Annotated in this window: 53 protein-coding genes (2 of these 53 cut by a window edge); 27 read left to right on the forward strand and 26 right to left on the reverse strand. The window is 65.9% G+C overall.

The annotated features are described in order from the left end of the window. Positions 1–1,124, reverse strand: partial view of an adenylate/guanylate cyclase domain-containing protein gene (locus XF30_RS34410; protein ID WP_109145168.1) — the 5' portion only. The gene continues 967 nt to the left of window position 1, outside the view; 1,124 of the gene's 2,091 nt are visible here — the first part of the coding sequence; its start codon is at positions 1,122–1,124; its stop codon lies beyond the left edge, outside the window. Positions 1,125–1,432: 308 nt separating this feature from the next. On the opposite strand from XF30_RS34410, the gene XF30_RS34415 reads away from it, so the two are divergent. Genes XF30_RS34415 through XF30_RS34430 form a run of 4 tightly spaced genes read left to right on the forward strand, consistent with a single transcriptional unit; the run spans position 1,433 to position 3,995 of the window. Continuing rightward, a complete protein-coding gene (locus tag XF30_RS34415) occupies positions 1,433–1,738 on the forward strand; it encodes a BufA1 family periplasmic bufferin-type metallophore (protein WP_036026732.1) in 306 nt (101 codons plus the stop codon). 34 nt (positions 1,739–1,772) lie between these two features. Further along, a complete protein-coding gene (gene bufB / locus XF30_RS34420; RefSeq protein WP_109145169.1) occupies positions 1,773–2,687 on the forward strand; it encodes an MNIO family bufferin maturase in 915 nt (304 codons plus the stop codon). Then, positions 2,677–3,459: an HvfC/BufC N-terminal domain-containing protein gene (locus XF30_RS34425; RefSeq protein ID WP_109145170.1), complete on the forward strand. Its 783-nt coding sequence runs from the start codon at positions 2,677–2,679 to the stop codon at positions 3,457–3,459. The genes bufB and XF30_RS34425 overlap by 11 nt, the downstream gene beginning before the upstream one ends. Then, positions 3,456–3,995: a DoxX family protein gene (locus tag XF30_RS34430; RefSeq protein WP_109145171.1), complete on the forward strand. Its 540-nt coding sequence runs from the start codon at positions 3,456–3,458 to the stop codon at positions 3,993–3,995. Before XF30_RS34425 ends, XF30_RS34430 begins: the two co-directional genes overlap by 4 nt. A 51-nt stretch (positions 3,996–4,046) precedes the next feature. Here XF30_RS34430 and XF30_RS34435 read toward each other — a convergent pair whose 3' ends face one another. From XF30_RS34435 to XF30_RS34445, 3 genes are read right to left on the reverse strand one after another with little or no spacing between them, the layout of a single operon-like run. Further along, the gene (locus XF30_RS34435; RefSeq protein ID WP_192893335.1) at positions 4,047–4,892 is read right to left on the reverse strand and encodes an SDR family NAD(P)-dependent oxidoreductase; all 846 of its coding nucleotides are present in this window, start codon (positions 4,890–4,892) and stop codon (positions 4,047–4,049) included. Position 4,893: 1 nt separating this feature from the next. Next, complete coding sequence (locus XF30_RS34440; RefSeq protein WP_036011690.1) at positions 4,894–5,454, reverse strand: carboxymuconolactone decarboxylase family protein; 561 nt, start codon at positions 5,452–5,454, stop codon at positions 4,894–4,896. After that, complete coding sequence (locus XF30_RS34445; protein WP_109145173.1) at positions 5,432–6,124, reverse strand: TetR/AcrR family transcriptional regulator; 693 nt, start codon at positions 6,122–6,124, stop codon at positions 5,432–5,434. Before XF30_RS34445 ends, XF30_RS34440 begins: the two co-directional genes overlap by 23 nt. A 100-nt stretch (positions 6,125–6,224) precedes the next feature. Here XF30_RS34445 and XF30_RS34450 point away from each other — a divergent pair, with 100 nt between their 5' ends. From XF30_RS34450 to XF30_RS34460, 3 genes are all read left to right on the forward strand, one after another. Beyond that, complete coding sequence (locus XF30_RS34450; protein WP_109145174.1) at positions 6,225–7,229, forward strand: Bug family tripartite tricarboxylate transporter substrate binding protein; 1,005 nt, start codon at positions 6,225–6,227, stop codon at positions 7,227–7,229. A gap of 25 nt (positions 7,230–7,254) precedes the next feature. Beyond that, on the forward strand, positions 7,255–7,794 hold the full coding sequence (locus tag XF30_RS34455) for a VOC family protein (protein WP_109145175.1): 540 nt from the start codon (positions 7,255–7,257) through the stop codon (positions 7,792–7,794). A 130-nt stretch (positions 7,795–7,924) separates the two neighbouring features. Continuing rightward, on the forward strand, positions 7,925–8,737 hold the full coding sequence (locus tag XF30_RS34460) for a class I SAM-dependent methyltransferase (RefSeq protein WP_109145963.1): 813 nt from the start codon (positions 7,925–7,927) through the stop codon (positions 8,735–8,737). Between the two features lie 28 nt (positions 8,738–8,765). On the opposite strand, the gene XF30_RS34465 is transcribed toward XF30_RS34460, so the two are convergent. Next, a complete protein-coding gene (locus XF30_RS34465) occupies positions 8,766–10,307 on the reverse strand; it encodes a L,D-transpeptidase (RefSeq protein WP_109145176.1) in 1,542 nt (513 codons plus the stop codon). A gap of 262 nt (positions 10,308–10,569) precedes the next feature. Further along, positions 10,570–12,006 carry a lipopolysaccharide biosynthesis protein gene (locus tag XF30_RS34470; protein ID WP_109145177.1) on the reverse strand — a complete coding sequence of 479 codons (1,437 nt, stop codon included), beginning with the start codon at positions 12,004–12,006 and terminating at the stop codon, positions 10,570–10,572. 279 nt (positions 12,007–12,285) lie between these two features. Here XF30_RS34470 and XF30_RS34475 point away from each other — a divergent pair, with 279 nt between their 5' ends. Together XF30_RS34475 and XF30_RS34480 are read left to right on the forward strand one after the other, a co-directional pair. Beyond that, the gene (locus XF30_RS34475) at positions 12,286–13,374 is read left to right on the forward strand and encodes a glycosyltransferase (RefSeq protein WP_109145178.1); all 1,089 of its coding nucleotides are present in this window, start codon (positions 12,286–12,288) and stop codon (positions 13,372–13,374) included. Continuing rightward, positions 13,371–14,438, forward strand: coding sequence for an endo-1,4-beta-xylanase (locus tag XF30_RS34480; RefSeq protein ID WP_109145179.1), 1,068 nt, complete (start codon positions 13,371–13,373; stop codon positions 14,436–14,438). Before XF30_RS34475 ends, XF30_RS34480 begins: the two co-directional genes overlap by 4 nt. Positions 14,439–14,542: 104 nt before the next feature. Here XF30_RS34480 and XF30_RS34485 read toward each other — a convergent pair whose 3' ends face one another. The 3 genes from XF30_RS34485 to XF30_RS34495 form a co-directional block, all read right to left on the reverse strand. Further along, the gene (locus XF30_RS34485; protein ID WP_109145180.1) at positions 14,543–15,490 is read right to left on the reverse strand and encodes a DUF6492 family protein; all 948 of its coding nucleotides are present in this window, start codon (positions 15,488–15,490) and stop codon (positions 14,543–14,545) included. Positions 15,491–15,586: 96 nt separating this feature from the next. Continuing rightward, positions 15,587–16,381, reverse strand: coding sequence for a protein-L-isoaspartate O-methyltransferase family protein (locus tag XF30_RS34490; RefSeq protein WP_109145181.1), 795 nt, complete (start codon positions 16,379–16,381; stop codon positions 15,587–15,589). Between the two features lies 1 nt (position 16,382). After that, entirely contained in the window at positions 16,383–19,847 is a 3,465-nt protein-coding gene (locus XF30_RS34495) for an ATP-binding protein (protein WP_109145182.1), read from the reverse strand. A 136-nt stretch (positions 19,848–19,983) separates the two neighbouring features. Between XF30_RS34495 and XF30_RS34500 the strand changes: the two genes are divergently transcribed. The 3 genes from XF30_RS34500 (at position 19,984) to XF30_RS34505 (ending at position 27,691) form a co-directional block, all read left to right on the forward strand. Beyond that, entirely contained in the window at positions 19,984–26,427 is a 6,444-nt protein-coding gene (locus XF30_RS34500) for a non-ribosomal peptide synthetase (RefSeq protein WP_109145183.1), read from the forward strand. 140 nt (positions 26,428–26,567) lie between these two features. Continuing rightward, a complete protein-coding gene (locus XF30_RS38735; RefSeq protein WP_167361674.1) occupies positions 26,568–26,738 on the forward strand; it encodes a hypothetical protein in 171 nt (56 codons plus the stop codon). A gap of 221 nt (positions 26,739–26,959) precedes the next feature. Next, positions 26,960–27,691, forward strand: coding sequence for a 4'-phosphopantetheinyl transferase family protein (locus XF30_RS34505; protein ID WP_109145184.1), 732 nt, complete (start codon positions 26,960–26,962; stop codon positions 27,689–27,691). Positions 27,692–27,719: 28 nt separating this feature from the next. Here XF30_RS34505 and XF30_RS34510 read toward each other — a convergent pair whose 3' ends face one another. From XF30_RS34510 to XF30_RS34520, 3 genes are all read right to left on the reverse strand, one after another. Beyond that, entirely contained in the window at positions 27,720–28,745 is a 1,026-nt protein-coding gene (locus XF30_RS34510) for a histone deacetylase family protein (protein ID WP_036026779.1), read from the reverse strand. Between the two features lie 130 nt (positions 28,746–28,875). After that, entirely contained in the window at positions 28,876–29,814 is a 939-nt protein-coding gene (locus XF30_RS34515; protein ID WP_036035942.1) for an SMP-30/gluconolactonase/LRE family protein, read from the reverse strand. Further along, entirely contained in the window at positions 29,771–31,858 is a 2,088-nt protein-coding gene (locus tag XF30_RS34520) for a PQQ-dependent sugar dehydrogenase (RefSeq protein WP_109145185.1), read from the reverse strand. The genes XF30_RS34515 and XF30_RS34520 overlap by 44 nt, the downstream gene beginning before the upstream one ends. 198 nt (positions 31,859–32,056) lie before the next feature. Between XF30_RS34520 and XF30_RS34525 the strand changes: the two genes are divergently transcribed. Then, positions 32,057–32,290: a DUF6894 family protein gene (locus XF30_RS34525; protein ID WP_036011788.1), complete on the forward strand. Its 234-nt coding sequence runs from the start codon at positions 32,057–32,059 to the stop codon at positions 32,288–32,290. 9 nt (positions 32,291–32,299) lie between these two features. Then, positions 32,300–32,476 (forward strand): hypothetical protein, encoded by a 177-nt coding sequence (locus tag XF30_RS38740; RefSeq protein ID WP_172788150.1) that lies wholly within the window; start codon positions 32,300–32,302, stop codon positions 32,474–32,476. A gap of 140 nt (positions 32,477–32,616) precedes the next feature. Here XF30_RS38740 and XF30_RS34530 read toward each other — a convergent pair whose 3' ends face one another. Then, positions 32,617–33,390 (reverse strand): enoyl-CoA hydratase-related protein, encoded by a 774-nt coding sequence (locus tag XF30_RS34530; protein WP_109145186.1) that lies wholly within the window; start codon positions 33,388–33,390, stop codon positions 32,617–32,619. Between the two features lie 119 nt (positions 33,391–33,509). Between XF30_RS34530 and XF30_RS34535 the strand changes: the two genes are divergently transcribed. Next, positions 33,510–35,099, forward strand: a complete 1,590-nt coding sequence (locus tag XF30_RS34535) for a gamma-glutamyltransferase family protein (protein ID WP_192893336.1) — start codon at positions 33,510–33,512, stop codon at positions 35,097–35,099. A 148-nt stretch (positions 35,100–35,247) separates the two neighbouring features. Next, entirely contained in the window at positions 35,248–35,466 is a 219-nt protein-coding gene (locus tag XF30_RS38745; protein ID WP_081494583.1) for a hypothetical protein, read from the forward strand. 52 nt (positions 35,467–35,518) lie between these two features. Here the strand turns inward: XF30_RS38745 and XF30_RS34545 are convergent, their stop codons facing one another. From XF30_RS34545 to XF30_RS38750, 5 genes are read right to left on the reverse strand one after another with little or no spacing between them, the layout of a single operon-like run. Continuing rightward, on the reverse strand, positions 35,519–36,802 hold the full coding sequence (locus XF30_RS34545) for an NAD(P)/FAD-dependent oxidoreductase (RefSeq protein WP_109145188.1): 1,284 nt from the start codon (positions 36,800–36,802) through the stop codon (positions 35,519–35,521). Between the two features lie 11 nt (positions 36,803–36,813). Next, complete coding sequence (locus XF30_RS34550; RefSeq protein ID WP_036011798.1) at positions 36,814–37,545, reverse strand: amino acid ABC transporter ATP-binding protein; 732 nt, start codon at positions 37,543–37,545, stop codon at positions 36,814–36,816. Continuing rightward, positions 37,542–38,195 carry an amino acid ABC transporter permease gene (locus XF30_RS34555; RefSeq protein ID WP_024341720.1) on the reverse strand — a complete coding sequence of 218 codons (654 nt, stop codon included), beginning with the start codon at positions 38,193–38,195 and terminating at the stop codon, positions 37,542–37,544. The genes XF30_RS34550 and XF30_RS34555 overlap by 4 nt, the downstream gene beginning before the upstream one ends. Before the next feature lie 28 nt (positions 38,196–38,223). After that, positions 38,224–38,982: an ABC transporter substrate-binding protein gene (locus XF30_RS34560; protein ID WP_109145189.1), complete on the reverse strand. Its 759-nt coding sequence runs from the start codon at positions 38,980–38,982 to the stop codon at positions 38,224–38,226. 48 nt (positions 38,983–39,030) lie between these two features. Further along, positions 39,031–39,273 carry a hypothetical protein gene (locus XF30_RS38750; protein WP_162130851.1) on the reverse strand — a complete coding sequence of 81 codons (243 nt, stop codon included), beginning with the start codon at positions 39,271–39,273 and terminating at the stop codon, positions 39,031–39,033. On the opposite strand from XF30_RS38750, the gene XF30_RS34565 reads away from it, so the two are divergent. Beyond that, positions 39,161–39,817 (forward strand): helix-turn-helix domain-containing protein, encoded by a 657-nt coding sequence (locus XF30_RS34565; RefSeq protein WP_192893337.1) that lies wholly within the window; start codon positions 39,161–39,163, stop codon positions 39,815–39,817. The genes XF30_RS38750 and XF30_RS34565 overlap by 113 nt on opposite strands. 149 nt (positions 39,818–39,966) lie before the next feature. On the opposite strand, the gene XF30_RS34570 is transcribed toward XF30_RS34565, so the two are convergent. Continuing rightward, the gene (locus XF30_RS34570) at positions 39,967–41,232 is read right to left on the reverse strand and encodes a D-amino acid dehydrogenase (RefSeq protein ID WP_109145191.1); all 1,266 of its coding nucleotides are present in this window, start codon (positions 41,230–41,232) and stop codon (positions 39,967–39,969) included. Between the two features lie 66 nt (positions 41,233–41,298). Then, positions 41,299–42,627 carry an omega-aminotransferase AptA gene (gene aptA, locus XF30_RS34575; RefSeq protein WP_036026788.1) on the reverse strand — a complete coding sequence of 443 codons (1,329 nt, stop codon included), beginning with the start codon at positions 42,625–42,627 and terminating at the stop codon, positions 41,299–41,301. Between the two features lie 161 nt (positions 42,628–42,788). On the opposite strand from aptA, the gene XF30_RS34580 reads away from it, so the two are divergent. Continuing rightward, complete coding sequence (locus XF30_RS34580) at positions 42,789–43,337, forward strand: cupin domain-containing protein (protein WP_018646206.1); 549 nt, start codon at positions 42,789–42,791, stop codon at positions 43,335–43,337. A gap of 178 nt (positions 43,338–43,515) precedes the next feature. Here the strand turns inward: XF30_RS34580 and XF30_RS34585 are convergent, their stop codons facing one another. The 3 genes from XF30_RS34585 to XF30_RS34595 are packed head-to-tail and all read right to left on the reverse strand — an operon-like array spanning position 43,516 to position 47,313. Then, a complete protein-coding gene (locus XF30_RS34585; RefSeq protein ID WP_109145192.1) occupies positions 43,516–45,771 on the reverse strand; it encodes a xanthine dehydrogenase family protein molybdopterin-binding subunit in 2,256 nt (751 codons plus the stop codon). After that, a complete protein-coding gene (locus tag XF30_RS34590; RefSeq protein ID WP_109145193.1) occupies positions 45,764–46,819 on the reverse strand; it encodes an FAD binding domain-containing protein in 1,056 nt (351 codons plus the stop codon). Before XF30_RS34590 ends, XF30_RS34585 begins: the two co-directional genes overlap by 8 nt. After that, positions 46,816–47,313, reverse strand: coding sequence for a (2Fe-2S)-binding protein (locus XF30_RS34595; RefSeq protein WP_036026794.1), 498 nt, complete (start codon positions 47,311–47,313; stop codon positions 46,816–46,818). The genes XF30_RS34590 and XF30_RS34595 overlap by 4 nt, the downstream gene beginning before the upstream one ends. 252 nt (positions 47,314–47,565) lie before the next feature. Between XF30_RS34595 and XF30_RS34600 the strand changes: the two genes are divergently transcribed. After that, positions 47,566–48,198, forward strand: a complete 633-nt coding sequence (locus XF30_RS34600; RefSeq protein WP_109145194.1) for a TetR/AcrR family transcriptional regulator — start codon at positions 47,566–47,568, stop codon at positions 48,196–48,198. A gap of 754 nt (positions 48,199–48,952) precedes the next feature. After that, a complete protein-coding gene (locus tag XF30_RS34610) occupies positions 48,953–49,168 on the forward strand; it encodes a hypothetical protein (protein WP_036011828.1) in 216 nt (71 codons plus the stop codon). Positions 49,169–49,362: 194 nt separating this feature from the next. Here XF30_RS34610 and XF30_RS34615 read toward each other — a convergent pair whose 3' ends face one another. After that, a complete protein-coding gene (locus XF30_RS34615; protein ID WP_051057095.1) occupies positions 49,363–49,740 on the reverse strand; it encodes a PRC-barrel domain-containing protein in 378 nt (125 codons plus the stop codon). A gap of 227 nt (positions 49,741–49,967) precedes the next feature. Between XF30_RS34615 and XF30_RS34620 the strand changes: the two genes are divergently transcribed. Further along, the gene (locus XF30_RS34620) at positions 49,968–50,375 is read left to right on the forward strand and encodes a DUF4864 domain-containing protein (RefSeq protein WP_109145195.1); all 408 of its coding nucleotides are present in this window, start codon (positions 49,968–49,970) and stop codon (positions 50,373–50,375) included. On the opposite strand, the gene XF30_RS34625 is transcribed toward XF30_RS34620, so the two are convergent. Then, positions 50,372–51,637, reverse strand: a complete 1,266-nt coding sequence (locus XF30_RS34625; RefSeq protein ID WP_109145196.1) for an MFS transporter — start codon at positions 51,635–51,637, stop codon at positions 50,372–50,374. The two genes, XF30_RS34620 and XF30_RS34625, sit on opposite strands and share 4 nt — an antisense overlap. Next, positions 51,591–51,836 (reverse strand): hypothetical protein, encoded by a 246-nt coding sequence (locus XF30_RS38755; RefSeq protein WP_192893486.1) that lies wholly within the window; start codon positions 51,834–51,836, stop codon positions 51,591–51,593. The genes XF30_RS34625 and XF30_RS38755 overlap by 47 nt, the downstream gene beginning before the upstream one ends. On the opposite strand from XF30_RS38755, the gene XF30_RS34630 reads away from it, so the two are divergent. The 6 genes from XF30_RS34630 to XF30_RS34655 form a co-directional block, all read left to right on the forward strand. Then, entirely contained in the window at positions 51,823–52,233 is a 411-nt protein-coding gene (locus tag XF30_RS34630) for a hypothetical protein (RefSeq protein ID WP_502696148.1), read from the forward strand. The two genes, XF30_RS38755 and XF30_RS34630, sit on opposite strands and share 14 nt — an antisense overlap. Positions 52,234–52,309: 76 nt before the next feature. Then, complete coding sequence (locus XF30_RS34635; protein ID WP_109145198.1) at positions 52,310–52,585, forward strand: hypothetical protein; 276 nt, start codon at positions 52,310–52,312, stop codon at positions 52,583–52,585. Positions 52,586–52,594: 9 nt separating this feature from the next. Further along, positions 52,595–54,022: a TolC family protein gene (locus XF30_RS34640; protein WP_109145199.1), complete on the forward strand. Its 1,428-nt coding sequence runs from the start codon at positions 52,595–52,597 to the stop codon at positions 54,020–54,022. A gap of 14 nt (positions 54,023–54,036) precedes the next feature. After that, the gene (locus XF30_RS34645) at positions 54,037–55,371 is read left to right on the forward strand and encodes a multicopper oxidase family protein (RefSeq protein WP_109145200.1); all 1,335 of its coding nucleotides are present in this window, start codon (positions 54,037–54,039) and stop codon (positions 55,369–55,371) included. Between the two features lie 32 nt (positions 55,372–55,403). Beyond that, positions 55,404–55,859, forward strand: a complete 456-nt coding sequence (locus tag XF30_RS34650) for a cupredoxin domain-containing protein (protein WP_192893338.1) — start codon at positions 55,404–55,406, stop codon at positions 55,857–55,859. A gap of 17 nt (positions 55,860–55,876) precedes the next feature. After that, positions 55,877–55,999 carry the 5' end (the start) of a copper-binding protein gene (locus tag XF30_RS34655; RefSeq protein WP_109145202.1) on the forward strand. The gene runs 180 nt beyond the window's last position, so the window shows 123 of its 303 coding nt (coding positions 1–123); the start codon lies at positions 55,877–55,879; the stop codon falls past the right edge of the window.

Raw genomic sequence — 55,999 nt, forward strand, 5'->3', positions numbered from 1 at the left:
TCGCCGACGACGCGCGACAGCGGCGCGGCGATGACGGACCGCGCCAGCATTGCCGAGGCCAGCGCCGCGAGCACGGCGCCGACGGCGAGGCCGAGGATCAGGCGGTGCAATGTCGTCTCGACCGGCCCGAGAAATTCGGCCTCGGGGATGACGGTCGCGAGCGACCAGCCGGGAAACGGCAGCGGCGTCAGCGCAACCTCATAGGCCGCGCCGCCCGAGGTGAGCCGGCTCCGCCAGGCCTCCTTGCGGCCGGCTTCCCCGGCCTGGTCGAGCGCTGCGCGCGCCAGCGGGAGTAGCGCGGTGTTGCCACGCGCCGGATGGAGCTCGTCGGCGTCCTTGTCCGGCGCTGCGACGAGCTCGCCGCTGCCGTCGACGATGAAGGCGGTGCCGGTGCGTCCGACCTCCAGCTGCGACAGGAAGCGCGCAAGCCTGGTATATTCGATGATGACGGCAAGCACGCCTTGGCGCTCCTGGTAGACGTCGATCCGGCCGGCGAAGGCGATCGACGGCCGCTCGCCGGTCGCGTGGTCCATCACCCTGAACCATTGCGGGTCTTCCGCGCCGAGGCCGGCCTTGAACCAGGCCTGATCGGCGACGCGGAAATCGGTCGGCTCGAAGCGGCGGTTGGCGAACTCGATGTCGCCGGGCACCACGTCGTATTCGTCGACGCGGCGCTCGCCCGGATGATCCGTCAGCGAGATCTCCATCATCTCCAGGCGCCGATCGCCGAGCTTGTGCGCGGCGAAGAAGGAGCCGTCAGGCCAGCCGAACGCGACCCAGGAAATCGTGGCCTGCGATTGCAATTGCGAGAGGAAGACGAATTCGCGCTTGTCGGCCTCGCGGGTGTCGAGCACGTTCTGGAGGAACAGGGTGCGGATCGCGGTATGCGCGGCGCGCGCCTCGTCGACGATGGCCGAGACCTCCTTGCGCACCGCCGCGACGATCTGCTCGTTGATGGTCGAGGCGAGCTGCCGGCTGGCCGCCTCCGCGGTGCGCCACCACAGCAGGCTGGAGAGCGCCGCGGTCAGCAGGATCGCGGCGAGGACCAGCGCGGAGACAGCAAGGCGGATACTGACCGTCATCCTTGCGATCGCGCGCAGCTGGCGTCCGGGATCGACGTTCATGGTTTTATCCGCCTTTGGGTGGGCGCGACTCCTGTCATCTTCCTACGCAGATTTCCTACCGTCCGTTACCTCTGCCAAGTTTGGTCGGACGCATCCAATGCTCTCGCTCTAACGTGTCGATAGCGCCAAGGCATTGGATTTGGGCACCCACTTGCCCGCTAATCCCGTCCAAGCGCACCGACCGTGCGCCCGATCCAATCGATCTCACGGTTTCGTGAGCAGCCCGCCGTAACACGGGCGGCGCGCGGAACGAAGGAGATCATGCGCGCTCGCCTGCCGGGCGGCACCATTCGAACAGGAGAACCTCGATGTCTGCCAAACATACCGTCACCTCCCTCGTCCTCGCCGGTGCGGTGTCGACCGCGCTCGCGACCCTTGCCTCCGCCGCCCCCCTGAGCAAGGCCGAAGCCGATGCCGCCGTCGCCGCCAAGAAAGAGAAGTGCTTCGGCGTCGCACTGAAAGGCCAGAACGATTGCGCGGCGGGACCGGGCACCACCTGCCAGGGCACCTCGACCGTGGACTACCAGGGTAATGCCTGGAAATTCGTCAAGGGCGGCACCTGCACCAGCATCGAGCTGCCGGGCGGCAAGAAGGGTTCGCTGAAGCCGATCTGAACGGCGCAACGGCAGGCGCGAACGGAGCAGCACGATGAGCACGATCAAGCCGGCCCCGCCAGCAGCGCTGCCGCTCCGCTTCGCAACGCCGATCGGCGGCGTTGCCGGGACGAGCTTCAAGCCCGAGCACCTCCCGGCAATCCTCGAGGCAAAGAATCGGCGCGGCTTCTTCGAGGTCCACGCCGAGAACTACATGGGCGCGGGAGGGCCGCCGCATCGCGCGCTCGAGGCGATCCGCCGCGATCATCCGCTCTCGCTGCACGGCGTCTGCATGTCGATCGGCGGACCCCGGCCGCTCGACAAGGCGCATCTGGCGCGCTTCCGCGGCCTGGTCGCGCGCTATCAGCCGGCGCTGGTCTCCGAGCATCTCGCCTGGTCGACGCACGAGACCAGCTTCTTCAACGATCTGTTGCCTCTGCCCTACACGGCGGCGACGCTGACTTGCGTCTGCCATCACATCGATCAGGTGCAGGAGGCGATCCGGCGGCCGCTGCTGTTGGAAAACCCGTCGACCTATCTCGCCTTTCGCGAATCCTCGATGCGCGAGACCGAGTTCATCCGCGCCGTTGCGGAGCGCACCGGCTGCGGCCTGCTGCTCGACGTCAACAACGTGTTCGTCTCCGCGGCCAACCATGGATATTCGGCGCTCGACTACCTCGCTGATTTCCCGCTGTCGCGCGTCGAGGAAATTCATCTCGCCGGGCATGCCGCGCAGGCCGACGACGAAGGTGACCTGCTGTTGATCGACAGCCACGATGGCCCGGTGGCCGACGCCGTCTGGAAGCTCTACGAGATCGTGATCCGGCGCCGCGGGCCGGTGCCGACGCTGATCGAATGGGACAGCAAGATTCCGGACTGGCCGGTGCTGCAAGCGGAAGCCGCGGCCGCCCAAGCGATCCTCGACCGCTATCAGTCCGCCGTGCCGGCAGGAGAGCGTCATGCCGCCTGAACCCGGCCTGTGTTTTGCCGCATCGTTCGCGCCGGCGTTGCTGGATCCGGAGCGCAGCACGCCTGAATTCGTGACCGGCCCCAACGGCAAGGCCGCTGGCCGGCGCTATGACGTCTACCGCAACAACGTCACGGTCAGCCTGATCGACGCGCTCGCCGCGATCTATCCGGCGGTGCAGCGCATCACCGGCACCGACTTCTTCCGCGCCATGGCGCGCTTCCATGTGCGCAGCAATCCGCCGACATCGCCGCTGCTGTTCGAATATGGCCGCGACTTTCCGGACTTCATCGAAGCCTACGAGCATGCGCAAGATCTGCCCTGGCTCGGCGACGTCGCGCGTCTCGAGCGGGCCTGGCTCGACGCCTATCACGCCGCCGACGCCATCCCGCTGTCGCCGGCCCGGCTCTCGGCGGTGACGCCCGACCGCCTGGCTGATCTGGTTTTCATTCCGCACCCGGCCGCGCGGTGCCTGCGTTCGAATTACGCTGCCGTGACGATCTTTGCGGCCAACCGCGACGACGCACCGATTATGCGGATCGATGCCTCGACGCCGGAGGATGCCCTGATCACGCGCGGCGAATTCGACGTCGCCGTGCGCCGCCTTCCACCCGGCGGCGCGGTCTTCGCGCACCATCTCATGTTGGGCCGGCCGCTCGGCGAAGCCGCGGCGGCGGCGCTGGAGGCGGCAAGCGAATTCGACATCGCCGCGAACATTGCCGGGCTGATCGAAGCCGGCGCCTTCACCTCGCTCTGTTGCGGAGACCCATCATGATCACGGAGCAGCCCATGACGCCCGCCAGCGGCCTGGCGTCGCCCGGAGCACTCGTCGACAGAGCCAATCATCTGATGCAGGCGCTCGCGATGCCATCGCTGGTCCAGCTGGTGCTGCGCCTCGCGCTGGCCGTGCCGTTCTGGCGCTCGGGCCTGCTCAAATGGAGCGGCTTCCTCGAGCTCAACGACACCGCGGTGACGCTGTTCAGCGACGAATTCATGCTGCATCTGCCCGGCGGGCCCTATCACTTTCCGGCCCCGACGGTGATGGCCTTTCTCTCGGGCTCCGGCGAGATCATGTTCCCGATCCTGCTGGTGCTGGGACTGGGCACGCGGTTCGCCGCGCTCGGGCTGCTGTTCATGACCGTGATCGTCGAGCTCACGGTGCCCGACGGCTGGCCGATTCACCTCACTTGGGCGGCGATGGCGCTTGCCCTCATGGCTTACGGGCCGGGGCACATCTCGCTCGATCGTCTGATCTGTCGCATCCGTAGCCCGGATGGAGCGCAGCGCAATCCGGGGCAGGTTGCGCGGTGAGGCATCGGTCCCGGATTACGCTTGCGCTCCATCCGGGCTACAGAAGAGCACTTACATCCCGCTCAGGCCGCTATCGACTGCGAGGGTCTGTGCGGTGACGTAGACGCTTTCGTCCGAGAGGAAGAACAGCACGGCATAGGCAATCTCCCAGGCTGTCGCCTGGCGGCCGAACGGGATGTGGCTCTTGCCGCGGGAGGGACGGCCGGCGCCGGCTTTGCGGCCGTTGGGGGTGTCGACGAGTCCGGGATAGACGAGATTGGCGCGGATGCCGCGGCGGGCTCCGAGATGGGCGATGTTGCGCATCAGGCCGCCGAGCGCGGCCTTGGAGGAATCGTACACCGCCATCTGCGAACCCGCCTTCAGCGCGGCGATGGAGGAGATGAAGACGATGGCGCCGCCATTATCGAACCTCGGCATCGCGGCGCGGCAGCACAGCATGGGGCCGCGGACATTGACGTCGTAGATCTTGTTCCACTCCTCGGGGCTGACGGCATCGAGCCCGACCTTGCCGAATGTGCCGACGTTCAGCACCATGCCGTCGAGCCCGCCCATGGCGCGGCGCGCTTCGTCGATCATGCGGACGACGTCGGCCTCCGAGGTGACGTCGGCCGCGATGGCAAAGCCGTCGCCGCCTTCATCCGTGATGCGCTTCACCGTCTGTTCGGCGGAGCTGCGGTTGAGATCGGCGACCGCGACCTTGGCGCCCTCGCGGGCGCACAGGATGCTCATGGCACGGCCGTTGCCGATTGGATCGCTCGCTGCGTCGAACACGCGTTGGCCGCCGCCGACGATCAGGATGCGGCGCCCTTTGAGGCGCCCCCTGCCCGGCGCTTCTCCGGATGATTCCGCGCTCGGCGGACGAATGTAACGCTCCGGCTTGCTCTCGGTGTCCGCCATCTCAGCCGCCTGGCTTCTTGCCGCCGTCATAGACCTTCATGCCAGCGGCGGGATCGAGATCGGTTTCCGTTGCTTCGGTCAGGCGCGCCATCATCATGTAAAAGCCGAGCGCGACGATGGCTTCGACGATTTCCTGGTCGCTGAAATGTTTTCGCACGGCCGCGAAGATGGTCTCGGGGACACGGACGTTCTCGACCACTTCGCGGCCGAACTTCAGCAGCGCGCGCTCGGCCTCGCTCAGGCCGGCGGCGTCGTAGTCACTACGCTCGACGGCGTCGATCTGGTCCTGCGTGCAGCCGACGCCGAGCGCGATCGGCACGTGCTGGCGCCACTCGTAGGCGCCGCCTTCGAGCTGGGCGGACTGGAGGATCAGAAGCTCGCGGTTGACCGCGCTGAGCTTCTGCTTGTGCAGGATGGAATTGCCGAGCCGCATCGCCGGAATCATGTTGGCCTCGGCATGGGCCATCATGCGGAAGATGTTGAGCTTGACCGGCATGCGGTCGAACGAGGCGCGAATGTCGCCGCTCGTCGTCTCCGGATCAATCAGGGGCAGCCTTGCCACGCATTTCTCCCTTGGGCTTTCGTTTCTTGTTGTCGGCGTCTTGACCTGCCGCGATCAGCGACAGGAAGAAGGCGAGATAGCGGTCGATCGCCTCGATCACCTTCGGCCGCGGCGACGGCACCGCGCCCATCACGTAATGCTCGAGGCGGATGTAGATCAGACCGGCGGCGAACAGCCGCGCGGTCTCGCGCGGATCAGTGGTCGAGATCAGGCCGGCGAGCGCGAAGCCGCGGAAATAATCCGTCATCAGGCTCTGCTCGCGCGCGTAGAAATGATCGGCGAATTTGGCGCGAATGCCTGGCACGCGGTTGCGCTCGGCGGTGATGACCTTCTGGAACTGGTGCTCGCGCGGATCGGACCATTGCTCGACGAGGTCGAGCGCGAACTGCCGGCAGAACTCCGCCGGCTGCCGCGCCAGCTGCTTGTAGCGCGGCTCCTCCAGCCGGCTCGCCGAGCTGGCCGGGCCATGCTCGCTGACGATCGCCTCGAGGATCGCCGCCTTGCCGGGGAAATGGTTGTAGAGGCTGCTCTCGCGGATGCCGACGCGGCGCGCGAGCTCGCGCATCGAGGCGCCGCCATAGCCCCTCTGCGCGAACAAATTGAGCGCTTCGGCGAGGATGCGCTCGCGCGTCGTGGGCGCGTCCGCCGCGCTTGAGGTGTGGACAGCCATGATGCTTGACTAACGAACGATAGTTCGCTAGTCAACCGTACGAACGATCGTTCGTTTCAACTCCGCTCGATAAGCGGAGAGCAATTGGGGGAAGAACGCCATGGCAAGCCACGCTCGCCTTTTGCCCGCGCAAACCATCGCAGCGCTTCGCATCGTCACATCATTGCTGCTGATCCTGTCTGCGGCGGCGTCGGCCCGTGCCGAGGATGCTGCCGCCTACCCCACCCGCAAGATCAGGATGCTGCTGCCTTACGCGGCCGGCGGCGGCGGCGACGTAGTCGGCCGGCTGCTTGCGGACAGGATGGGCAAGACGCTCGGACAGAGCATCTATATCGAGAACCACACCGGCGCCGCCGGCACGATCGGCACGCAGATGGTCGCGACTTCCGCGAATGACGGCTACACCATCACCGTCGGCGGCATGACCACGCATGTGCTGGCGCCCGCGATCTATCCAAAGCTGCCCTACGATCCGATCAAGGATTTCACGACGATCGGGCGCGTCGGCGTCTCCTCCATCATGCTGGTGGCGACCAAGGACTTTGCCGCCAATGACATCAAGGGTCTGGTCGCGCTGGCCAAGAAGGGCGAGCCGATCCAGTACGGCAGCTGGGGCGTCGGCTCGACCGGGCAATTCTGCGCGGAAATCCTGATGCAGCAGACCGGCATCAAGATGGACCACGTGCCGTTCAACGGCATCGCAAAGCTGGCCGGCGATTTGCTCGGACGCCACATTTCGCTCGCGACGCTCGACGTCGCAACCGCAACGCCGCTGGTGAAGGAGGGCTCGATCAAGGCGCTGGCGGCCTGCGGCGAGCGGTCGCCGAGCCTGCCCGAAATCGCCAGCTACAAGGAGCAGGGCGTCGCGTTCGACCGCAGCCTGTCATGGGCGATGTATGCGCCCGCCGGCGTGGCTCCGCCGATCGCGCAGAAGCTGTCGGCGGCCCTGAAGGAGACCCTTGGCGATGAGGTGGTGAAGCAGAAGCTGCTGGCGCTCGGCATCACCCCGCAATTCGTGCCCGGCGAGGAGCAACGCGACATCAACGCGCGCGACATCACGGCCTGGAAGCAGGTTGCCAAGGACGCGGGCATCGAGGTCAAGTGAGCAAGCTGACGACAGGAGCGCGGGCATGAGCCGTATCTTCGGCGCGGTGCGCCAGAACGGATATGTGGTGCGGGACATCCACGCCGCGATGAAGCACTGGATCGAGGTGATGGGCGTCGGACCCTGGTACTACATGGACCGGGTCAAGACCGACTGGTTCCGGCATCGCGGCCGGGATTCCGCCGTCGAGATGAGCATTGCGCTGGCGAATTCCGGCGATCTCCAGATCGAGCTGATCCAGCAGCGCAACGACGCGCCCTCGCTCTACAGGGAATTCCTCGATGCTGGGCACGAAGGGCTCCAGCACATGTCGTACTGGAGCCACGACTATCAGGCGCTCTACGACAAGGCGCTCGGGCTCGGCTATCGGATCGGCCATGAGGGCCAGATCGGCGGCAACAAGGGACGCTTTGCCTATTTCGACACGCAGGCGCATCCGGGCACGGTGATCGAAATGTCCGACATCAGCGGCACCAAGGGCCCGTTCTTCGAGAAGGTGCGGCAGGCCGCACTGAACTGGGACGGCACGCGGCCGATCCGCGAGGTCAGCGGCGGGAGATCGTAAGGCTCGCTGACCGGTTTTGCCGATGTTCGCTGAGCACACAACGCCGTGCTGAGCCGGTCTCCTTCACAGCCTTGCCGGCGCATCCGTGGTAACGTTGGGCCTCACGTTCCGAACCTTCAGCGAGGCAGGCATGTCAGACACTGACAAGGTTTTCGCCGGCTCCATCCCAAAACTCTACGATGAGCATCTCGTCCCGATGATCTTCGCCGGATACGCCGACGACATCGCAAGACGCGTCGCCGCGCTCTCGCCCTCCGCGCTGCTCGAGATCGCGGCCGGCACCGGCGCCGTGACGCGCGCCGTGGCGGCGGCTTTGCCGCGCAACGTCCGCTACGTTGCGACCGACCTCAACGAGCCGATGCTCGCGGTCGCGGCGCAGCATCAGGCGGGCGATGACCGCATCTCCTGGCGCCAGGCGGATGCGTTGGCGCTTCCGTTCGGCGACGCCGAGTTCGACGTGGTCTGCTGCCAGTTCGGCGCGATGTTCTTTCCGGACCGCGTCAAGGGCTATTCGGAAGCAAAGCGCGTCCTGAAGCTCGGCGGCGCGTTTCTTTTCAATGTCTGGGACCGCATCGAGGAGAACGTGTTCGCCGATGACGCAACGACCGCCCTGGGCAAGCTGTTTCCCGACGATCCGCCACGCTTCCTAACGCGGACACCCCACGGCTATTTCGACCAGGCGATCATACGGGCCGACCTTGCACGCGCAGGTTTCGGCAACGTCTCGATCGAAATACTGGCAGCCACCAGCCGCGCCGCCTCGCCAGACCTCATGGCGTTAGCGTATTGCCAGGGTACCCCGCTGCGCGGCGAAATCGAGGCGAGAAGCGGCGGCGATCTTCAGGCCGCGACGGACGCTGTCGCCGCTGCAATCCGCGCGCGCCACGGATCCGGACCGGTCGAAGCCAAGATCCAGGCGCTGGTGATCACGGCGCGGCCATAAGCCTGCGCCGCAGGCAAGCCCCGCGTCCTTACCAGAACCCCCGCTGCATCGGCTGCGCCGGCTGGTAATATTGGTACTGGCTGCGCCGGCGCGGGTTGGCCGGCTGGACGTAGGGATCGCGGTAGAAGAAGCCGAAGCCGTTGTCCCAGCCGTCATCGCTGGCGATCATGGCAGGCGCGGTCGGCTTGCGCGTGATGAAGCCGCCTTGCGGCTCGTTGCTCAGCACCGCGACGAACTCGGTGCGGTAATTGGTCTCGCTGCTCAGCGGCTCGTCCGAGATGACGATCGAGGAACGCGGCAACGCGGTCGGTCCGATGCGGTCCCATACGTCCTGCGGGATGGTGATGCGGTCGAGTGCGTTGCGCGCCTCATCGCCGTTCTCGATCGTGACAACGCTCCAGCGCAGGCCCGTCCCGGTCTTCGCCATCGCCGTAAAGATATGCGTGCCGATCGGCTGCTCGGGATTGCGGATCGTGACGGGGACCTCGATGCTGGTGTCGAACACCTCGCCGCCGCCGTCGGGCGCCGGCTTGTGCGTGTTCCGACGCACATAGAGCTTCTGCGTCGCCCGGCTGATGTAGACCGAGACCGGCTCGCCCGCGAGCTTCGCGTCGGTCGCCGCCTTCACGGCCTCGGTCTTTCTGGCCGCAGCGGTCTTCGCGGCTTCCTTGGTCGCAGCCACCGCATCGCGCTTCGGCTGCGCGGCGGCCCTGGCGGCCTCGAGCTGCGTCGCCGCGTCGGCAGCCTTGGTTGCTGCCTTCTGCTTCAGCTCCTCGGCCTTGGCGCGGGCCTGATCCGTCTTGGCATTTGCGAGCATTTTGTCGGCGAAGGCGAGCTCGGCATCGGCGCGGGTCTTCTGCTGTTCCAGCTTGCGCAACGCGGCCGGGAGCGAGGCGGCTTCCTTCGCGGCGGCGGACGCAGCCTTCTTGGCCTCGTCGGCCGCCCTTGTGGCCTCCTCCGCCTCGGCGGAGAGCTTGTCGGCCCGGCCGGGCACGGCCGCGATGGCCTCCGGCTTTGGCACGAACAGCGAGGGATGAGAGAATTCCGTCGGGACCGTGTCATGCGGCGAGACGATCACGCGCATCCCGATATAGGTCTTGTCGAACACATTCTCGGCGAAGCCGAACGGCATTCGCACGCAGCCGTGCGAGGCGGCATAGCCGGGCAGCGGTCCGCCATGCAGGGCGATGCCGTTCCAGGTAATGCGCTGCATGTGCGGCATCCAGGCATCGTCATAAAGGCTCGAGCGATGCTCCCGGTTCTTCTCGAGGATGGCAAAGACGCCAGCCGGCGTCTCGCGTCCGGTGGTGCCGGTCGATACCGGCGCGCGCACGATCCAGCCGTCGGCATCGTAGAAAGTGACCTGCTGGCTCTTGATCGACACGATCGCCATGACCGGATCGCCGGCCACCCGCGGCGCGACTGCCTCGGCCACCTGGCGCTGCTGCTTGGCCGCAATCGCCGGGGTGGCCGCCGCAAGGGTCGCCGCCGCCACGAGCGCCATGATTCCGGCAGGCCCCCGGCGCCCCACCGCCCTGATGGATTGCGCCGTCGTCGATCGGTTTTTCATGCCATCCTCGGTCGAGCTGCCAGTCGGCTGGTATCGCTCACGTGTCAGATTGGAATCGTTGCATTAAGAAATTGCAGTCGCCTTACGTTCCGTCTGTGGCGGGATTCGGTACGTTCGGACGACAAATCTCTCATATACGACGCCTCGCGGAGGCGGAAGGCGGCCGTCAGCCGAGGGCAGCCGGAGCTGGCCTCAATCGCTGCGGCAGAATGTCCGGATCACCTTTTGGTGCGACCGTACGGACGCGCGAATAGCCCTTCCGCTAGACGCCGAGAGCCTTGCGGTTCAACGTTCGCAGGAAACGCAGCGACAACGTTCGCACGTTCGCAACATTGAGCAGCCAGGCCGCGGCCGCATAGGCAAGGCCGCCGGCGAGGCTGACGATGACGAGCGAGGCGAGGCCGGTGCCGCCCACTTGCGCGCGCGCAACAAGGATCGCCGCCGCCATCAATGCCGCGGAGGCAGCGACGCCGGCGAGGCGATTGAGCTCGAACGGGACCGGATGGGCCCGATGCATCAGGACGAGTGCGACCAGGAAGCCGATCGCCTCGGTTGCCAGGGTCGCCAGCGCCGCGCCGTAAAGGCCGTAGCCGCCGATCAGCGCGAACATCAGGATCACGCTGATCACCAGCGTGAGGAAAGATTGCGCCGCCAGCATGAACGGCCGCTCGGCGAGCTGGAAGCTGATCTGCACGTAGAACTGATTGGCGATGCCGAAAAGCCGCGCAAGCACCAGTGTCGGCAACAGGGCCGAGACGCCGGCGCGGAAGTCGATCCCGACGAGCGTTCCGGCCACCTGGTCCGCCGCAAGCGCAAGCCAGACCGCAACGGGCGCCACCACGACGAGCAGCAGCTCGAGGCTTTCGGTCAGCCGCTCCCGCGTCGTCTCGCCGTTGTTCTCGGACAATGACCGGAACACCAGCGGCACCGTCGCCGCGGCGACGCTGGATGCGATCATGACCATGAACTGGCGCGGCAGATCGGCGGCAACGCCGAAGATGCCGGCAGCATCCTTGCCGAGCAGATAAGCGACAATGAGGCGGTCGCAGGCCGAATAGACGGCCACGGACAATCCCGCCAGCGTCAGCGGCAGGCCGTAGCGCGCCAGCTGCATGAACTGGCTGCGCTGGAATCGCGCGATCCCGGTGCGGTCGCCGACGAGGTTCAGGATGATGCCGGCGAGCGACCCCAGGCCGAATGCGGCGAGCAGCCCCAATCCACCCCAGCCGAGCCAGATTCCGAGAAGACCGAAGCCGACGCTGGAGACGCTGCGCACGATCGAGATCGCCGCGAACCGGTAGGGGCGCAATTTAGCGCGCTCGAACTCCTGGCCGACATCGACTGCATTGGCCATGATCGCGACGAACATGCTGGCGAGCAGCAGCTCGACGCTGACATCGCTGCGGAACAGGACGACCAGCGGAGTGGTGGCGCAGAGCACCGCGGCCGTGAGCGCGAAGGCGACGATTGCCGTGCCACGAAAATCGACCTCCGCCGACATCGCCTGATAGCGCGACACCGACAGCTTGATCCAGGCGAAGAAGATCGCGCCCAGAATCCCGGCAAGGCTGATGCCGACGACATAGACGCCGTACTCCGCCGGGCTGAGGAGCCGCGTATAGGCCGTGACGGCGAAGAAGCCCACCGCCGCAGGCAGGATGTAGGCGACGAGATAGATCGAGAAATGGCGGTTCAGCATGCGAGCACGGGACCGTGGGCGGCCATCAGGATTAACGGATCGTTAAGACGATTGGGTGCGACAATCGGGGCTCGCCGCTGGCATTGCCAAGGATAGGTCAAGGACAAGTCAAGGATAGCCGGATAACCCTGCAAATCGGATCGCTAATGGAGCGAGCACGCGGTTATCGCGCGTTAGCGTTAAATTTGCCCTGTCCTTGAAGGAGCGGGCGCGATCGCAGAAAAGAAGCAATGATAGCGAAACGTCGCCCGACTCCTCCGACGCACTGATGTAACTGATATGGACGTTGTCGAACGAACACGGGCGAGATCGACCTCCCTCCCGCGTCGAACCGCCACTGCTCCCGCGGCTCCGGCGTATCCCGGCGCGAAGGGCCGCGACAGGATGGTCCTCAACCTCTTCTTCGAGGAACGAGACGACCGCTGGTTTCCCGGCGACCGTCACCTTCGGCCGCTGCTGCGCCGGTTGCTGCTGGGCAAGTCCTTCATCAGCGGACAGCGGCGCGTTCTGCTCAATCTGTGCGCAGGTCTCGATCGGCTTGGCATTCGCTACCGCGTCAACGATTATCGCTACATTCGGAAGCATCCGGAGGAACTGGCCTGCATCATCGGCCGGCCGTTCGTGCTCGACTGGTTCAAGTGGAAGAATCCACTGCTGCTTGGCGTCGCCATGTATGACCATCCAATCGACGCACCAGAAACTCTAGAGGATCTCGACGTGAGGCAGGTGCTGTTGCCGTGCGCCTGGTATGCCGACATGTTCCGTCCGCACTGGCCCCATGTCGGTGCCTGGCCCGTCGGCATCGAGACGGATCTGTGGGTCCCGGCGCCGGCCGCGCAGAAGAAGATCGACGTGCTGCTCTACGACAAGGTCCGCTGGGATTACGACCGGTATCAACCGGAGCTGATCGAGCCGATCCGAAAGTTTCTCGAAGCCAGCGGACGCACGGTCGAAACGATCCGCTACGGGCACTACAAGGAAGAGGATTACAAGACCGCGCTGGCGCGCTGCCGCAGCATGATCTTCCTCTGCGAGCACGAGAGCCAGGGCATCGCCTGCCAGCAAGCACTGTCGAGCGGCGTGCCCGTCTTCGCCTGGGATCGCGGCGGACCCTGGCAGGATCCGAAATATTTCCCGGACAAGGTGCGATACGAGGGCAACGTGTCCTCGGTGCCCTATTTCGACGCGCGCTGCGGCATGACCTTCACTGATGCGGGCAGCTTCGCGGCGGGCTGGGGCCGTTTCTGGTCGCAGGTCGACGCAGGAGGCTTCGCGCCGCGCGATTATGTGCTGGACCGCCTGACGCTCGAGAAGGGCGCGCTTCACTATTACGAAATCGCGGAAGCCGCGATGCAGCGGCACGCGTGACCGGGCTCGACCGACGCGAATTCCTGCTCGGCAGTGTCGCAACGCTCGCGGCGGGCGCATCGGCGTCCGCGGTGCCGGCCTCGAAACGCGTCCAACGCCGCCCGGGCTACGGCGCAGCCGCCACGCTCTGGGACCTGCAAGCCGATCCGCGGCTCGGCGAGGCCATCAGCACCTATTGCACGCAGGTGGTGCCGGTGCTCGAGCTGAAATGGCCGATGCTGCGGCCGGACGCCCATACGTTCACCTTCGAGCGCGCCGACGCGATCCTGGATTTCGCGCGCGACAACGATCTGACCATGCGCGGCCACGCACTCGCCTGGTATCACGACATTCCGGACTGGACCAAGCAGATCAAGGGCAGCAAGGGCGTCGAACGCGCCTATCTCGACCACATCGGCACCGTCGTTTCCTACTACAAGGACAAGCTGACGTCGTGGGACGTCGTCAACGAGCCGATCCCGGACAATCCGCGCAGCCCGAAAGACCGGCGCGACACCTTCTGGACGCAACATCTCGGCGATCGCTGGATTCCGCTGGCGTTCCGCACGGCGGCCGCGGCCGACCCCTTCGTCAAGCTCGCGATCAACGAATATGACATCGAGTCGGCGAAGGACTCGTTCATCGCCAAGCGGGCGGCCTATCGCACCCTCATCATGGACCTGCTCGATCAGGGCGTTCCGCTCCACGCCGTCGGACTGCAGGCGCATCTGCACGCCGAGCTCGAGATCGACACGCACGGGCTCGCCGAATTCGCCACCGAGCTGCGTTCCTGGGGGCTCGAGGTTCTCATCACCGAGCTCGACGTCGACGACCAGAAGCTGGCGGGAAGTCCTGCGGAGCGCGACGCCGTCGTCGCCAAGCGCGTCGACGACTTGCTGACGGCCGTTGCCGCGAGCGGCCCGGTGCGGTCGATCCTGACCTGGGGCATCTCGGACCGTTACAGCTGGATCAACGGCACCTTTGCCCGCAAGGACAAGCAGCCGAACCGCCCCCTGCCGCTCGACGGCGAGTTCAAGCCGAAGCCGTTCATGGACGTCATCAGCAAGTTCACGAAGGACGGCTAAAGCGCGATGCGATTAGGATGAATCGTCATCGCGCTTTAGATTATTGTTCGAGCATGATCTTTTCGGAAAACCGCTATTCACTTTTCCGGATCATGCTTTAGAAATCAGCGTGTCTTCGGCGTTTCGAACGCGGCCACATCGCCGATATGATCGGGGGCCAGGCTCGGCGCGCGCCGCTCGCGCGAGGACAGGCGGAACACGTCGCGGATGTCGGCGATCGACGTCGACGAATAGGACTGAATGCAAAGCGCGACCTGCTCGGGCGAGGCCGTGCGCATCATCGCTTCGATGGCCGGGCGGTCGAGCGGCGTGTCGTCCCAGTGCGAGACCGCGATGCTGTCTTCGGTGAGCCGATGTCGCGCCAGGTGTTCCGGCGAGGTCGCCACGAAGTTTCCGTAAAGCAGATACTCCGAAAACTTCTTCTTCCGGCACAGCGCCAGCGCCCAGCTCAGGCCGGTCGCCGACTTGATCGCGTCCGTCATCGCACGCGCAGTGTCCCTGTCCCACACCAGCGCGTTGCCGACATAATCGTCCGCCGGGAACGCGCGCTCCTTGATGCCGAGAAGCTGGTCGACGGTGCGCAGCCACAGGCCGTGCAACGGGTGGTCGGCGGCGATCGCCTTGCGCGTGACGAACAGCGGCGTCGTCTCGGCGCCGGCATATCGGCTGACGTCGAACTCGCGGAAGAACAGATTGTCCGAATCCAGGATGCAGACGCGCTGCTCGGGCGCGTTGAGGACGCCGGCGATCTTCAGGATCTGCTGGATGTGCCAGCCGTGCACCGGCGAGGACAGCAGCGACAGCCAGACGCGCCGGCTGCCGAACTGGAGCGCCGGCGGCAGCGCGAACAGCCATTTCGGCAGATAGCGCGAGGCCGGAACGATGACCCGCTTGTCGGACGCGAAGCGCGCGAACAGCGGCACGTCCTCATCGTTAACGAGTACATAATGGCGCGTGTATCCCGACAGCCAGGTGTCGATGCTCTCGCTGAGCAGCGAAAAGCGTTCGATATCCTTGGCGTAGCTGGCAGTCAGCAGGGCAACGGAATGCATGGAGCACGCTCAAATGGCCATCAGACCGGCACTGATAGCGGCAATGCGAGATGCCGGAAACTCACGATCGAAATCAAGGTAAAGCGAAACGAAGTGTTAGCCATCCGACGGCAGCCCCCGCTCCAGCCCGCGAAAGCGGAGCGGCGCCGGGGCTGAGGCGCGCTGCCACCAGTCGGCGACGCGGTCGTCGAGGGCGGTCACGCCGCGGCCCCGGCCGGGAAAGATCCGGATCTGCTGGATCGCCTCTGCCTCGAAACCCCTGGCCCTCCGCGTGATCTTGAGGGCGGCACCTTCGCGGTCGCGCTGCGTCAGCGGCACCAGAAGACGGCCGCGCGGACGGAGCGACCGCAGCCAGAGCGGGTGCGGGTGCGGGAAGCCGGCATGGACGATGATCACATCGGCGGGCTCGCTCACGTCCTTGCATCCATCGCCGTGGACGACCGTGACATTGCCATAGCCGCGCAAATAGCTCGCCGCCCGGGTCGCGAGCCGCTCGTCGCATTCGATCGCATGGACGCGGCCCTTCTCGCCGACCATCATCGACAGCACCGCCGAGAAATAGCCGAGGCCGCAGCCGATCTGCACCACACGGTCCGCCCGCTTGACGTCGAGAGTGTCGATCAAATGCGCCCACAGGCTCGGCAGGCCGGTGTCGAGCTTGCGGCGCGCATCGATCGCGACCAGCACGTTGTCGTAGAGATGAAGGGGATCGGCGTCGGGCGTCGGCCGGTAACTGCGCGCTGCCTCGCCCTTGATGCGCCACGGTCCCCTTGGCAGAAATTCCTCGCGCGGAACGGCGGCGAGCGCGGCGAGCAGACGCTTCGAGGCAATCCGCTCGCGCCTGGCGATCAACTCAGCGTAGCGCGCACGCGCGGCGGCAAGATCGCTCATGTCACAGACCGGCCTGCTCGCGCACCGCCGCGTCGCTACCGAGCTCATCGAGGAGCTGCATCGCCTGCTTCAGGTCCGGCGCGTAAAAGCCCTCGCTGAATTTGCCGACGATCGGCATCAGCAGGAGTCTTGCGTACTCGCGCTTGCCGGCTTGATGCGACAGGCGCGCGAGGCAGACGGCGGTGCGAAGCTCCCAGGACAGCGCTCCCTGCTTGCGTGCGGTCTCCAGCGAAAGGCCGAACAGGTCCTCCGCCTCCTGTACCGACGCCGGGTCGCCACCCGCCAGCGTGATCTCGCCTTGCATGCGATAGACCTCGGCGAGATAGAAGTGATCGCCGGTCCGCCTTGCGGTCGCAAGCGCACCATCCAGCGCGCGCAAGGCGGCGTCGCGCATCCCGACCTTGGCGTACGTTTCCGCGAGCAGACAGCGGAACCAGCAGCCGGCGAGCCAGGAATCCATCGCCTCGTACTCGTCGAGGCCGAAGCGCATCTGGCCGAGGCCTTCGTCGGCTTCGCCGAGCTGAGCCAGCGCCCAGCCGCGCAGGATCGCCGCCTGCTGCTTCCAGTGCAGGAAATTGTGCTCGGTGGCAATGATCATGGCGCGATTGGCGTAGTCGCGTGTGCCTTCGACGTCGCGCAAATGCTGGCGTAGATAGGCGCCGAACACCAGCGCGAAGGCGAGCGTGAAAGGGTGGCGGATCTTCTCGGCGTTCGCGATCGCCTGCTCGCTGTGCTGGCGCGCCGCGTCGGGCCGACCGAGGAACCACAGGAGGTAACCGAGATAGGACAGCGAAACGACACCGGGATCGATGCCGTGCCGTTCCATCAGGTCGGAGTGCAGATCGGGGCTGAACAGGTTGATGCAGCGGTGCAAATGGTGCTGCGAGGCTGCGAAGCGGCCGCGATAGAGCATGGTCATCGCGATCGCGCGGTGCGCCTCGATCAGATAGCCGGTCTGCTGCGCCGGCTGCGTCCGCTCGTTCAGCCGCTCGCGCTTGGCAAACTTCAACAGCTCGACGCTGAGATCGTGCGCGCGGGTGAGATCGGCGCGGATGAAATGGCACACCCAGAGCCCGCGCGTCGCAGCGAAGACCTTTTCGTCGTCATCGAGCTGACGGCCGAGCTCCAGCGCGCGGATGTAGTTCTCCTCGACCTCCTGCACCGCGTAGCCCTTGGCGGCGATCAGCGCGTTGCCGAGCGCGATGCGCAGCTTGAGCTCCATCTCGTCGGCGCCCTGCATGCGCGCATTGGCCTGCACGACGTTAAGGCCGCGGCGCAGGTGGCCGATCGCCTCCAGATTGGCCCCGGTCTTGGCCGCCTGCTTGCCGGCCTTGAGCCAGAAGCTGGCGGCGCCCTCGCTCTGGCCGGATTCGGTCAAATGATGGGCGAGCAGCTCCGGTTCGCGCTCGGTCCTCTCCGGATACATCTCGGCGAGCACCTGGGCGATCCGCGCATGCAGCTTGCGCCGCTCGCTGTGCAACAGGCTCGCATGCGCGGCGTTCTGGATCATCACGTGCTTGAAGGAGTACAGCGCATCCGGCGGATGGCCGCGGCGCATGATCAGCCCGGCCTCCTGCAGATGACTGAGCGCCGCCTCGATCTGCTCGGCCGGCGTATTGGCGACGGCATGCAGCGTCTCGTAGGAGAACTCGCGGCCGATCGTGGCGCCGATCTGCGCGATGCGCTTGAAGGGCCCCATCCGATCGAGCCGCGCCATCAGCGAGTCGGTCAGGGTGGCCGGGATTGCGAGCTGCCGCCACGGTCCCGACAGCACGTAGCGCCCGTGCCGCTCGGTCAGCAGATTGGATTCCAGAACCGTCTTGGTCAGCTCTTCCAGGAACAGCGGCACGCCGTCGGTCTTGACGATGATCTCCTCGACAACCTCCTTGGGCAGCTCGCGTCCCGCGACGCGCTCCACCAGCGTCGTGCGCAACTGCCGGCTCAAGCGGTTCAGGACTAGGGTGGTGATGTGCGAATGCGCGTTCCAGCTCGCCTGGAATTCCGAGCGCGCGGTGATGATCGCCAGGATCGGCTGGTTCTGCACCCGATCGACCAGGAGATCGACCACCTCGCGGGAGGTCGGGTCGATCCAATGCAAATCCTCGAACGCGATCACCAGCGGCATCTCGCGCGCAAGGCCGAGGAAATGGTTGACCAGCGCCACGACCGTCGCATCCTTCTGCTGCTGCGGCGACAGCTCGAGCGGCGGATAGCGGTCCCCGGTCGGTATCGACAGCAGCGCGGCAAACAGCGGGGTGACCTGCTCAATGTCGCCATCGGCGGCGGCGATCGCGTTCTCCAGGCTCGCCAGCGACAGCGCGGACGAATCCTCGCGATCGAGACCGAGGGAGAATTTGAGCTGCTCGACGAACGGATGGAACGCGGTGGAGGTGTAATAGGGCGAGCACTGCAGCGAGACCTGTCCATGGCGGTCGCCCGATATCCGCTCGAAGATCTCCTGGATGATGCGCGACTTGCCGATTCCGGGCTCGCCGAACTTGACCACGACCTGGCCGTCGCCGTCCTTGGCCTGCTGCCAGCGCCCCATCAACAGCGCGATCTCCTCCTCGCGGTTGACGAGCGGCGTCAGGCGCGTACCCATCGCCGCAGCGAAACGGGTCTCCAACCGCGAGGCGCGCACCACGTGCCAGGCCTGGGCCTTCTCGGAGATCCCCTTCAAGTCGTGGACTCCGAGGTTGCGGTAGTCGAACTTCCCCTTCAGCAGCGCCTGCGTCGAGGCCGAGATCACCACGCCGTTGGGCGGCGCCAGGCCTTGCAGGCGCGCCGCGAGATTGACGGTTTCCCCGACCGCGGAGTCGCGTTCTTCGGTGCCCTGCCCGACGAGGTCGCCGACCACAACGAGGCCGGTCGCGATCCCGATGCGGACGGCGGGTGAATGGCTGAGCGCACCACGCGGCTCGACCGCGCGTGCCGTCGACAGCACCCGCACGATCTCGAGCCCGGCGCGCACCGCGCGCTCGGCATCGTCCTCATGTGCGGTCGGATAGCCGAAATAGACCAGGATACCATCGCCGACGAAACGGGCGGCAAAGCCCTCGTATTGCTTGACCACCCGGACGCAGGTCTCGCGAAAATCCGCGATCATGTCGCGGACGTCCTCCGGATCGAACTGCGCGGACAGCGAGGTGGAATCCACCATGTCGCAGAACATCGTGGTGAGCTGGCGCCGTTCGGCTCCGACCTCCGCCCGGATTTGCGGACGCGGCGCCTCCGCCGGCGCCTCCGTGGTTTCCGCTTGAAACAGCGCCGCCATCGCCCGCTGCAGCCGCTTGCGATCGCCGAGCGGCAATCCGAGCTCGACCAGATCGGCTTCGGTGAGATCCGCGATGACGTCGATATCGAGGCGGTGCTGCGCGAAAAGATCGGTGTAGTGCCCGAGGCCGATGCTTTCGAGCCAGTGATTCAGCCCACCTTCCAAACTCGTGCTCGGCTCGTTCTCCAGCATCGTGATTCTGCCCGACCCTTACTCCGTCGAAGGGCTCGAGGGCCCCTCAACCACAGATTTTGGGGTCCAAACTTCACCTCGGACTGGACGCATTCCCCAACTTCTTGGAAGAATAACTTAATCGGTCCAAAAGGGAATGGCGTTGTCGGACATTGCATCCGGAGCGGACGAAGCATCAGCCGGCACCACGGCCGAAACGAAGGTGTTCGCGCATATCAGCGGCCTTCTCGAATTCTACGCCCGCAGGACGCCGGCGGCGCCCGCACTCCTCGCTCCCGGCCGGCCGGCGCTCAGCTATGGCGCGCTGGCCGAGTCGATCCGGCAACTGGTGCGTGCCTTGCGTGAACTCGGCATCCGTCCCGCAGACCGCATCGCGGTGGCGCTGCCGCGCGGCGCCGATACTGCCCTGGCGCTGCTAGCAGTCGCATCAGGCTGCGCCTGCGTCCCCGTCAACCCCGATCTGACGGCGGACGAGCTGCAACGCTATTTCAGCGAACTGAAGCTGACCGCGCTCGTGACCCGGGCCGACATGAACTCGGCGAGCCGTGACGCCGCCAGGATGCTCGACATCGCATTGATCGATTTCGTGGCGGGGCCCACCCACGATCTCGGCGGCTGCGCGTTCATTGCTCCGGCGATCGGGCCGGCCAATGCCGGCGGCGCTTCGCGCGGCGACGACGATGCGTTCATCCTGCTGACGTCAGGCACGGCGGCGCGACCGAAAATGGTGCCGCTGACCCATCGCAATGTCTGCCTGTCCGCTTACAATGCCGGCCATGTGCTGTCGCTCACGATGCATGATCGCCTGCTCAACGTCCTGCCGCTGTTTCATGCCCATGGCTTGATCTCCGGCCTGCTCACGGCGCTGGCCGCGGGCTCCAGCGTGATCTGCACCGACGGTTTCGACGCAGCGTCGTTCTTCGGCTGGATGCGGGAGCTGCAACCGACCTGGTACACGGCGGTGCCGACCATTCATCGCGCATTGCTGACGGCGGCGGAAGTAAACCCCGACCGCGCCCGACCATCGTCGCTGCGCGTGATCCGGTCGGCTTCGGCCTCGCTCGCGCCGACGATTCTCGCCGGGCTGGAGACAACGTTCGGCGTTCCCGTGCTCGAAACTTACGGCATGACCGAGGCGGCCTCGCAGATTGCGGCCAATCGGTTCGAGCTGCGCAAGGTCGCGTCGGTCGGTCGCGCCGCCGGCCCGGAGATCGCGATCATGGACGAGACCGGCCGCACGCTCGCAAGCGGGGCGCACGGCGAGATCGTGCTGCGCGGGCCGAACATGAGCCGCGGCTATTATAATGACGAGCCGGCGACGCGGGCCGCATTCCGCAACGGCTGGTTCAGGACCGGCGACCTCGGCTATCTCGATGACGACGGCTATCTCTTCATCGTCGGCCGCATCAAGGACGTCATCAACCGCGGCGGGCAGAAGATATCGCCGCTGGAGGTGGAAGACGTCCTGCTCAGCCATCCGGCGGTGCTGGAAGCCGGCGTGTTCGCGGTCCCGCACCAGAAGCTCGGCGAGAACGTCGCGGCCGTCGTGGTGCTGCGGCCGAACGCCGAGGCGACCTCGGACCAGTTGCGCCAATTCGCGCGAAAGCGGCTTGCGGCCTACAAAGTGCCGAGCCTGATCCGCAGCGTCGCGGCGCTGCCGAAGGGCGCCAGCGGCAAGGTCAAGCGCAACGCCCTCGCCGGGCTGATTGCAACGGTCGACGCGGACGACGAGACCCGGCTGCCGCGCAATGCGGTCGAGAGCCAGCTCGCCGAGATCTGGGCCGGCCTGTTGGAGCTGCCGCAGGTCGGCGCCGACCAGGACGTCTTCGCGCTCGGCGCGGATTCGCTCGCGGTGACACAGATGCGCTCGCGCCTGCGCGACCGCTTCAATGTCGACTTCTCGTTCGAGGATATCTTCGATTGCCCGACGGTCGCAGCGCTTGCGGCCCGGATCGAGACCGCCGCAAGCCGGCGCGAGACGGCGCTGCCGGGCTGGCGCCGGCTTGCAGGCACGGACGCACCGCTGTCGTTCCAGCAGCAGCGGATGTACGTGCTCTCGCGACTGGACCCGACGCGGTACAATTATAACGTCGTCGAGATCGCCGTCCTCAAGGGCCCGGTCGACGCCGCCGCGCTGTCTGCGAGCCTCGCTGCGATCTCAACGCGCCATGAGGCGCTGCGCTCGGTGTTCGTCGAGCGCCAGGGCGAGCCGATGCAACTCGTGCTGTCATCGACGCCGCGGCTGGAGCGCATCAAGCTCAAGCCATGCCCTGCGGGCAGGCGGCCTGCGGCAATCCGGCGCGAGGCGCTCAGGCTTGCGCAACATCAGTTTGACCTGGCCCACGCGCCGCCCCTGAAGACGACACTGCTGTCGTTCGACAGGAACAACCATGCGCTGGTGGTCAACGTCCATCACCTCGCCACCGATGGCTGGTCGCAGCGGCTGTTCTGGCAGGAGCTCGCCGTCCATTATTCCGCGACGCGCAAGAAGCATTCGGCCGCACTGCCGCCGCCCGCTTTCCAATATCGCGACTTCGCACTCTGGCAGCAAAGCTGGGCGCAGACGCCCGCGGCCAGGGAGCAGCTCGATTATTGGCGGACCCAGCTCGACGGCGTCACCATGCTGCCGCTGAGAACCGACAGGCCAAGACCTGAGATCTGGAGCGGACACGGCGCGCGTCACTACCTTGAATTCTCAAAGTTCCTCTCGTCCGAGCTGCGCGCGTTGAGCCAGAACCAGGGCGTCACGCCGTTCATGACGCTGCTCGCCGCTTTCCAGTGCCTGTTGTTCCGCCACACCTCGCATGAGGACGTCGCCACGGGATCGCTGATCGCCAACCGCAACCAGATCGAGAGCGAACGCCTGATCGGGCTGTTCGCCAATACCCTGGTCCTGCGCAACGATTTCAGCGGCGATCCGAGCTTCGGCGAGATGTTGCGGCGGGTGCGGCAGGTCACGCTGGACGCCTACCGCAACCAGGACCTTCCGATCGAGGAGGTGTTGCGCGCATTGCGGGTGGCGCGCCGCAGCGACGGCAATCCGCTGTTCCGGATCATGTTCATCCTCCAGAACGCCTCGATCGAGGCGGCGCGCTTTCCTGGCCTGTCGACCCGGCGGCTGGAAGTCGATCCCAGGGTGGCGCGGTTCGACATCACGCTCGAACTGGTCGAGGCCGATGGCCGCTTCACCGGCTTCTTCGAATACGCCACCGATCTGTTCGAGGCCGCGACGATCGAAGCCATGGCGGCCCAGTTCAAGGCGCTGCTCAAGGCCGTCATCGCCAATCCGGAACAGCGCATCTCGCGCCTGCCGCTCCTGACCGAGGCCGAACGTCGGCAAGCGCTGGCAAAAGGCCGGGGCATGCCGGCCAATTTCACCACACGCGGCAACTTGAGCGAACGCTTCGAGCGCCAGGCGAGGAAGACGCCGAACGCAGTCGCGGTCTCGGACGGTCGCACGTCCCTGACCTATCGCGAGCTGGCGCGTCGCACTGGGGCGGCCGCGCGCTGGCTTGCCCGTGAGGGCGTCGGCGCCGAGAGCGTGGTTGCCCTGCTCGCGGAGCGCGGGCCCGACCTGCTCGCCGCGATGATCGCGGTGCAGCGCGTCGGCGCGGCCTTCCTCAATCTCGATCCCGACCAGCCGACGGCAAGGCTCTCGACCATCCTCGGATCGAGCTGTGCCCGCGTGCTGCTGACCGGGCGGGCTCAGTCTGCCATGGTCGAGGCCCTGCTCGAACCGCTGGTCGAGCGCATCCCGGTGGCCGAGCTCGACGACGCTCTTGCATCCGGGTCGACAAAGCCGGCCCGCGCCGCACGCCGCGCCGCCTCGAGCCTTGCCTATCTCGTCTATACGTCCGGCTCCTCCGGCGCGCCGAAGGGCGTCATGATCGAGCAGCGCGGCCTGTCGAACCATCTGGCCTCGCTCATCTCCGAACTCGGCCTCTCGCCTAAGGACGTGATCGCGCAGATCGCGCCGCAGAGCTTCGTCATCTCGGTCTGGCAATTCCTCGCCGGTCCGATGGTCGGCGCGCGCGTCCATGTCTGCGGCAACGCGATCGTGCAGGACCCGATGCTGCTGGCGCGCGAGATCGAGCGCGAGGGCATCACGGTGCTCGAAATCGTGCCCTCGCTGCTGCGCCTCATTCTCGAATGTATGGACGAGGCGCCGATCCGGCGCGCCTTCGCGAAGCTGCGGCTGCTGATCTCGACCGGCGAGCCGTTGCCCGTCGAGCTCTGCCGGGCCTGGTTTGCCTGCTGCCCGAGGGTACCGCTGATCAATGCCTATGGCGCCTCGGAATGTTCGGACGACGCCTCCCTGCACCGCCTGACCAAAGCGCCGGCGATCGCGACGGCCAACGTTCCGGTCGGGGCGCCGCTGCCGAACACGCAGCTCTACGTACTCGACGCAAACCTCCAGCCGCAACCGATCGGCGTGACCGGCGAGCTCTGCATCGGCGGCGCCGGAATCGGCCGCGGCTATATCAACGATCCCGCGCAGAGCCGGCAGCGCTTTCTGCCCGATCCGTTCTCGCGCCAGGCCGGCAGCCGGCTCTACCGGACCGGCGATCTGGCCCGGCGCCGCGCCGACGGGACGCTCGAATGCCTCGGCCGCGCCGACCATCAGGTCAAGATCCGTGGCTATCGTATCGAGCTCAAGGAGATCGAGAACGCGCTGGCCGAGCATCCAAGCGTGCGCGCTGCCATCGTCGAACCGCGCCGCGAGGCGAGCGGCGACATCAGGCTGATCGCCCATGTCGTCGCCAAGCCCGGCAGCCGGAGCAGCGCCAGCGAGATGCGCGACTTCCTGAAGAGCCGCCTGCCCGTTCACGCCATCCCCGCCGCCTTCCTGTTCCTGGATCAGGTGCCGCTCAACGCCCATGGCAAGATCGACCGCTCGGCGCTGCTGGCGTCCGTCCCGCCGGAAACGTCCGGCGCGGATGCGGTCGTCCCGGCGCGGCGCTTCACCGAAAAGGTGCTCTCCGACATCTGGATCGACCTGCTGAACGTCGAACGCATCGGTGTTACCGACAATTTCTTCGACCTCGGCGGCCATTCGCTGCTGGCCGGCCAGGTGATGGCGCGCATCGCGCGGGCGCTCGGCGTGTCGCTGCCGATCAAGGCCATCTTCGAGGCGCCGACGATCGAGGGGTTGGCGCGGCGGGTCGAACAGACCGTGGCCACGAAGCCGCACAAGCCTGCCGCAAGCCTGCCGCGATCGGCTGCGGGCGGGCCGCCGGCGCCTTCCACCGGACAGGGCCAGATGCTGCACATCGAGCGCAATCTGCCGGGGCTGCCGCAGCTCAACCTGCCCTTCGCCTTCCGCCTGCAGGGCCCGCTCGATTCGGCCGCCCTGGCAAAGGCGATCGACGACGTGGTGCGCCGGCACGAATCGCTGCGCACCGCGTTCGCCTGGAACGGCGATGAGCCGGAAAGCCGCATCGCCGCGCCACGCACGCTCAGCCGAATCATGACGGTCGAGACGATCGGCGACGGTCATTCCCACAACAACAAGCGGCGCAAGGCGCTCGAGCTCAGGAAGATCGATCTCCTGATCGAGCAGGAGGCCTATACCCCGATCGACACCACGCGCGCGCCGCTGTTGCGCGCCCGGCTGTTGCGGCTCCACGACGACGACCACGTGCTGCTGCTGACGCTGCATCACGCCGTCGTCGACGGCTGGTCGATCGGCGTGCTGTTCGAGGAATTGTCGAGCCGCTATGCCGCGCTGGCCGGATATCCGTCCGCGCCGCTGCCGAAGCCGCCGCCGGCCTTTTCGGACGTGGCACGTTGGCAGCGCTGGTGGTGCGGCACCGACGCGGCGCGCCGCCAGGCTTCCGACTGGATCCTGAATTTGCGCGGAGCGGGTCCCCTCTTCGACGGCGAATCGAGCCCGGGCGCCTCCACCGGGCATCATCCGGTCTGCCTCGAGCGCGAGCTGATCGCCCGGTTGACGGCGTTTGCCGGCCAGCACAATTGCACGCTGTTCATGTGCTTCCTCACCGGCCTGAAGGCCATGCTGCTGGCCCGGACGGGCCGCACCGACATCGCGGTCGCGACCGCGATGGCCAATCGTGCCCAGCCGGACACCGACCGGATCATCGGCCCGTTCGAGAACACGGTGATCGTCCGCACGACAATCACGCCGGACCTGTCTTTCGCGCAGGCTCTGCTGCGGGTGCGCCAGAGCGTGCTCGAGGCGCATGCGCGGCAGGAGCTGCCGTTCAACGTCCTGGCCGATCGACTGGAGCAGGAGGGGATCGATCCGGCCTCGCTGCTCCAGGTCTATTTCACGCTGCAGAATCCGTTGCGCCGGCCGCTCGATCTCCCGGATCTCGCGACGGAATCGATCGGCAACGTCACGCGCGAAGGCCAGCCGGTGCTGCCGATCGACCAGACCTGGCTGTCGCTGATGCTCAAGGAGCGCCCGACCGGCATTACCGGCTCCTGCAATTACAAGCGCGATTTGCTCGAGGGCCGAGCGGTCGGCGAATGGATGGAGGACCTCGTCGCCCTGCTAACGGCGGCGATCGCCCAGCCCAACGCACCACTCGGCAGATTGCTCGCGCGCAGGGCCGCTTGATGCCGCGACATCGCGCCAGAATACGGGTTCACGCCCCAAAGCTGTGAATGATCAAGTTGCAGCTTGATTATTTGGCGTCGTCGCGCAAGATTATTCTCGGATTTTGATTTGGGATGATCATTTTCAACCGGGGGAGTGTTATGGGTTTCATCAAATTTACCAAGAAGACCTCGCTCAGCGCGGAGGACCGCAAGGCGCTGCAAGACCTGCTCAATTTCGAGAAGCAAAAACTCCAGCTCGCACTGAAGGATGTCGACGCCAGCCTTAAGGCTCTGCGCGGGTCCAAGAAGAAGAAGTCCAAGAAGAAGTAAACTCGTCGGTCGGGGACGGCCGTACGAATCTTCGCAGAGCGGCCGCTTGCGTGTCGAGTTTGGGGGCTCGCACAAGCTTGCGCCTGTAAACCGGCCTGCAAATCGACAAGAATTCGCCCGGGTGGACCGCTAGGTACGGTCCTCTCGGCTGATTCTTGCGCAGTTGTTTCTTCCGTCGGCACCGAGGGATTTGGCCTCGCCCGACGCCATGGGCCCAATTGATGGCAGACGACAGAATCGAACTCTTTGTCGGACTGATCGAGAGCATTGACGTGCCGGGCGCGGCGGAGGCGTGCCGACGCCTGCTCTCGGTCGACGAGCGGGCCCGGGCCGATCGCTTCGTGTTCGAGCGGCATCGGCGGCAATACATCTTCGCGCATGCGATGTTGCGCCTGGCGCTGTCACAGGTCGCTTCCAACGTCGCGCCCACCGACTGGTCGTTTGGCGCGGGCCGCTATGGCCGGCCGTTCGTCGCAGCACCAGCCACCTCGACCGCGCTGCATTTCAGCCTGTCGCATGCCGACGGCTGCGTCGCCTGCGTGGTGTCGCGGCATGAGGCCGTCGGGGTCGACGTCGAAACCGTGTCGCGGCGCGTCGCGCCGCTGTCCACCGCGCTTCGCTTCTTTGCGCCGGAAGAGGTCGAAGCCTTGCGCGGACTGCCGGAGCCGGCGGCGATCGAGCGCTTCTTCGACTATTGGACGCTCAAGGAGGCCTATCTGAAAGCCAGGGGCTTCGGGCTGAATCTGCCGCTCGACGCCTTCGCCATGCAGGTGTCACACGAGGCCATCGAGATCAGCTTCAAGCCCGACATCGTCGACGATCCGGACGCCTGGCGCTTCTCGCTGTGCTCGCCATCGCCCGCGCATCGCCTCGCGATCGCCGACGGCTCCCGCACCGACGGCGGCCTTCCCATCAGCCGCCATGCCTGGCCCCTCCGCGAAGCGGCTGAGTGAGGCGGGCAAGCGGAGAGGCGAAGCGATCTCACCGCGCTTCTTCGAATCCTGCCAGCACAGAGGTCAGGTTGGCGCCGAGAATGTCCGAGAGATAGCCGCCTTCCTGCACGAGCACGGTCGGCAGGCCCAGCTTCGCGATGGCCTGGCCGATGCGGCGGAAGCCGGGTGTGGTGACGGCCAATCCCTTGAGCGGATCGTGCTCGGAGGCATCGAGGCCGAGTGCGATGACGAGGGCGCCGGGTGCAAAGGATTCGATCGCCTTGCGCGCGATGTCCAGCGCCTGGAGATAGCCGTCATCGCCGGTGCCGATGGGAAGCGGAATGTTGAGGTTGGTGCCGAGGCCGGGTCCTTCGCCGCGCTCATGGGCATAGCCCCATACGTACGGATAATACGCAACGGGGTCGGCATGGATCGAGATCGTGTAGACGTCGGGCCGGGCATAAAAGATGCCTTGCGTGCCGTTGCCGTGATGGACATCGACGTCGAGGATCACGACGCGCTCATGCTTCTGCCGCAGATGCGCCGCCGCGATCGCGCTGTTGTTGAGGAAGCAGAAGCCGCCGGCCATGTCGCGATAGGCGTGATGGCCGGGCGGACGGCAGAGCGCGTAAGTTGCGTCCTCGCCATCCATCACCATCTGCGCTGCGGTCACCGCAACATCGGTGGCGGCGCAGGCCGCGGCCCACGTGCCCGGGCCGATCGGCGCTGCGGTGTCGGCGGTATGCCAGCCGAGCTTGCCGACGATGTGGGTCGGATAGGTCGCGGCATGGCGCACGGGATGGATATTGCCGATCATCTCCGGGCCGGAATCGCCGAGCGCCGTCCAGGCGTCCCAGGCTTCGCTGAGGAACGACAGGTATTCCGGACTGTGAACGCGTGCGCGCGGACCGGGCCCGAACTTGGTTGGCTCGACCAGTTGATGCCTGCCGTCCTTCAATCCCCTGAGCAGGCGATCGGCGCGCTCGGGCTGCTCTGTGGTGCGCTTGACGACACCACGCACCAAGAAGAATTGCGGATCGTGGCTGCGGTGCAGCTCGGTATGGACGGCTTTCACTCAACACTCCGTGGTCGCCTGCTACTGGACGTGCCGCAGAGTCTTGATCGCCACGGCCGCCGGATGCAAGCAAGAAGAATGCCGTCCATCGTCGCGCTGCCCTGCGCGGAAAGCAGAGCGCTTGCGAAGCTCAGCAACGGCCGCGCTGGAGGCAGTGCTCGCGGCCCTGCTGGTCGGTGCGGAAGGACTCGATGAAGCCACCCTGGCGCTGGGTGACGAAGACGGTCTTGCCGTCGCTGCCGCCGAAGGCAATGTTGGTCGGCTCCTTGGCCTTCAGCGGGATCTCGCGCTCGACCGCGCCGGTCGGCTTCATCAGCGCGATCGTGCCCTTGAGAATGCGCGCGACGTAGAGGCGGCCGGCAACGTCGGTGCGCAGGCCGTCGATAGTGTCGGGCTGAAACGCCTTGACGAGTTTTGCAGCCGTCAGCTCGTTGCCGCTGATCGCATAGGACCAGATCTGGCCGCTGCTGGATTCGCCGACATAGAGCGTCTTGCCGTCAGGGCTGAGGTCGATGCCGTTGGTGGTGCCCATGGCGCGCGGCGTCGACATCACCTGCCCCCGCACCGTACCGTCCGCTCCCCTGGCGATGCGCCAGATGTGGCCTTCGCGCCCCTTCCAGTTCGGATCGCTCGCATAGATCGTGCCGTCCGGCGCGATCGTGATGTCGTTGGGCTGGCTCATCTCGCCGGAGTGAAACCACACCGCGGGCTTGGTCGCACCCTTGGGGATGGCGAAGATGTTGTGCTTCTTGTAGTCGGCGATGAACATGGTGCCGCTGCGATCGAAACGGATCGCGTTGCCGACGCTGCCTTCGGGGAGCGTCGTGAACAGCTCCGAGGCGGCGCCACCAGCGGGCAATTTGCCGATGGTGCCGGGCTTGCCGAGATTGACGACGAACAGATTGCCGTCGAGATCGGCGGCCGGCCCTTCGATGCCGAAGGTGTATTCGCTGGCGGGCGTCACCTGTGCGCTTTCGAACAGTTTTGTTTCGGCAGCGGCCGGCAGCGTCGTGACCAGCAGGATGCTACTGCACAGGCACCAGAAGTTCCTGCCGGATGTAATAGCCATCGCCGTCGGTGCACTCGCCGTTCAGATAGGGATCGGCTGGCCGGAAGAATCGGCTAAAGCCGGGTCTGTCTACAGCGTTCCTTTGTGTCACCACGACGACCTTTCCGGCCGGTATTTCGCCGCATTCCTTGTTGGCCTTGCTGAAAAACTTCCGCTGCGGCGGGCCCGGCTTGATCCGCATCCGCGTGCCCGGAACCATTTTGGCGACGAACAGGTCCGCGGTACCGAGCAGGCGCGTGTAACCGGGTTCTAGCTTCGGCAGGCTCTCGCCGCCCGGCGGCATCAGCTTCTCGGCGCCTAGGCCGCGCAGGCGCGTCCGCAGCCTGCCGGCGTCGGGATCGCCAGGGTAGATCCAGCCGTCCTGCGCCAGCATGAAGTGCAGCACCGCCCTGTCCTTCTCCGCATCCGATTGCCCCGCGCTCAGGCCGAAATCCGAATGGCAGCCGACGCAATGTTTCTCGACAAGGCCCTTGCGCAAGATGGTGAGGCGAACGCTGTTCTGCGCGTCCCTGGCGACGAAGGCTGCGAGTTGGTCGATCATCGCCTGGCTGCGCGTATCGCAGGGGAGCGGCTGAGGTCGCTCGCCGGCCGCGCGATCGATCCGGATCACGGTCCTGTTCTTGTCCTCGACCAGCCAGATCGCGCCGTCCTCCGTCACCGTCATGCCGACCGGCGCACCTTGCGGCCGCGCGCCGTTGACGCGGTGCCAGCCGGCGATCAGCTCTTCGAACGGCGCGGCGGCGACCTCGCCGGCGTCGGTCCGGAAACTGCGGGTCGGCTCGGCCGCGCAACTGACGTGATAGCGCACCGGTGCCGCGCTGGGCTTTGGAAAGCCGTGATCGTCGACGTCATAGACCAGCAGCCGGCTGCCGGTCGGCCGATAGCCGTGCAAGCCGACCAGCAGCTTGCCCTCCAGCTCCGGGAATTTGGCGCCGTGGTAATACAGCATCGCGAGCGGCGCGCCGTGCGGCGGCAGCAGCGAGAGCGGCGCCTTGTAAAGCGCATTGGCCGAGCAGAACGACTTGTACGCGCCCGATTGCAGCACGAGCCTGAATTCGGGGCTCGGCGTCGACAAATCGTAGCAATAGGGCCAGCCGTAGTGCCTGCCCTGCTCGATCGCGTTGATCTCCTCGTTCGGCTTGAAGATGTCGGGCAGGTCGCGGGCGTTCTCGCCTTGCAGGAAGGCGTAGCCAGCGTCCGGAAACTTCGGGTGCAGCACCAGCGCCATCGAGTTGCGCAGGCCGCGCGCATAGACAATGTGCGGCGGGTCGGGATCGCCAGGTTTCGATGCCGGGAAGACGCCGCCTGCGGGCGGCGTGAACAGCCAGATCGATGCCAGCGCGGACACGCCCTCGGCCGCCGCACAGGGTTTTGTGATCGGCGCAGGCGTGATGCAATCGTCGCTGTGCGAGCCGACATTGACGAACAGCCGGCCGTTCCGGTCGAACACGAACTGCTTGAACGGGTGCGCGCTCTCATCGGTCCTCGTGCCATCCGGCAGCGTGATCCGGCGGCCGGGCATGTGACGGATGATGGTCTCGACCGTGCTGCGTGGATTGTCCGCGAGCGGGTCGAACCGGAAGATCGTCTGCGCGGTCGAGGCATAAAGCTTTTTGTCCGGGCCGATGACGAGAGCGAACGGATATTCTATCCCCGTCAGCAGCTCCTTGAAGCGTTGCCCCTGCGGGGCACGCGGATCGAGCAGCAGCAGCCGCCCGTCGGTGTGGCCCCAGCCGCCCATATCGGCGACCACCAAAAGGTCGCGGCCGGGCACCTGGACGATCGAGCGCGGAAATTTGAGGCGGTCCCCCTCGCTGGCGACGAGGCCGGCGCAATATCCCGCCTTCATGTCGATCTGGATCCTGGGAAAGGCGAGATCGCCGCTGCCGCAGGCTTCCGTGCCGATCGCGTAGCCGCTCTTTCTGACCGGCTCGGACGAAGCCGGGGCGAAGCCGAGCAGCGCGGCGGCGAAGCCCGCTGCAAGAACGACCGCTGCAGGCAAGCGCAAATTTGGCCGTTCGCGATCGAATGTGAACTGGTTCACCGTGAGCCGCCTTCCCGCGGGCGTTGTTCCATGCCGCCGCGGTGCCGTCCAGTCATCACCCGCCTGTGATTAAACCTGTAACGACCTTGGGTCCGACCAATATCCGTAGATTTCCTTACCGGGCTCGACCCGAATGTTTCGCGAATGCTTGGGGTGGTATCGCTTTGCCGTCCCGATCGCTTTCTACAGGAGGCGCCTATGGTCCAGGTCTATTTTCACTGCTCCAACACCGAGGGCACGCTGATCGACCGCTACGGCGCCGCAGTCGCCAATCTGACCGAGGCGCGCGACCGCGCCGCTCAGATCATGAACTCGATGATCCAGACCCCCGGCGCCGAGGACTGGCGCGACTGGGTGATCCACGTCAGCGGCTCCGACGGCGAGGATCTGTTCGACCTCCCCTTCACCGCCATGCTCGGCAAGCCGCATTGAGGTGATGCCATGTTGCTCGCTTCATTGAGCCTGCTGCGCCAGCCCCTCAGCTTCGTCGCCACCAGATGGCAGACGCTGATCCGCGTCGCAGCCAATCCCTACCGCCCCGAGCTGCACTACATGCGCGGACCCGGCCCGAAATGGCGCGCCAAGTACCAGGCCAGCCGGCTGGATCGCATGCGCTGAGCGCGCGGCCGTAGAAATCGCACTAATCGTCGTCATGGCCGGGCTTGACCCGGCCATTCCACGTTTTGGGGGCTCGGATAGGAAGACGTGGATGCCCGGGACAGCCCGGGCATGACGGTTGGATGAGAAGCATGCCCACCTCACCTCCCGGTAAACTTCGCCTTGCGCTTCTCCACGAACGCATTGCGGCCTTCCATGGCGTCCGCGCTCTTGCGGATCGTGGCCTGAAGCTCGATCTCGCGGCGGAACTGCGCTTCATAGGTCGCATGCTCGCTCTCCTCGACCAGAGCGCGGGTTGCGACCAAAGCGCGCGTCGGTCCTTCGGCGAGGCGGCGCGCCAAACCTAACGCCTCATCCATCAACTTGGCGTCGTCGACGACCTGCCGGACTAGGCCGATCTCCTGGGCGCGTTCCGCCGTCAGCGGCTCATTGAGCAGCATCAGCTCGAGCGCGCGCTGCCGGCCGATCAGCCGCGGCAAGAGCCAGGTCGAGCCGAGATCGGGCACCAGCGCGATGCGGCTGAACACCTGGATGAAGCTCGCCGACCGCGCCGCGACGATGATGTCGCCGGCCATTGCGAGACTGAAGCCGCCGCCGGCCGCGACGCCATTGACGGCAACGACGACAGGCACTCGGCATTCGCGCAAGGCCTTGAAGGCCGGCCAGTAGAAGCGCATCACGCCGGCCGCGATGTCCTCGCCGAGCGCCTCTGAGGCTTTCAAATTCTGTCCTGAGCAAAATCCCCGCCCGGCGCCCGTGAGCACCAGCGCGCGGATGGCCTCGTCCCCCGTCATTTCGCCGACGGCTAGGGCAAGTGCGCCGAGCAGGTCTGGCGTCATCGCGTTGAGGCTGGCCGGCTCGTCGAGCGTCAGGATCCCGACCGCGCCATCCCGCGCCTGTTTCACACCAGCCATGCCGCGCCTCCCTTTCGATGTTCTCGTTGACGGCAATGTGCCATTGTCCGCGCGCTTCGCCAATTGCGGAGCCTCGCATTCAACGCAGCGAAGCCATCGACGAGCATCAAGACGACACCATGCCTCACCAGTTCAGCCTCAACCAGACCGTCCGCAAGCCCGCCGTCACCTCCAAGGGCGGCATCGTCGCCTCGCAATCGCGGCGGGCGGCCGAAATCGGGGCGCAGGTGCTGGCCGCCGGCGGCGATTGCGTCGACGCGATCGTTGCGACCACGTTTGCCCTCAACGTGCTGGAGCCCTGGAACAGCGGCATCGGCGGCGGCGGTGCGATGGTGCTCTACCGCGCCAAGGAAAATCGCTATGAGGTGATCGACTACGGCATGTGCGCGCCGCAAAGCCTGCGCACGGCCGATTATCCGCTCAGCGGCGAAGGCGCGTCGTCCGACCTGTTTCCCTGGCCAAGGGTGAAGGACGATCGCAACATCCACGGCCCCGGCTCGATCGCCGTACCCGGCGTCGTCGCCGGAATGGAAGAGGCGCACCGCCGCTACGCCAAATTGCCGTGGAAGGATCTGGTCGCGCCGGCAGCTCGGCTCGCCGGCGAAGGCCTGCTGGTCGATTGGTGGACGACGGTGACGATCGCGGGCTCGGCCGCCGATCTCAGGCGATACCCCGCGAGCGCGGCCGCGTATCTGAAGGACGGCCTGCCGCCGACCGCGCCGTGGGGCATCAAGGCTGAGACGCGGCTGCCGCAGGATGCCCTGAAGGCGACGCTGTCACATCTTGCGGACGCGGGCGCGCGTGATTTCTATCAGGGCGATCTCGCCAGGAGCATTGCTTCCGACATCAAGGCCGACGGCGGCTCGCTGTCGGTGGAAGATCTCGCTGCATTCCGCGCCCATGTGCGCGCGCCGCTGGCGATTCCCTATCGCGAAGGCAAGGTGTTCGCGACCCCGGAGCTCACCGCAGGGCCGACGATGGCGCATGCGCTACGGCTGTTGCAGCAGAGCTTGACGCCGGCAGACGCGCCGGATGCCGGCGCCTATGTCGAATATGCGCGCGCCCTGCAGGCCGCCTTCCGCGAGCGTCTCAAGGATATGGGCGATGCCGACGGCAAGCGCTCGCTCGGCGCCGAATATCTGGCGCCGGCCTGTACCACGCATTTCTCGGTGGTCGATCGTCACGGCAACATCGCGGCGGTGACGCAGACGCTACTGTCGTCCTTTGGCTCGCGCTACGTGACACCGCACACCGGCATCACCATGAACAACGGCATCATGTGGTTCGACCCGACAGCTGGCACCACCAACTCGCTTGCACCCGGCAAGCGCTGCCTCTGCAACTACACGCCCGTCATCGCCGAGACCAAGGACGGCAAGCGCCTCGCGGTCGGCGCCTCCGGCGGTCGCCGCATCCTGCCGTCGGTGATGCAGCTCGTGTCCTTCGCGATGGATTATGGGATGGACCTGGATGCCGCCATCCACCAGCCGCGCATCGACGCCAGCGAAGGCGCGGTGGTGATCGGCGATGCGCGCCTGCCGGCGGAGGTGCGCGAGGCGCTGGCCGCGCGCTTCGACTATGAAGAGAGCCGGGTGCAGGCGGTGCCGCAGAAGTTCGCCTGCCCGAGCGTCGTGATGCGAGAGGGCGAGGTCAATTCCGGCGCGGTCGAGATTTTCCAACCCTGGGCCGATGCGGTGGCGGAGGCTTGACTTCGCTCGACATGCCAGCGCGCGTTGAGCGCCAGCGCAATTACGCATCCAGGCGAGCGTCACGACTCCTCCACATTCGCAGGGAACTTACTCTCCCACCGTTCGTTCACTGAATGGACAAATGCGCTCGCCCCCACCGGAGGACATCATGAAGAAACTTGCGCTCGCCGCCTCGCTGATCATTGCGGCCGGCTTCACATTTACGAGCCCCGCACTGGCGAAGGGTGGGCACGGACATGGACATGGTCATGGCCACAAGATGGGCCATCATCACCATGGCAAGTCGTTCGGCTGGTACCACGGTCGCAAGGTCGGCTGGCGCGGTCACGCGTGCCCGCCCGGACTTTGGAAGCAGGGTCGCTGCTAAAGCCGATCTAAGATTCGAGCAAGGCGTCGCTCCTCACCGAGCGGCGCCTTCTTCATATGCCGAGCCGGTCCCGCACCCGGCCCGCGATCACGGCGGTGGTCACGCCGACCGGCCAGAACGCGTGCATCGGGATCGGCTTGATGCCCGTGATGGGCATGTCGATCTCGGCCTTGGTGCCGCCGATCAGGCGGCGGGCGAGCTGCGCGCCCATCGCGGTCGAAAGCGCGACACCGCGGCCATTGCAGCCGAGCGAGATCAAAACGCTCTCGGCGGGCTCGTGCACGTGGGGGTAATGATCCCCGGTGATGGCGAGCCGGCTGTTCCAGCCGTGGGTCCAGACGACGCCCTTGAGCTGCGGCCAGAGTCGCTCCGCATAACGCATGAGATAGGCGACGTCATGCGGCGACTTGATCCAGCGCATCGGGCCGCGGCCTCCCATCAACAGACGGTTCTGCTGATCGATGCGATAGTAGACCGTGATGTGGCCGCTCTCGTAGAGGACGGGGCGCGTCGGCATGATCGAACGGGCGACCGCGTCGGACAGCGGCGCGGTGGCGGCGATCGAGGAAAACACCGGCACGATGGTGCGGCGGAGCGCCGGCCAGAGATCGTCGGTGAAGCCGTTGGTGGCGAGCAGGACTTTATCCGCATGAACCACTGCGCGCGGCGTCTCGATGCGCCAGCGCGTGCCGTCGCGGCGCAGGGACAATGCCGGCGTCTCGCCATGAACCTTCGCGCCCGCAGAGATCGCAGCGCGGGCAAGACCACGGGCGTAGCTCAGGGGATGCAGATCGCCGCCGCGTGCATCCAACATCGCGCCGATGTAGCGGTCGGTGCCCGTCATCTCGCGCAACTGCTCGCGGTTCAGATAATTCACCGGCATGCCGCGGCGGATGCATTGCTGCGCGGTCTTCTCGATCGCAGCGGCGCTGCTCTCGTTGTAAGCCGCGCGCAAGGTGCCGTTCTGCCGCGCTTCGCACGGGATCTGGTAGCGGCGGATCAGATCGTGTGTGAAGTTGGTCGTGCCGTAGGCGAACGCGATCATGCGGCGGCCGAGCTCGGTGCCGAAATCGGCCTCGATCTTGTCAGGGTCGTGCTTCAGGCCGGGATTGGTGTGGCCGCCATTGTTGCCGGACGCGCCCCAGCCCGGCTCCTGCGCCTCCAGCACCAAGGCCTCGACATCCTGCTCCGCCAGATGCAGCGCGGTGGAAAGGCCGGTGTAGCCGCCGCCGACGATCGCGACCGAGACGCTCTTGTCGACATCGAGCGGCGGCGTGGCAACCGGCGCCACGGCGGTGTCGGCATAGAGCGAGGGCGGCAGAGGCAGGCGCGTCATGTCGAAACCGGTCAGAGCGGATGCAGCACGCGGCGCAAGAAGTCCTGCGTCCGCGCGTGCTGCGGTTGATTGAGCACCGATTTCGCCGGGCCCTGCTCGACAATGACGCCGCCATCGATGAACAGAACACGATCGGCGACGTCGCGCGCAAAGCCCATCTCGTGGGTGACGACGACCATGGTCATGCCGTCGTCGGCGAGCTTGCGCATGACGCCGAGGACGTCGCCGACCAGCTCGGGGTCGAGCGCCGAGGTCGGCTCGTCGAACAGGATCGCCTTGGGCTGCATGGCGAGCGCCCGCGCGATGGCGACGCGCTGCTGCTGCCCGCCGGAGAGCTGCGGCGGATGCGCATCGGCCTTTTCCGCAAGCCCGACCTGAGCGAGCAGCGCGCGGCCGCGCTCGAGCACCTGGGCGCGCGGCTCCTTCTTCACGAAGAGCGGCCCCTCGATCACGTTCTCCAGCGCTGTCCGATGCGGGAACAGGTTGAAGCGCTGGAACACCATAGAGACCTGGGTGCGGATGTTCACGATCGAGGGCGCGTCGCGATCGACCCTCAAGCCTTCGACGCTGATCTCGCCGCGGTCGTAGCTTTCGAGGCCGTTGATACAGCGCAGGATGGTCGACTTGCCGGAGCCGGAGGGGCCGATGATGCAGACCACCTCACCCTTCTCGACGCTCGCCGTGATGCCCTTGAGCACCTCGACCTTGCCAAAGCTCTTGTGGACGTCGCTCAGCTCGATCATCGCTTGCCGGCCCGCTTCTCGAAGTGACGGACCAAGAGGATCAGCGGAATGCTCATGGTGAGGTACATCAGGGCGACCAGCGTGAACACGCTGGTGTTCTTGAACGTCGAGGACGCGATCAGCTTGCCCTGCAGCGCGAGCTCGGCGACCGTGATGGTCGAGGCTTGCGAGGAATCCTTCAGCATCATGATCATGACGTTGCCGTAGGGCGGCAGCACGATGCGCACGGCCTGCGGCAGCACCACGCGGCGCATGGTGAGCCACCAGCCCATGCCGATCGACTGCGCCGCCTCGATCTGCCCCTTGTCGATCGCCTCGATGCCGGCGCGGAAGTTTTCGGCCTGGTAGGCCGAATAGGCGATGCCGAGCCCGAGGATCGCGGCCTGCAACGCGCTGAGCGTAACGCCGAGATCGGGCATCACGAAGTAGAGGTAGAACAACAGCACGATGATCGGGATGCCGCGGATCACGTTGATCAGGCTGGCGCTGAGCATCGACAGCGCTTTGATGCCGGAGACCCGCATCATCGCCCAGACCAGGCCGAGCACCGTCGACAGCAACAGCGAGCCGATCGTGACGATGATCGTCAGCGCGACGCCGTTCAGCAGGATCGGGAAGAACTCGACGGCGTCGCGCCAGAAGCCTTTCATCGGGCAGCCTTCGATCAGCTTCTATCGATCAACCTTGTGCTTTCAGGCCCCATTTATCGAGGATCTTGTCGATGGTGCCGTTGGCTTTCAGCTTCGCCAGCGAAGCGTTGATCTTGCCGAGCAGTTCGCTCTCGCCCTTGCGCACGCCGATGCCGACCGAGCCGACCGTGACCGGCTTGTAGCCGTCGACCAGGCGCACCTCGGGGAAGCCGCCCTGCTTCAGATTGTAGGCGAGGATCGGATAGTCGGCGTAGCCGGCCTTGAGTCGGCCGGTGTTCACGTCACGCAGGATGTCCGGGATGGTGTCGTAGGCCTTCACGTCGGAGAACAGGCCGGTCTTCTTCAGCGCGTCGACGAAGGCCGTGCCGACCTGGGCGCCGACAGTCTCGCCCTTCAGGTCCTCCTGCGTGGCGTAAGCCTTGGTGTCGGTCTTCAGCACCACGAGGCCCTCGCCGTAGCTGTAGATCGGGTCGGAGAAGTCGATGACCTCCTTGCGCGGCGGCGTGATGAACATCGCTGCCGCAATGATGTCGATCTTGCTCGAAGTCAGCGAGGGGATCAGCGCCGAGAACGCCATCGGCTCGATCTGCACGTTGAAGCCGGCATCCTTGCCGACCTCGGTGATGAGATCGACCATGATGCCCTGGATGGTGTTGGTCTTGGTGTCGAGGAAGGTGAAGGGAATGCCCGTCGGAGTCGAGCCGACCTTCAGAGCCTGTTGCGCCGCTGCCGGCACCGCTGTGGCAATGGCGAGCGCCGCAACTGCGGCCTGAACAAAACGCTTCATCGCATCCCCCTTTTGGGCCTGGTCGGCGGCGGCGCGCGCATGTCGCGATCAAACGTTGCGGGCCGGCCCGTTTCGGCCTATTTTCACCAATATGAAAATTTGGTCACACTTTCGCGGGTGATGCAAGCGGTTTTCATGCACATGAAGAAAGCGGTTTGACGTGAGCGGTGGCAAAAGAATGCGCAAACCGGCCGCCGCAAAGCCGGCCAGGAACAGGCCGGCCAAGGTGAAAGCCAAAGCCGCTGCCAAACCGGCCGAGCCGGCGATGGACGTCGCGGTCGGCCGCCGCATCCGGGATCTCAGGCGAGTCAGGCAGTTCTCGCTGGAGACGGTCGCCGCGCGCACGGAGCTGTCGATCGGCTTCCTCAGCCAGATCGAGCGCGGGCTGTCGTCGCCGTCGCTGCGGGTGCTGGCGACGCTCGCCGACGTGCTCGGCGTCGGCATCGCCGCGCTGTTCGGCGCGAGCCCGAGCGCCGACGGCGCATCGGATCAGGTGGTGACGCGCGGAGTGCAGCGGCCCGAATTGAAGCTGTGGCGCACGGGCGTGTCCAAGCAATTGCTGAGCCCGGCGAGCAGCGACAACAAGCTCAATCTGTTCCTGGTGCATCTTGAGCCCGGCGGCTCCACCGGCGATGAGCTCTACACCCACGACGGCGAAGAGGCCGGGCTCGTGCTCGAAGGCGAGATGATGCTGACGGTGGACAGCCAGACGTGGTCGCTGAAGACGGGCGACAGTTTTCGTTTCGCGAGCCGACGGCCGCACCGGTTTTCCAATCCGGCGCGGGATGCGAAGGCCGTGGTGCTGTGGGTGAATTGCGTGACGGGGGCGGGGTAGCTGCTTTCAACGCACGCGGCGGGTGGAAGAAATCCGCGGCGTCTCCACGCCGTCATTGCGAGTGCAGCAAAGCAATCCATAGTCTCACCGCGGAGACAGCCTGGATTGCTTCGTCGCAAGGGCTCCTCGCAATGACGAGGGATAGAGCCTTAGCCAAACCGGTGCTTGTACCGCTCCACCGACAACGCACTGACGTCGATGTCCGGCTTCTTGCCCGACAGCATGTCAGCGAGCACGCGGCCCGAGCCGCACGACATGGTCCAGCCGAGCGTGCCGTGGCCGGTGTTGAGGTGGAGGTTGGCGTAGTGGGTCCGGCCGATCACGGGCGGGCCGTCCGGCGTCATCGGGCGCAGGCCGCTCCAGAACGTCGCCTTGGACAGGTCGCCGCCGCGCGGGAACAGGTCGGTCAGCGAATGATCGAGCGTGGCGCGGCGTGCGTCGTAGAGCTTGTCCGAATAGCCGGAGATTTCGGCGGTGCCGCCGACGCGGATGCGATTGCCGAGGCGGGTGATCGCGACCTTGTAGCTCTCGTCCATCACGGTGGATTCCGGCGCGCCGGAGGCGTCCTTGATCGGCACCGTGATCGAATAGCCCTTCACCGGATAGACCGGCAGCGAAATACCGAGCGCCGCCAGGAGCCGCGACGACCAGCTGCCGAGCGCGAGCACGTAAGCGTCCGCCTGCAGCAGGCCGGCGCTGGTGGCGACACCGCTGACGCGCGCGCCATCGGTGACGATACGGTCGATCGAGGTGTTGAACAGGAAGCGCACGCCGAGCGCCTGGGCGTGCCTCGCCAGCGCCTGCGTGAACATGTGGCAGTCACCGGTCTCGTCCTGCGGCAGGCGGAGCCCGCCGACGAACTTCTCCTTCACGCCGGCAAGTGCCGGCTCGACCGCAATGCAGCCCTCGCGGTTCAGCACTTCGAAGGGAACGCCGTATTGCTTGAGCACGGCGATGTCTTCGGCCGTGCCGTCGAGCTGGGCCTGGTAGCGAAACAGCTGCAGCGTGCCCTGCGAGCGCTCGTCATACTGAATGCCGATGTCGCGGCGCAGATCACGCAAGGCATCGCGGCTGTATTCCGCGATCGGGATCATCCGGCTCTTGTTAACTGCGTAGCGCGCGCTGGTGCAGTTGCGCAGCATCTTGAGCAGCCAGACCCACATGACCGGATCGAGCTTCGGCCGGATCACTAGCGGGCCGTGCTTCATCAACAGCCACTTGATCGCCTTGACCGGCACGCCGGGGCCGGCCCAGGGCGAGGAATAGCCGGGCGACACCTCGCCGGCATTGGCGAAGGAGGTCTCCAGTGCCGGCTCCGGCTGGCGGTCGACGACCGTCACCTCATGGCCGGCACGCGCGAGGTAGTAGGCAGAGGTGACACCGATGACACCGCTGCCGAGGATCAGAACTTTCACGCTTCGTCAAACTCCCGCGGCGCTCGCCGCTGCAAGGACACAACTCGCTAGCGGCGAGAGCAATTATCAGGCCACCTTCTTGATGGCGTCGCCGAGGATCGAGATCATCTGGTCGATGTGGCTCTTCTCGACGATGAGCGGGGGCGACATCGCGACGGAATCGCCACCGGTGCGAAGATAGAGGCCGTTGTTGAAGCATTCGACCAGCATGTCGTAGCCGCGCGCGCCGACCGCGCCGCCACGCGGCGCAAGCTCGACCGCGCCCATCAGGCCGCAATTGCGGATGTCGACGACGTTCGGCAGGCCTTTGAGCGAATGCAGCGCATCGCGCCAGTATTCGGCGAGCGAGGCGCCGCGCGTGAGCAGGCCTTCGTCCTTGTAGATGTCGAGCGTCGCGATGCCCGCGGCGCAGGCGACCGGATGCGCCGAATAGGTGTAGCCGTGGAACAGCTCGATCTGGTTCTCCGGGCCGGTCATCATGCCGTCGTGCACCTTGCGGCTCGCGAACACGGCGCCGCAGGGCACGGTGCCGTTGGTGATGCCCTTGGCCGTGGTCATCAGGTCCGGCGTGACGCCAAAGAAGTTAGCGGCGAACGGCGTGCCGAGGCGGCCGAAGCCGGTGATGACCTCGTCGAAGATCAGGAGGATGCCGTGCTTGTCGCAGATCTCGCGCAGGCGCTGCAGATAGCCCTTCGGCGGCGGCAGCACCGCGGTCGAGCCCGGCACCGGCTCGACGATGACGGCGGCGATCGTTTCCGCGCCGTGCAGGGCGACCAGACGCTCGAGATCGTCGGCGAGCTCGGCGCCGTGCTCGGGCAGGTCCTTGGCGAAGGCGTTGCGGGTGAGATCATGGGTGTGGCGGATGTGGTCGACGCCTGGCAGCAGGGTGGTGAAGGCGCGGCGGTTGGCGACCATGCCGCCGACCGAGGTGCCGCCGAAGCCGACGCCGTGATAGCCGCGCTCGCGACCGATCAGGCGGGTGCGGCTGGCCTGGCCGTTGGCGCGGTGATAGGCCAGCGCGATCTTCAGCGCGGTGTCGACCGACTCGGAGCCGGAATTGGTGAAGAAGACGCGGTCGAGGCCCTTTGGGGCGATCTCGGCGAGACGCTCGGCGAAGTCGAAGGCCAGCGGATGGCCCATCTGGAACGACGGCGCGAAGTCCAGCGTCATCAGCTGGCGCTCGACGGCGGCGGCGATCTGCTTGCGGCCGTGGCCGGCATTGACGCACCAGAGCCCGGCGGAGCCGTCGATCACCTGGCGGCCATCAACGCTGGTGTAGTACATGCCCTCGGCCGAGGAGAACAGGCGCGGCGACTTCTTGAACTGCCGATTGGCCGTGAACGGCATCCAGTACGAATCGGTCTTGATGGTGTTCGGAATCTGATGAAGGGTCACGGCCGCGCTCCTGTGCTGACCCCATAGCTGAGCCATGGCTTGGATGGCGCAACAAGTCCTTTTCTGGTGACCTGCAAGCCATTGATTTAACTGGGGCTGCCGGTCCATATTTGCGCGATCCGCAACACCTGCAACACGGGACCCAGGGCAAGGACCAGAACATGAGCGTCGACATCGGTGGACGGCTGCGATTCATCCGGGCGCGCCACAAGCTGTCGCAGCGCGAGCTGGCCAAGCGCGCCGGCGTCACCAATTCGACGATCTCGCTGATCGAATCCAACCAGATGAACCCTTCGGTCGGCGCGCTCAAGCGCATCCTCGACGGCATCCCGATGGGGCTCGCCGAGTTCTTCGCGCTGGAGCCGGAGTCCAGGCGCAAGATCTTCTACCGCGCCGAGGAGCTCACCGAAGTCGGCAAGAAGCCGATCTCATACCGGCAGGTCGGCGACAATCTGTTCGGCCGCAGCCTGCAGATCCTGAAGGAGCGCTACGAGCCCGGCAGCGACACCGGGCGCGTGCATCTCGTCCATGACGGCGAGGAAGGCGGCATCGTGATTTCGGGCAAGCTCGAGGTCACCGTCGAGGACGAGCGCCGCATCCTCAATCCCGGCGATGCCTATTATTTCGAGAGCCGCCGCCCGCATCGCTTCCGCTGCGTCGGCGGCAAACCGTGCGAGGTGATCTCGGCCTGCACGCCGCCAACGTTCTGACGGTCCCTCCGCAATCGTACGGAGCCGAGGATCTAGCGGATATTGAGCCACCGCAATTTCCGCGAACCGCAGCTTGATATGTTGGGAGCCGTAGCCGAGCAGCCTCGCGCAAAGGTGCTGAGGTTATGGCCCCGGACTCCTAGGCACTCCGGGGCCGCCTGTTTCGGAAGAGCTAGAACTACGTCAGCAGTTCCTCGATCCGGATCGGAAAGTTGCGGACGCGCACGCCGGTGGCGTGCCAGACCGCGTTGGCGACCGCGCCGGCGCTGCCGGTGATGCCGATCTCGCCGACACCCTTGATGCCGAGCGCATTCACGTGCGGATCGTGCTCCTCGACGGTGATGACGTCGAGCGGCGGCACGTCGGCGTTCACGGGGATGTGGTACTCGCCGAGATTGGCGTTCATGATCCGCCCGCTGCGGCGGTCTGTGATCGCCGCCTCGTGCAGCGCGAAGGACAGGCCCCAGATCATGCCGCCGAACAACTGGCTCTGCACCATGCGCGGATTGATGATGCGTCCGGCGGCGAAGGCGCCGACCATGCGACTGACGCGGACCTGGCCGAGCTCGGGATCGACCTTCACCTCGGCGAATACCGCGCCGTGGGCGTGCATCGCATATTGCTCCATCGCCGCAGGGTTCGGCGCGCCGGTGCCGCGCGCCTCCACTTCGGCAACGCCCGCGCGCGCCAGAATCCCGGCATAGCTCTCGCTGCGGCTCTCATCGTCGCGGCGGATCAGCCTGCCGTCGCGCGCGATCACGCCGGCATTGCCGGCGCCGAACAGCGGCGAGCGCTCGTCGCTTGTGGCGAGATCGGCGAGCTTTCCGATCACGGCGGCACCGGCGCTGTGGATCGCAGCGCCTGCGGTTGCCGTGTGCGCCGAGCCGCCGGCGATGCCGGCATCGGGCAGGTCGGACGTGCCGGACCTGAAGTCGAGGCGGTCGATGTCGAGACCGACGGAATCGGCCGCGATCTGCGCCAGCGCCGTCCAGGCGCCCTGCCCCATGTCATGCGCGCCGATCTCCATCACGCCGGAGCCGTCGCGGCGGATCGCCGCGCGCGCCTCGGCCTGGAACATCAGCGCCGGGAAGGTCGCCGTACCCATGCCCCAGCCGACCAGAAGGCCGGCATCGTCGCGCATCTGCCGCGGCTGCAGCGGACGCTTGGCCCAGCCGAAGCGCGAGGCGCCCTGCTCGTAGCAGGCGCGCAGCGCCTTGGAGGAGAACGGCCGCCCCGTCATCGGCTCGACCTCGGCGTAGTTCTTCAGGCGGAAAGCGAGCGGATCCATGCCGCAGGCCCAGGCCATCTCGTCGATCGCGCTCTCGAGCGCGATCGAGCCGGTCGCCTCGCCCGGCGCGCGCATGAACAGCGGCGTGCCGGTGTTGACGCGCACGGCATCGTGCGAAGTGCGGATCGCGGGCGCCGCGTAGAGCGTGTGCGAGGCATCGGCGGCAGGCTCGTAGAAATCGTCGAAGGTGCTCGACACGGTTCGCGCATGATGATCGAGCGCAGTCAGGCGGCCCTCGCCATCGGCGCCGAGGCGCAGGCGTTGGCGCGTCGGCGCCCGGTGGCCGACCGGGCCATACATCTGCTCGCGGCGGAGCACCAGCTTGACTGGCCTGCCGACCAGCTTCGCCGCCATCACGCCGAGGATCTGCGGCCCGGTCAGGAAGCCCTTCGAGCCGAAGCCGCCGCCGAGGAACGGGCTGCGGATGTGAATCTTCTCCGGCGCGAGGCCAAACAGCTCGGCGACGCGGCCGCGAGCCATCACCATGGCCTGGCTCGGCGTGTCCAAGAAGAGCTTGTCACCCTCCCAGCGCGCCACGATCGCGTGCGGCTCCATGGCATTGTGATATTGCGGCGGCGTCTCGTAGATCGCGTCGATCTGCTTGTCGGCCGCGGCGAGGCCCGCCTCGACATCGCCGCGATGGCTTTCCGTGGGATTACCGACGCCGACGACCGGCGGCACGAAGCTCTCGCCGGCATCGAGGCCGACCAGCGCAGGCTGCACCTCGTAACGTGGGGCCAGCAGCGCGGCGCCTTCCGTCGCGGCCTCCAGCGTTTCAGCGATCACGACCGCAATCGCCTGATTGGCGTAGCGGACCTCATTGCTCTGCAACACCTCCATCCGGAATACGAACGGATTGGTCTTGAGGTCGGGGTCGATCGCGAGCGCTGGCTTGTGATCGGGCGTCATGACGTCGACGACGCCGGGATGGCGTTTTGCGGCAGCGACATCGAGCGAGACCACACGGCCCCGCGCAATGCTCGAGACGGCCATCACGGCAAACAGCATGCCGGGCGGATGATTGTCCGCAGCATAGCTCGCCTGCCCCGTCACCTTGAGGATGCCGTCGCGGCGGGTCAGCGGCTGGCCGATATTCGAGCCGTGCCTGAGATGTGCGGGCGCACTGGTCAAATTGAGCTCAGACATGGACGGCTCCGGAGGTCGAGGCGAAGGGAGAGGCCGGCAGCGCGGGGATACGCGCAGGCGTCCCGGCGGCGGCCAAGGTCAGCGCGCGCACGACGATGCGGCGCGCGAGCTCGATCTTGGAGGCGTTGTCGCCGGACGGTTTTGCGCCCTCGAGCGCACGCCGGGCCGCCTCCTGGAACGCGTCCGCCGTCGGCGCAACGCCCTTGAGGACGTCTTCCGCTGCGCGAGCGCGCCAAGGCTTCGCGGCGACGCCGCCGAGCGCGAGCCGCGCCTGTGCGATTCTGCCGTTCTCGATCCGCAGCGCGGCCGCGGCCGAGACGACAGCAAAGGCGTAGGAGGTACGCTCGCGCACCTTGAGGTAACGCGCATGCGCGGCAAAGCCGCGTGCGGCAGGCGGCAGGCGCACGGCGACGATGAGATCGCCGGGCTCAAGCACGGTCTCGCGCTCGGGCGCATCGCCCGGCAGGCGGTGCAGTTCGTCGAGCGCGACCTCGCGCCGGCCGCCCCTGCCCTCGATCTCGACGATGGCATCAAGCGCGACCAGCGGCACGCAGAAGTCGGAAGGGTGCGTGGCGATACAGCTCTCGCTCCAGCCGAGCACGGCATGGCCGCGGTTCTCGCCGTGAAGTGCGTCGCAGCCGGAGCCAGGTGCGCGCTTGTTGCAGCGGCTGGCGGTGTCGTAGAAATACGCGCAGCGCGTCCGTTGCAACAAATTGCCGCCGACGGTGGCGGCATTGCGCAATTGAGCCGACGCACCGGAGAGCAGCGCTTCGGCCACCGCGGGATAGGACCGCGCGAACTCCGCATCATGGGCGAGATCGGCATTGCGCACCAACGCGCCGATGCGCAAAGATCCGTCCGCGAGAGTCTCGATTTGATCGAGGCCATCGAGATGCGTGACGTCGACAAGCCGGTCCGGACGGCTGACGCCGCCCTTCATCAGGTCGAGCAGATTGGTGCCGGCGGCAAGAAAGACCGCGCCCGGCTGAGCCGCGGCCACAACGGCTTCAGTGACCGTGGCGGGCCTGACATAATCGAACTGTTTCATGCGGAACGCCTCTGATTGGTTTCGTCCATTTGTCCTTGCGCTTCCAGCACGGCATCGACGATGCCGACGTAAGCGCCGCAGCGGCACAGATTGCCGCTCATGCATTCGCGGACGCGCTCGGGATCGTTGCCGGCCTGGCCTTCTCTGATCATGCCGATCGCGCTCATGATCTGGCCCGGCGTGCAGAAGCCGCATTGAAAGCCGTCATGTGCGATGAAGGCGGCCTGCACGGGATGGAGCTGGTCGCCGCGCGCGAGGCCTTCGATGGTGAGAATGTCGGCCCCGTCATGGCTAATGGCGAGCGCGAGGCAGGAATTGATGCGCTTGCCGTCGACCAGGATGGTGCAGGCGCCGCATTGGCCGCGGTCGCACCCCTTCTTGGTTCCGGTCAGATGAAGGCGCTCACGCAGGAGATCGAGCAGCGTGACGCGCGGATCGTCGAGGACGAAATCGCGCCGCGCACCGTTCACGGTGAGGCTGATGGAGTGGTTCATACAAGGCTCCGATCAGATTTGGACATGAGTCATCGCGCAGCGCGCCACCGCCGTGGCCGCTGTCGAATAGCGCCGTCCGAACACGATGCGTCCGACGCTTGATCGGAAGATACGGAGGCAGCCTCCGCTTAACAAGGGCGGCGCGGAAAAATCTGGAATTCGTCAAAAGCGCGTGCGTCACCAACGCGATGCAGCCCTGCGCGGGTCCGGCGAGGGTTCAATCTAACCAATTCGTGATCTACATTGCGCGCCATGGACGACCACACCGACCAGACCCGCAAACCCCGCGCCGATGCCGTGCGCAATCGCGAGCGCGTGCTCGAAGCGGCAAAGCTGGTGTTCAGCGCGGGCGGTTCGGAGGCGAGCCTGGAAGCGGTGGCCAAGCGCGCCGGGGTCGGCATCGGCACGCTGTATCGGCATTTCCCGACGCGCGAGGCCTTGTTCGAGGCGGTGTACCGCCGCGAGGTCGAGCAGCTCAGCGAGCTGGCCGAGCAGTTGAAGAATGCCAAGGATCCGGTCGAGGCGCTGCGGCGCTGGCTGCGCTCAGGGGTCGAGTTTGTTGCGACAAAGAAGGGGATGATGGCAGCGCTGGCGCTCGCAGTGCAGAGCGGGTCGGAGCTGCATGCCTTCTCCTTCGAGCGTCTGACCAAGGCGATCGGCTCGCTGCTGGACCGGGCGGTCGCAGCCGGCGAGATGCGCGCCGACATCAGCCCGGAGGATCTGCTGCGCGCCTTCTTCGGCATGTGCTACGTGCACGACCAGCCCGGCTGGCAGGCGACCGCGCTGCGCCTGCTCGACGTGTTCGTCGACGGCTTGCGCGTGCGGCCGCCCAGCAAGGCCCGCTCGTCGATGACGACAAAGCCTGCGACGAAGCGAAAGCGCTAGGCTGGAGCTTGCCGATGGGAGCCGCTGACCCCGAGCGGACTTCGCTAAACATGGAACTGTTGTCACCTAATCCAATTTAAAGGATCATTTGATACATCGCTTCGACTTGCGACATGGCAGGTTCAGGCATGGCGCCAGTTCTCAATTTGCCCCGGCTCACCAATTCGCTCAGACAGGATCGTCTGGCGCTTCAACGTGCCCGCGAGGTCGTGGCGGAGGCGACCGAGGTGCTTCAACGCTGTCCAAAGCCGGATACGTTTCTAGGCCGTAAGACTCAAGAGCCGTTTCCGAATGAGGACGAAACAAAGTTGACCAGGGTGGCGCAGCGTTCAAGCCGCGAGCCGTTTCCAAGAACGTAAAGGCTTCATTAACACACCTGAATGCACTTCCGGGCCGTGGCAGGCATATCGGCCTCATCGGAAAACCGGATTAGACAATGCTGGCCAGACCAGATGCTAGAGCGAGCCGATGGATGCGAAAAGCTTGCTGACCTAACGCGCGACAACGTGGTGGCCCATAGCCTGCGCGAAGCCGCCCGGCAATGGCAAGCCATGGCCGTGCAGCAGGACTTGCTGGAGCGCGAACCGACCTGTCGCAGATCCGTAACCGCTCTGATTAGAGCAACTTCAAAGGATTGCTGCGCCGAGTTTGCTGAGATAACTTGCCTGTCATCACCGGCCAAGGCCGTGCCGTAGGCGTCGGTGGCTGAGAGACCAATCGTGCTCCCGCCTGCATTTATGCATGGGAGCGACAAATGGATCGCGCCATGGCGCTTCGCCATCTGGCGGAAGCCGAAGAGCACATTTCACTGGCCGACCGACACCTTTCCGAGCAGGAGGTTCGAATTGCGGACCTTGAGCTTTCGGGGCACGACACGAGCTTGGCTCGCGCTATCGGCGAAACATTTCGGCTGACACTGGCGCGGCACCTCGCGCACCGCGATCACATTTTGAGAGAGCTGATACCGTAGCTCTCGGCCCGTGCTTTCGAACATCCCTTCGATCAAAACGCCAACTATGGCGCAGTATGATCTCGCCATCGGCACTAAACAGGGTAGCGCCATTTCAACGCGACGCAGGAATCAGCTTCTGGCCGATCGGCGACTTGTACGACCTCTGATGTTTGTGCCGCCGTCAGTTCAGCTGTCCTGACGTGCCGCTGGCGTTATAGGCCGCCTCGCCCTTCCCAGTAGGTTGGCGTTCCATAATACCGGTGAGTTCGCGTTTCCCAGTCTCGATCTTCCCAGGAGTCATCGCTGAACTCAGGCGCATCCCTCAGCTGTTGCTCGGTGATATTGGTTCGAAAGCCGGCAAGCGACGTGTCATATGTCAGAGCGCCCCAGGGAATGGGGTAGTGGCTGTGACCCAAGCCCACAAATCCACCAAAGCTCATGACCGCATAAGCCACGCGGCCTGACACCTTGTCGATGATGAGGTGATCAATCTCGCCGATATTCGTCCCATCTGCTCCATAGACCTCGGTACCCTCAATGTCCTCGCTTGAGATGCAGTGATGATCCGGATGGGCTGTTGCACGGGCCATGACTTTGCTCCCTGACAAGGTGGTTTTGCCGGCTTAACTCGGCCATCGCGGAGCCGTTCCTGTCAAACTAAGGAGAACATGTCGCAGCTGCCTGCTCTTTGTGTCGCTGTCCCGGATGAGTGGGCATCTGGAGCATCCAAGCCCAGCGCGTGATTTCTGAGTGCACGCCCTGGCGCCGCAGATGTGCTAGCATCGCCTCCGCCGGGATACTCAACGCGGAGCCTGTCATGCGCATCGCAGCCTTGCTGGTCGCTCTCATTGTTGCCTGTCATCACGTTTCGGCGTTTGCCGGCGATGTCGCGGCGGCCCAGAGCGTCATCCGCGCCCAGGAGCAGGCCTTCGTTCGCGACGATGCGACGGCCGCTTATTCCTATGCTGCACCGGCGATCAAGGAGATCTTTCCCGCACCCGACATCTTCATGTCCATGGTGCAGAACGGCTACGCGCCGGTCTATCGACACAAGAGTTTCGAATTTGGCGAGAGCAAGAGCGATGGCGGCTGGATCGCCCAGCGCGTCCATATCATCGATGCCAATGGCGAGGCCTGGGAGGCGCTCTACACACTCGAGCAGCAGGGCGACGGCAGCTACAAGATCACCGGCTGCTCGCTGCTGAAGGCGGGACAGGCCGTTTAGGTGGCAAAGCCTGGGCCGGTCTTGACCGAGCCCGTCCGCGCGCGGATCAAGAGCAGCACGACGATGCCGATGTTCAGCGCATTCCAGGCGACGCCGTTGGCGAACGCTGCGGCATACGAGCCGGTGGCATCGAAGATGACGCCGGACACCCAGCCGCCGAAGGACATACCGAACACGGACGCAAAGATCACGATGCCGACGCGGGTCGCGGCCTCGCTCGCCGGCATCGCCTCGCGCACGATGATGGCATAGCTCGGCACGATGCCGCCCTGGAACAGGCCGAACATCGCGGAGATCAGATAGAGCGAGGTCAGGCTGTCGAAGAACAGATAGAACACCAGCGCAAAGCCCTGCGCCAGCGTTCCCACCAGGAGCGTGTAGATGCCGCCGATCTTGTCGGCGAGGTAGCCCGAGCCGATCCGGCTGACGATGCCGCAGCCCATCATCAAGGACAGCATCTCGGCGCCGCGCGCGACGCCATAACCGAGATCGCCGCAATAGGCGACGATGTGCACCTGCGGCATCGCCATCGCCACGCAGCAGGAGATGCTGGCAATCGAGAGCAGCACGGTCAGCGTGTTCGTCGACAGCCTGAGATCGACCCGGGGCGGCGGTGCGTTGGCATGATCGTGAACCGTGTCGCGGCCCATCTGTGCGCGCAGGATCAGCACTAGCACCGTCATCAGGCCGGCGCAGACGATGCCGATGCCGATATGGGTATAGCGCCAGCCGATCTCCTGCGTGCCCCAGCTCACGATCGGCGGCCACATCGCGCCGGCGACATAATTGCCGCTGGCGACAATGGTCACCGCCAGTCCGCGATAGCGTTCGAACCAATGCGAGGCTTCGGCCATCAGCGGCGCAAAGGTCGCGGAGGTGCCGAGCCCGATGAAGAAATATGCCGCCACGAACTGCCAGAGCTGGCCCGACAGCCCGGCGAGCACATTGGCAACGCCGAGGAAGGCGATGCTGATCGCCATCGCCGGCACGATGCCGAACCGGTCGGTGATCTTGCCGGCGATCACACCGCCAAGCCCGAAGCCGAACATCATGAGGGTGAAGGCCAGCGACACCGCGCCGCGCGTGGCAGCGAATTCGGCCTGCACCACGGGAATCACGACCACGACGGCCCACATGCCGACGGCGCCAATCGAGCCGATCACGAGGGCAAGGACGAGCCGCACCCAGGCCTGACGGGAGTCAGGGGTGAAGGCGTCAGGTGTTTGTCCTGGATGATTTGGCGCGTGCACGGGCAGGACCATGTTCGCGGATCGCCGTATGGTCAAGCAGCTTGCCGCGATATTGGGCATGCGCGGTGCGCTGCGGTAATAAGGTCTTGGCGAATGCGTCTTTTGCCATTAGTTTGCAACAAGCGTGTGCAACATTGCCGCGCGAGGAGCCTATCGGCGGGATGTTAATGCGATTGACGCGATCGATGCGGATCAGGGTGGGGCGGATCATCGCCCTCGCCTATCTGTTCTGCGTGCTCGCGCCGGCCGCAAGCCTCGCCTGGGGCAGTGCTGCGCCCTGCCTCGGCGACGATGCCCAGGCTGACCTCGTTCCGGCGCATCACCATATGGCTGCGAGCCATGGTATGGCTGCGAACCATGGCGACGTTCCGCACGAGCATGCGGGCACCTCTTCCCAGACCGCCGCAAAGGACGCGCCAGCTCCGAATCATCATGACGGCAAGGGAACAGTGGGCCCCTGCTGTGCGATGATGTGCGTCAGCGCGCTGCCGGCCGATCTGCCCAGCGTCGCCATGCCGGTCCGGCCGATATCGACCTGTGCGCTCGAGATCGTGCCCAGCCTGCACAGCGCCGCGCCGCCCCAGCACTACCGTCCCCCCATCGCCTGATCTGACACGACGGCGTCGGTTTCGATGCGCGCTTCTGCGCGCGCGAACCTGTGGTCTCCAGATCAGGAATTAAGACATGGTTGCGCTTTCCGGGGCGAAATCTGCCGCATCTGCGGTGGGTGATCGACACTCACGTTTCATTTGGCTGCTGCTGGCCTTGGGTGCCCTGTCCGGCTGCATGCCGGCAACAACGCACATGGCCAGCGCGGATCCCGCCGATCCCGCGGCGAAGGTGGCCCCCGTCGGCTATCGCTCGACCATCGCGCCCTATACCAGCCTGCGGCCTGCGACACCGGCACCATGGCGTGGCCGCAACGAGGCGGTGAAGCCGCAGCCGAAGCAAGAGCGGTAGGAGCGCGCCATGACACCCCACCTTGCGCGAGGCCTGCTCGTCATCGCCGCGCTCAGCATGTCCGGCTGCGCCGCGTTCTCGCCCGACGGCGGCATGACCGACGTCTCGGATCTGACGAGCCGGACCATCAACAAGGACGTCGCCTTCGTGCGCTCGGCCGAGGGCGCCGCCGCGGTCGACGCCCGTGTCCGCCAGCTGCTCTCGCGCACGCTCAGCGTCGACGCCGCCGTGCAGATCGCGCTGCTCAACAACAAGGGACTGCAGGCCGCCTACAACGAGCTGGCGCTGGCGGAGACCGAGCTGGTCGAGCAGAGCCTGCCGGCCAATCCGGTGTTCGCGGTCTCGCGCATCACCGGCAATAGCGCCAGCGAGATCGAGCGCCAGGTGGTCGGCGACATCCTCGCGCTCGCCACCCTGCCGTTCCGGTCCGAGATCGCTCGCGAACGCTTCCGCGGAGCGCAGCTGCGCGCCGCGCTGGCGACGCTGCGGCTCGCCTCGGACGTGCGCCGCGCCTATGTCCGCACTGTCGCCGCCAATGAGATGGTGGGGCTGCTGACCGACGCGAAGGCCACGGCGGAATCGACCGCACAGCTCGCGCTCAAGCTCGGCGAGACCGGCTCGCTCAACAAGCTCGACCAAGCCCGCGAGCAGGTGTTCTATGCCGAGACCACCGCCGACCTCGCCAGCGCGCGACAGGCAGCGGGAAGCGCGCGCGAAAGGCTGGCGCGCCTCATGGGGCTGTGGGACGACGGTCTCGACTTCCGCCTGCCCAATCAACTGCCGCCGCTGCCGCGCCGGCCGCTGGCCCTCCCCACGATCGAGGCCGATGCGGTCGCGCATCGCCTCGACCTGCAGGTCGCGCGGCTTGAGCTGGCCGCGCTGGCGAAGGCGCTGAACCTCACCGAGGCGACGCGCTTTGTGACGCTGCTCGATATCGCCGGCATCTCCCGCCGCACCCAGGATCCGGAAGGGCCGCCGTTCCGCGAGCGCGGCTTCGACCTGCAGTTCCAGATTCCGATCTTCGACGGCGGCGAGGTGCGCGTGCGCCAGGCCGGCGAGACCTACAACCTCGCGTTCAATCGCCTGACCGAGCGGGCCGTTAATGTGCGCTCCGAGGCGCGCGACGCCTATCGCGTCTACCGCTCCACTTACGACATCGCCGGCCACTACCAGCGCGAGATCATCCCGTTGCGAAAGATCATCACCGAGGAGATGCAGCTGCGCTTCTCCAGCATGCAGGTCGACATCTTCGCGCTGCTCACCGAAGCGCGGCAGCGCCTCGCGGCGCTGCGCGGCGCGATCGACGCCAGGCAGAGATTCTTCCTCGCCCAGGCCGATCTGCAGACCGCGGTCAACGGCGGCGGTCTGCCCGCCGGCGGCGCCGACAATCCAACCACCGTTGCCGCGGCAGCTCCTGCCGAAGGCGGCGGCCACTAAAGACGGAGGCCAAGATGTTTTCTCGCCGAGGATTTTTAGGGACCGCCGCGCTTGTCGGCGCATCGGCCATTCAAGGCCGCGTCCAGGCCGCGTCTATCCCGGAAGCCCCCACCATGGACAAGGTGGTGATGCAGCCGCCGCTGCATCCGACCAGCGGCCCGGATTATCGCCCCGTGGTCACGCTGAACGGCTGGTCGCTGCCGTTCCGCATGAACGGCGACTGGAAGGAATTCCATCTCGTCGCCGAGCCGGTGGTTCGCGAGTTCGCCGAGGGCATGAAGGTGAATTTGTGGGGCTACAACGGGCAATCGCCGGGCCCGACCATCGAGGCCGTCGAGGGCGACAAGGTCCGCATCTTCGTCACCAACAGACTGCCCGAATACACCACGGTCCACTGGCACGGCATGATCATCCCGAGCGGCATGGACGGCGTCGGCGGGCTGAACCAGCCGCACATCCAGCCGGGCAAGACCTTCGTCTACGAATTCGAGATGAAGAAGAGCGGGACCTTCATGTACCACCCGCATTCCGACGAAATGGTGCAGATGGCGATGGGCATGATGGGCATGTTCATCGTGCATCCGCGCGACCCGAACTTCCGCGCCGTCGACCGCGACTTCGTGTTTGTGATGAGCACCTATCGCGTCGACCCCGGCACCTATCTGCCGCACGTCAACGAGATGACGGACTTCAACATGTGGACCTGGAACGCGCGGGTCTTTCCCGGCATCGATCCCTTGCCGGTCAGGCTCGGCGACAAGGTACGCGTGCGTATCGGCAATCTCAGCATGACCAACCATCCGATCCATTTGCATGGCCACAGCTTCGCGGTGACCTGCACCGATGGCGGCTGGATTCAGGAAAGCGCGCAGATCCCGGAGACGACCACCGACGTTCCGGTCGGCGCCATCAGGGTGTTCGACGTGCTCGCCGACAATCCCGGCGACTGGGCGTTCCATTGCCACAAGTCGCACCACACCATGAATTCGATGGGACACGACGTGCGCAACCTGATCGGCGTGTCGCGCAAGGATCTCGCCAAGGCCGTCGGCAAGCTGGCGCCGGACGGCATGGCCATGGGCTCGACCGGCATGGCGATGGGCAACATGGAGATGCCCGCGCCCGACAACACGCTGCCGATGATGACGGGCACCGGCCAGTTCGGGCCGATCGAAATGGGCGGCATGTTCACCGTGATGAAGATCCGCGAAGACCTCGCACGCGACGATTACCGCGATCCCGGTCCGTACAAATTCCCGCCAGGCACCGTCGCCTACGAAGTCGCCGCACCCGCCCCCGAGCCGGCGCGGCAGAAATCCGGCAGTCCGCCGATGAAGCACAAGATGTGAGCGTTTCGATGAACCACCAACCGGAGACTACGATGAAGATCACGCTCAAGCTCGCCCTCGCGCTGGCTGCACTTTCGGCCGCGCCGGCCTTCGCTCACGACAAGCACGGGCACGGAAACTATTCGGCCGGCGAGCCCGGCGATCCCAGGAAGCCCGCGCGCACTATCGAAATCCTGATGAACGAGATGGACTACACGCCCGCGAAAATCGAGGTCAAGCGCGGCGAGCAGATCCGCTTCGTGCTGCGCAATGTCGGCAAGGAGGACCACGAATTCCTGCTGGCCACATCTAAGGAGAATCTCGCGCATGCGGAGCAGATGAAGAAGCATCCGCACATGGAGCACGACGAGCCCAATGCGGCGCGGCTTGCACCGAAGAAGACGACCGAGATCCTCTGGAAGTTCAGCAAGCGCGGCACCTTCGAATATTCGTGCCTCATTCCCGACCACCGCGAGTACGGCATGGTCGGCCAGGTCAACGTGAAGTAACGCGAGAGGAGATCCACATGAATCGCATCATCAATATCACTGCCGCGCTGGCGCTGAGCGTCGGCCTCGCGACCGCAACCCTCGCCGCAGAGGGCGCCGCGATCAGCGGCGAGGTCAAGAAGATCGACGAAGGCGCCGGC

The organism is Bradyrhizobium sp. SUTN9-2 (assembly GCF_003122645.1).
GTDB classification, from domain to species: domain Bacteria; phylum Pseudomonadota; class Alphaproteobacteria; order Rhizobiales; family Xanthobacteraceae; genus Bradyrhizobium; species Bradyrhizobium yuanmingense.

Excerpts from the sequence above, each read along its gene's own strand:
- XF30_RS34415 (WP_036026732.1), top strand. The coding sequence starts at position 1,433 with ATGTCTGCCAAACATACCGTCACCTCCCTCGTCCTCGCCGGTGCGGTG.
- bufB (WP_109145169.1), top strand. The coding sequence starts at position 1,773 with ATGAGCACGATCAAGCCGGCCCCGCCAGCAGCGCTGCCGCTCCGCTTC.
- XF30_RS34425 (WP_109145170.1), top strand. The coding sequence starts at position 2,677 with ATGCCGCCTGAACCCGGCCTGTGTTTTGCCGCATCGTTCGCGCCGGCG.
- XF30_RS34430 (WP_109145171.1), top strand. The coding sequence starts at position 3,456 with ATGATCACGGAGCAGCCCATGACGCCCGCCAGCGGCCTGGCGTCGCCC.
- XF30_RS34435 (WP_192893335.1), bottom strand. The coding sequence starts at position 4,892 with ATGGCGGACACCGAGAGCAAGCCGGAGCGTTACATTCGTCCGCCGAGC.
- XF30_RS34445 (WP_109145173.1), bottom strand. The coding sequence starts at position 6,124 with ATGGCTGTCCACACCTCAAGCGCGGCGGACGCGCCCACGACGCGCGAG.
- XF30_RS34450 (WP_109145174.1), top strand. The coding sequence starts at position 6,225 with ATGGCAAGCCACGCTCGCCTTTTGCCCGCGCAAACCATCGCAGCGCTT.
- XF30_RS34455 (WP_109145175.1), top strand. The coding sequence starts at position 7,255 with ATGAGCCGTATCTTCGGCGCGGTGCGCCAGAACGGATATGTGGTGCGG.
- XF30_RS34460 (WP_109145963.1), top strand. The coding sequence starts at position 7,925 with ATGTCAGACACTGACAAGGTTTTCGCCGGCTCCATCCCAAAACTCTAC.
- XF30_RS34465 (WP_109145176.1), bottom strand. The coding sequence starts at position 10,307 with ATGAAAAACCGATCGACGACGGCGCAATCCATCAGGGCGGTGGGGCGC.
- XF30_RS34470 (WP_109145177.1), bottom strand. The coding sequence starts at position 12,006 with ATGCTGAACCGCCATTTCTCGATCTATCTCGTCGCCTACATCCTGCCT.
- XF30_RS34475 (WP_109145178.1), top strand. The coding sequence starts at position 12,286 with ATGGACGTTGTCGAACGAACACGGGCGAGATCGACCTCCCTCCCGCGT.
- XF30_RS34485 (WP_109145180.1), bottom strand. The coding sequence starts at position 15,490 with ATGCATTCCGTTGCCCTGCTGACTGCCAGCTACGCCAAGGATATCGAA.
- XF30_RS34490 (WP_109145181.1), bottom strand. The coding sequence starts at position 16,381 with ATGAGCGATCTTGCCGCCGCGCGTGCGCGCTACGCTGAGTTGATCGCC.
- XF30_RS34495 (WP_109145182.1), bottom strand. The coding sequence starts at position 19,847 with ATGCTGGAGAACGAGCCGAGCACGAGTTTGGAAGGTGGGCTGAATCAC.
- XF30_RS34500 (WP_109145183.1), top strand. The coding sequence starts at position 19,984 with ATGGCGTTGTCGGACATTGCATCCGGAGCGGACGAAGCATCAGCCGGC.
- XF30_RS38735 (WP_167361674.1), top strand. The coding sequence starts at position 26,568 with ATGGGTTTCATCAAATTTACCAAGAAGACCTCGCTCAGCGCGGAGGAC.
- XF30_RS34505 (WP_109145184.1), top strand. The coding sequence starts at position 26,960 with ATGGCAGACGACAGAATCGAACTCTTTGTCGGACTGATCGAGAGCATT.
- XF30_RS34515 (WP_036035942.1), bottom strand. The coding sequence starts at position 29,814 with ATGGCTATTACATCCGGCAGGAACTTCTGGTGCCTGTGCAGTAGCATC.
- XF30_RS34525 (WP_036011788.1), top strand. The coding sequence starts at position 32,057 with ATGGTCCAGGTCTATTTTCACTGCTCCAACACCGAGGGCACGCTGATC.
- XF30_RS38740 (WP_172788150.1), top strand. The coding sequence starts at position 32,300 with ATGTTGCTCGCTTCATTGAGCCTGCTGCGCCAGCCCCTCAGCTTCGTC.
- XF30_RS34530 (WP_109145186.1), bottom strand. The coding sequence starts at position 33,390 with ATGGCTGGTGTGAAACAGGCGCGGGATGGCGCGGTCGGGATCCTGACG.
- XF30_RS34535 (WP_192893336.1), top strand. The coding sequence starts at position 33,510 with ATGCCTCACCAGTTCAGCCTCAACCAGACCGTCCGCAAGCCCGCCGTC.
- XF30_RS38745 (WP_081494583.1), top strand. The coding sequence starts at position 35,248 with ATGAAGAAACTTGCGCTCGCCGCCTCGCTGATCATTGCGGCCGGCTTC.
- XF30_RS34545 (WP_109145188.1), bottom strand. The coding sequence starts at position 36,802 with ATGACGCGCCTGCCTCTGCCGCCCTCGCTCTATGCCGACACCGCCGTG.
- XF30_RS34550 (WP_036011798.1), bottom strand. The coding sequence starts at position 37,545 with ATGATCGAGCTGAGCGACGTCCACAAGAGCTTTGGCAAGGTCGAGGTG.
- XF30_RS34555 (WP_024341720.1), bottom strand. The coding sequence starts at position 38,195 with ATGAAAGGCTTCTGGCGCGACGCCGTCGAGTTCTTCCCGATCCTGCTG.
- XF30_RS34560 (WP_109145189.1), bottom strand. The coding sequence starts at position 38,982 with ATGAAGCGTTTTGTTCAGGCCGCAGTTGCGGCGCTCGCCATTGCCACA.
- XF30_RS34565 (WP_192893337.1), top strand. The coding sequence starts at position 39,161 with ATGCGCAAACCGGCCGCCGCAAAGCCGGCCAGGAACAGGCCGGCCAAG.
- XF30_RS38750 (WP_162130851.1), bottom strand. The coding sequence starts at position 39,273 with ATGCGGCGGCCGACCGCGACGTCCATCGCCGGCTCGGCCGGTTTGGCA.
- XF30_RS34580 (WP_018646206.1), top strand. The coding sequence starts at position 42,789 with ATGAGCGTCGACATCGGTGGACGGCTGCGATTCATCCGGGCGCGCCAC.
- XF30_RS34585 (WP_109145192.1), bottom strand. The coding sequence starts at position 45,771 with ATGTCTGAGCTCAATTTGACCAGTGCGCCCGCACATCTCAGGCACGGC.
- XF30_RS34590 (WP_109145193.1), bottom strand. The coding sequence starts at position 46,819 with ATGAAACAGTTCGATTATGTCAGGCCCGCCACGGTCACTGAAGCCGTT.
- XF30_RS34595 (WP_036026794.1), bottom strand. The coding sequence starts at position 47,313 with ATGAACCACTCCATCAGCCTCACCGTGAACGGTGCGCGGCGCGATTTC.
- XF30_RS34600 (WP_109145194.1), top strand. The coding sequence starts at position 47,566 with ATGGACGACCACACCGACCAGACCCGCAAACCCCGCGCCGATGCCGTG.
- XF30_RS34610 (WP_036011828.1), top strand. The coding sequence starts at position 48,953 with ATGGATCGCGCCATGGCGCTTCGCCATCTGGCGGAAGCCGAAGAGCAC.
- XF30_RS34615 (WP_051057095.1), bottom strand. The coding sequence starts at position 49,740 with ATGGCCCGTGCAACAGCCCATCCGGATCATCACTGCATCTCAAGCGAG.
- XF30_RS34620 (WP_109145195.1), top strand. The coding sequence starts at position 49,968 with ATGCGCATCGCAGCCTTGCTGGTCGCTCTCATTGTTGCCTGTCATCAC.
- XF30_RS34625 (WP_109145196.1), bottom strand. The coding sequence starts at position 51,637 with ATGGTCCTGCCCGTGCACGCGCCAAATCATCCAGGACAAACACCTGAC.
- XF30_RS38755 (WP_192893486.1), bottom strand. The coding sequence starts at position 51,836 with ATGATCCGCCCCACCCTGATCCGCATCGATCGCGTCAATCGCATTAAC.
- XF30_RS34635 (WP_109145198.1), top strand. The coding sequence starts at position 52,310 with ATGGTTGCGCTTTCCGGGGCGAAATCTGCCGCATCTGCGGTGGGTGAT.
- XF30_RS34640 (WP_109145199.1), top strand. The coding sequence starts at position 52,595 with ATGACACCCCACCTTGCGCGAGGCCTGCTCGTCATCGCCGCGCTCAGC.
- XF30_RS34645 (WP_109145200.1), top strand. The coding sequence starts at position 54,037 with ATGTTTTCTCGCCGAGGATTTTTAGGGACCGCCGCGCTTGTCGGCGCA.
- XF30_RS34650 (WP_192893338.1), top strand. The coding sequence starts at position 55,404 with ATGAAGATCACGCTCAAGCTCGCCCTCGCGCTGGCTGCACTTTCGGCC.